Source organism: Lentzea alba, from assembly GCF_047445655.1.
In the GTDB taxonomy this organism is placed as follows: domain Bacteria; phylum Actinomycetota; class Actinomycetes; order Mycobacteriales; family Pseudonocardiaceae; genus Lentzea; species Lentzea alba_A.
This window is the reverse complement of the sequence record NZ_JAJAEG010000008.1, coordinates 1-57,671: the sequence shown is the minus strand read 5'-3', so window position 1 is coordinate 57,671 and position 57,671 is coordinate 1. Positions and strand designations below refer to the sequence as shown.

49 protein-coding genes (1 of these 49 running past the window's edge) are annotated in these 57,671 nt (G+C 68.1%); 36 read left to right on the top strand and 13 right to left on the bottom strand.

Annotated elements, in window-relative coordinates:
* A protein-coding gene (locus LFM09_RS14735; protein WP_414096988.1) for an amino acid deaminase crosses the window boundary here: on the bottom strand, nt 1–869 show its 5' portion. It extends 412 nt beyond the left edge of the window; 869 of the gene's 1,281 nt are visible here — the first part of the coding sequence; its start codon is at nt 867–869; its stop codon lies off the left edge, out of view.
* Nucleotides 870–966: 97 nt separating this feature from the next.
* On the opposite strand from LFM09_RS14735, the gene LFM09_RS14730 reads away from it, so the two are divergent.
* The 9 genes from LFM09_RS14730 to LFM09_RS14690 all read left to right on the top strand — a co-directional run bounded on the left by LFM09_RS14730 (nt 967) and on the right by LFM09_RS14690 (nt 17,997).
* The gene (locus LFM09_RS14730; protein WP_414096987.1) at nt 967–1,935 is read left to right on the top strand and encodes a sugar kinase; all 969 of its coding nucleotides are present in this window, start codon (nt 967–969) and stop codon (nt 1,933–1,935) included.
* Nucleotides 1,932–2,678 carry an IclR family transcriptional regulator gene (locus tag LFM09_RS14725; protein WP_414096986.1) on the top strand — a complete coding sequence of 249 codons (747 nt, stop codon included), beginning with the start codon at nt 1,932–1,934 and terminating at the stop codon, nt 2,676–2,678. The genes LFM09_RS14730 and LFM09_RS14725 overlap by 4 nt, the downstream gene beginning before the upstream one ends.
* A 28-nt stretch (nt 2,679–2,706) precedes the next feature.
* Nucleotides 2,707–3,087 (top strand): RidA family protein, encoded by a 381-nt coding sequence (locus tag LFM09_RS14720; protein ID WP_414096985.1) that lies wholly within the window; start codon nt 2,707–2,709, stop codon nt 3,085–3,087.
* 107 nt (nt 3,088–3,194) lie between these two features.
* On the top strand, nt 3,195–3,740 hold the full coding sequence (locus LFM09_RS14715) for a hypothetical protein (protein WP_414096984.1): 546 nt from the start codon (nt 3,195–3,197) through the stop codon (nt 3,738–3,740).
* A 225-nt stretch (nt 3,741–3,965) separates the two neighbouring features.
* Nucleotides 3,966–5,939 (top strand): tachylectin-related carbohydrate-binding protein, encoded by a 1,974-nt coding sequence (locus LFM09_RS14710; protein WP_414096983.1) that lies wholly within the window; start codon nt 3,966–3,968, stop codon nt 5,937–5,939.
* 162 nt (nt 5,940–6,101) lie between these two features.
* Nucleotides 6,102–15,827 (top strand): LamG-like jellyroll fold domain-containing protein, encoded by a 9,726-nt coding sequence (locus LFM09_RS14705; protein WP_414097221.1) that lies wholly within the window; start codon nt 6,102–6,104, stop codon nt 15,825–15,827.
* Entirely contained in the window at nt 15,828–16,148 is a 321-nt protein-coding gene (locus LFM09_RS14700) for a hypothetical protein (protein WP_414096982.1), read from the top strand.
* 644 nt (nt 16,149–16,792) lie between these two features.
* Nucleotides 16,793–17,383 (top strand): hypothetical protein, encoded by a 591-nt coding sequence (locus LFM09_RS14695; protein WP_414096981.1) that lies wholly within the window; start codon nt 16,793–16,795, stop codon nt 17,381–17,383.
* Nucleotides 17,380–17,997 (top strand): hypothetical protein, encoded by a 618-nt coding sequence (locus LFM09_RS14690; protein ID WP_414096980.1) that lies wholly within the window; start codon nt 17,380–17,382, stop codon nt 17,995–17,997. Before LFM09_RS14695 ends, LFM09_RS14690 begins: the two co-directional genes overlap by 4 nt.
* Nucleotides 17,998–18,133: 136 nt before the next feature.
* On the opposite strand, the gene LFM09_RS14685 is transcribed toward LFM09_RS14690, so the two are convergent.
* On the bottom strand, nt 18,134–18,475 hold the full coding sequence (locus LFM09_RS14685) for a DUF1844 domain-containing protein (RefSeq protein WP_414096979.1): 342 nt from the start codon (nt 18,473–18,475) through the stop codon (nt 18,134–18,136).
* Between the two features lie 285 nt (nt 18,476–18,760).
* Here LFM09_RS14685 and infC point away from each other — a divergent pair, with 285 nt between their 5' ends.
* The 4 genes from infC to LFM09_RS14665 all read left to right on the top strand — a co-directional run bounded on the left by infC (nt 18,761) and on the right by LFM09_RS14665 (nt 20,919).
* Nucleotides 18,761–19,375: a translation initiation factor IF-3 gene (gene infC / locus LFM09_RS14680; protein WP_414096978.1), complete on the top strand. Its 615-nt coding sequence runs from the start codon at nt 18,761–18,763 to the stop codon at nt 19,373–19,375.
* Nucleotides 19,376–19,424: 49 nt separating this feature from the next.
* Nucleotides 19,425–19,619 carry a 50S ribosomal protein L35 gene (rpmI, locus tag LFM09_RS14675; protein WP_086663968.1) on the top strand — a complete coding sequence of 65 codons (195 nt, stop codon included), beginning with the start codon at nt 19,425–19,427 and terminating at the stop codon, nt 19,617–19,619.
* Nucleotides 19,620–19,693: 74 nt separating this feature from the next.
* Nucleotides 19,694–20,083, top strand: coding sequence for a 50S ribosomal protein L20 (rplT, locus tag LFM09_RS14670; RefSeq protein ID WP_414096977.1), 390 nt, complete (start codon nt 19,694–19,696; stop codon nt 20,081–20,083).
* A complete protein-coding gene (locus LFM09_RS14665; RefSeq protein ID WP_414097220.1) occupies nt 20,080–20,919 on the top strand; it encodes a TrmH family RNA methyltransferase in 840 nt (279 codons plus the stop codon). Before rplT ends, LFM09_RS14665 begins: the two co-directional genes overlap by 4 nt.
* On the opposite strand, the gene LFM09_RS14660 is transcribed toward LFM09_RS14665, so the two are convergent.
* Nucleotides 20,907–22,052 carry a cytochrome P450 gene (locus tag LFM09_RS14660; RefSeq protein WP_414096976.1) on the bottom strand — a complete coding sequence of 382 codons (1,146 nt, stop codon included), beginning with the start codon at nt 22,050–22,052 and terminating at the stop codon, nt 20,907–20,909. The genes LFM09_RS14665 and LFM09_RS14660 overlap by 13 nt on opposite strands.
* Before the next feature lie 47 nt (nt 22,053–22,099).
* On the opposite strand from LFM09_RS14660, the gene LFM09_RS14655 reads away from it, so the two are divergent.
* On the top strand, nt 22,100–22,978 hold the full coding sequence (locus LFM09_RS14655) for a S41 family peptidase (RefSeq protein ID WP_414096975.1): 879 nt from the start codon (nt 22,100–22,102) through the stop codon (nt 22,976–22,978).
* Between the two features lie 42 nt (nt 22,979–23,020).
* Nucleotides 23,021–23,896, top strand: coding sequence for a S41 family peptidase (locus tag LFM09_RS14650; protein WP_414096974.1), 876 nt, complete (start codon nt 23,021–23,023; stop codon nt 23,894–23,896).
* A gap of 4 nt (nt 23,897–23,900) precedes the next feature.
* Here LFM09_RS14650 and LFM09_RS14645 read toward each other — a convergent pair whose 3' ends face one another.
* Complete coding sequence (locus LFM09_RS14645; protein WP_414096973.1) at nt 23,901–26,603, bottom strand: hypothetical protein; 2,703 nt, start codon at nt 26,601–26,603, stop codon at nt 23,901–23,903.
* A gap of 2 nt (nt 26,604–26,605) precedes the next feature.
* The gene (locus tag LFM09_RS14640) at nt 26,606–28,357 is read right to left on the bottom strand and encodes an HSP90 family protein (RefSeq protein ID WP_414096972.1); all 1,752 of its coding nucleotides are present in this window, start codon (nt 28,355–28,357) and stop codon (nt 26,606–26,608) included.
* 215 nt (nt 28,358–28,572) lie between these two features.
* Here LFM09_RS14640 and pheS point away from each other — a divergent pair, with 215 nt between their 5' ends.
* The 7 genes from pheS to LFM09_RS14605 all read left to right on the top strand — a co-directional run bounded on the left by pheS (nt 28,573) and on the right by LFM09_RS14605 (nt 35,248).
* Nucleotides 28,573–29,640: a phenylalanine--tRNA ligase subunit alpha gene (pheS, locus tag LFM09_RS14635; RefSeq protein ID WP_414096971.1), complete on the top strand. Its 1,068-nt coding sequence runs from the start codon at nt 28,573–28,575 to the stop codon at nt 29,638–29,640.
* Nucleotides 29,641–29,644: 4 nt separating this feature from the next.
* The gene (pheT, locus tag LFM09_RS14630; RefSeq protein WP_414096970.1) at nt 29,645–32,122 is read left to right on the top strand and encodes a phenylalanine--tRNA ligase subunit beta; all 2,478 of its coding nucleotides are present in this window, start codon (nt 29,645–29,647) and stop codon (nt 32,120–32,122) included.
* Nucleotides 32,123–32,815: 693 nt separating this feature from the next.
* Nucleotides 32,816–33,259 (top strand): LEA type 2 family protein, encoded by a 444-nt coding sequence (locus LFM09_RS14625; protein WP_414096969.1) that lies wholly within the window; start codon nt 32,816–32,818, stop codon nt 33,257–33,259.
* A gap of 3 nt (nt 33,260–33,262) precedes the next feature.
* The gene (locus LFM09_RS14620) at nt 33,263–33,652 is read left to right on the top strand and encodes a hypothetical protein (protein ID WP_414096968.1); all 390 of its coding nucleotides are present in this window, start codon (nt 33,263–33,265) and stop codon (nt 33,650–33,652) included.
* Nucleotides 33,649–34,113, top strand: coding sequence for a hypothetical protein (locus LFM09_RS14615; RefSeq protein ID WP_414096967.1), 465 nt, complete (start codon nt 33,649–33,651; stop codon nt 34,111–34,113). Before LFM09_RS14620 ends, LFM09_RS14615 begins: the two co-directional genes overlap by 4 nt.
* Nucleotides 34,110–34,469 carry a hypothetical protein gene (locus tag LFM09_RS14610; RefSeq protein WP_414096966.1) on the top strand — a complete coding sequence of 120 codons (360 nt, stop codon included), beginning with the start codon at nt 34,110–34,112 and terminating at the stop codon, nt 34,467–34,469. Before LFM09_RS14615 ends, LFM09_RS14610 begins: the two co-directional genes overlap by 4 nt.
* A gap of 281 nt (nt 34,470–34,750) precedes the next feature.
* Complete coding sequence (locus LFM09_RS14605) at nt 34,751–35,248, top strand: hypothetical protein (protein WP_414096965.1); 498 nt, start codon at nt 34,751–34,753, stop codon at nt 35,246–35,248.
* Here the strand turns inward: LFM09_RS14605 and LFM09_RS14600 are convergent.
* Together LFM09_RS14600 and LFM09_RS14595 are read right to left on the bottom strand one after the other, a co-directional pair.
* Entirely contained in the window at nt 35,217–35,786 is a 570-nt protein-coding gene (locus LFM09_RS14600) for a GNAT family N-acetyltransferase (RefSeq protein WP_414096964.1), read from the bottom strand. The genes LFM09_RS14605 and LFM09_RS14600 overlap by 32 nt on opposite strands.
* A 10-nt stretch (nt 35,787–35,796) precedes the next feature.
* Nucleotides 35,797–36,465 (bottom strand): DNA alkylation repair protein, encoded by a 669-nt coding sequence (locus LFM09_RS14595; RefSeq protein ID WP_414096963.1) that lies wholly within the window; start codon nt 36,463–36,465, stop codon nt 35,797–35,799.
* 62 nt (nt 36,466–36,527) lie between these two features.
* On the opposite strand from LFM09_RS14595, the gene LFM09_RS14590 reads away from it, so the two are divergent.
* Both LFM09_RS14590 and LFM09_RS14585 read left to right on the top strand, forming a co-directional pair.
* Nucleotides 36,528–37,907: a glycoside hydrolase family 28 protein gene (locus tag LFM09_RS14590; protein WP_414096962.1), complete on the top strand. Its 1,380-nt coding sequence runs from the start codon at nt 36,528–36,530 to the stop codon at nt 37,905–37,907.
* A gap of 20 nt (nt 37,908–37,927) precedes the next feature.
* On the top strand, nt 37,928–38,932 hold the full coding sequence (locus LFM09_RS14585) for a hypothetical protein (RefSeq protein ID WP_414096961.1): 1,005 nt from the start codon (nt 37,928–37,930) through the stop codon (nt 38,930–38,932).
* On the opposite strand, the gene LFM09_RS14580 is transcribed toward LFM09_RS14585, so the two are convergent.
* Nucleotides 38,898–39,941 carry a 2-oxoglutarate and iron-dependent oxygenase domain-containing protein gene (locus tag LFM09_RS14580; protein ID WP_414096960.1) on the bottom strand — a complete coding sequence of 348 codons (1,044 nt, stop codon included), beginning with the start codon at nt 39,939–39,941 and terminating at the stop codon, nt 38,898–38,900. The two genes, LFM09_RS14585 and LFM09_RS14580, sit on opposite strands and share 35 nt — an antisense overlap.
* Nucleotides 39,942–40,024: 83 nt before the next feature.
* Between LFM09_RS14580 and sthA the strand changes: the two genes are divergently transcribed.
* Complete coding sequence (gene sthA / locus LFM09_RS14575) at nt 40,025–41,440, top strand: Si-specific NAD(P)(+) transhydrogenase (RefSeq protein WP_414096959.1); 1,416 nt, start codon at nt 40,025–40,027, stop codon at nt 41,438–41,440.
* Here sthA and LFM09_RS14570 read toward each other — a convergent pair.
* From LFM09_RS14570 to LFM09_RS14560, 3 genes are read right to left on the bottom strand one after another with little or no spacing between them, the layout of a single operon-like run.
* Nucleotides 41,427–42,068 carry a response regulator gene (locus tag LFM09_RS14570; protein ID WP_414096958.1) on the bottom strand — a complete coding sequence of 214 codons (642 nt, stop codon included), beginning with the start codon at nt 42,066–42,068 and terminating at the stop codon, nt 41,427–41,429. The two genes, sthA and LFM09_RS14570, sit on opposite strands and share 14 nt — an antisense overlap.
* 10 nt (nt 42,069–42,078) lie before the next feature.
* Nucleotides 42,079–43,536 (bottom strand): sensor histidine kinase, encoded by a 1,458-nt coding sequence (locus LFM09_RS14565; RefSeq protein ID WP_414096957.1) that lies wholly within the window; start codon nt 43,534–43,536, stop codon nt 42,079–42,081.
* A complete protein-coding gene (locus tag LFM09_RS14560) occupies nt 43,533–45,020 on the bottom strand; it encodes a sensor histidine kinase (RefSeq protein WP_414096956.1) in 1,488 nt (495 codons plus the stop codon). The genes LFM09_RS14565 and LFM09_RS14560 overlap by 4 nt, the downstream gene beginning before the upstream one ends.
* Nucleotides 45,021–45,187: 167 nt before the next feature.
* Between LFM09_RS14560 and argC the strand changes: the two genes are divergently transcribed.
* Genes argC through LFM09_RS14515 form a run of 9 tightly spaced genes read left to right on the top strand, consistent with a single transcriptional unit; the run spans nt 45,188 to nt 53,065 of the window.
* On the top strand, nt 45,188–46,210 hold the full coding sequence (gene argC, locus LFM09_RS14555; RefSeq protein ID WP_414096955.1) for an N-acetyl-gamma-glutamyl-phosphate reductase: 1,023 nt from the start codon (nt 45,188–45,190) through the stop codon (nt 46,208–46,210).
* The gene (argJ, locus tag LFM09_RS14550; protein ID WP_414096954.1) at nt 46,207–47,379 is read left to right on the top strand and encodes a bifunctional glutamate N-acetyltransferase/amino-acid acetyltransferase ArgJ; all 1,173 of its coding nucleotides are present in this window, start codon (nt 46,207–46,209) and stop codon (nt 47,377–47,379) included. Before argC ends, argJ begins: the two co-directional genes overlap by 4 nt.
* Nucleotides 47,376–48,245 carry an acetylglutamate kinase gene (argB, locus tag LFM09_RS14545; RefSeq protein ID WP_414096953.1) on the top strand — a complete coding sequence of 290 codons (870 nt, stop codon included), beginning with the start codon at nt 47,376–47,378 and terminating at the stop codon, nt 48,243–48,245. Before argJ ends, argB begins: the two co-directional genes overlap by 4 nt.
* The gene (locus tag LFM09_RS14540) at nt 48,242–49,399 is read left to right on the top strand and encodes an acetylornithine transaminase (RefSeq protein WP_414096952.1); all 1,158 of its coding nucleotides are present in this window, start codon (nt 48,242–48,244) and stop codon (nt 49,397–49,399) included. The genes argB and LFM09_RS14540 overlap by 4 nt, the downstream gene beginning before the upstream one ends.
* Nucleotides 49,396–50,328 carry an ornithine carbamoyltransferase gene (gene argF, locus LFM09_RS14535; protein ID WP_414096951.1) on the top strand — a complete coding sequence of 311 codons (933 nt, stop codon included), beginning with the start codon at nt 49,396–49,398 and terminating at the stop codon, nt 50,326–50,328. The genes LFM09_RS14540 and argF overlap by 4 nt, the downstream gene beginning before the upstream one ends.
* Nucleotides 50,325–50,810: an arginine repressor gene (locus LFM09_RS14530; RefSeq protein WP_414096950.1), complete on the top strand. Its 486-nt coding sequence runs from the start codon at nt 50,325–50,327 to the stop codon at nt 50,808–50,810. Before argF ends, LFM09_RS14530 begins: the two co-directional genes overlap by 4 nt.
* The gene (locus LFM09_RS14525) at nt 50,803–51,069 is read left to right on the top strand and encodes an argininosuccinate synthase (RefSeq protein ID WP_414096949.1); all 267 of its coding nucleotides are present in this window, start codon (nt 50,803–50,805) and stop codon (nt 51,067–51,069) included. The genes LFM09_RS14530 and LFM09_RS14525 overlap by 8 nt, the downstream gene beginning before the upstream one ends.
* 12 nt (nt 51,070–51,081) lie before the next feature.
* On the top strand, nt 51,082–52,473 hold the full coding sequence (gene argH, locus LFM09_RS14520) for an argininosuccinate lyase (RefSeq protein WP_414096948.1): 1,392 nt from the start codon (nt 51,082–51,084) through the stop codon (nt 52,471–52,473).
* On the top strand, nt 52,463–53,065 hold the full coding sequence (locus LFM09_RS14515; protein ID WP_414096947.1) for a DNA-3-methyladenine glycosylase: 603 nt from the start codon (nt 52,463–52,465) through the stop codon (nt 53,063–53,065). The genes argH and LFM09_RS14515 overlap by 11 nt, the downstream gene beginning before the upstream one ends.
* Here LFM09_RS14515 and LFM09_RS14510 read toward each other — a convergent pair.
* Nucleotides 53,057–54,097, bottom strand: a complete 1,041-nt coding sequence (locus LFM09_RS14510) for a toll/interleukin-1 receptor domain-containing protein (protein WP_414096946.1) — start codon at nt 54,095–54,097, stop codon at nt 53,057–53,059. The genes LFM09_RS14515 and LFM09_RS14510 overlap by 9 nt on opposite strands.
* A gap of 38 nt (nt 54,098–54,135) precedes the next feature.
* Here LFM09_RS14510 and LFM09_RS14505 point away from each other — a divergent pair, with 38 nt between their 5' ends.
* On the top strand, nt 54,136–55,431 hold the full coding sequence (locus LFM09_RS14505; RefSeq protein ID WP_414096945.1) for an SMI1/KNR4 family protein: 1,296 nt from the start codon (nt 54,136–54,138) through the stop codon (nt 55,429–55,431).
* On the opposite strand, the gene LFM09_RS14500 is transcribed toward LFM09_RS14505, so the two are convergent.
* Nucleotides 55,415–55,852 carry a hypothetical protein gene (locus tag LFM09_RS14500; RefSeq protein WP_414096944.1) on the bottom strand — a complete coding sequence of 146 codons (438 nt, stop codon included), beginning with the start codon at nt 55,850–55,852 and terminating at the stop codon, nt 55,415–55,417. The genes LFM09_RS14505 and LFM09_RS14500 overlap by 17 nt on opposite strands.
* Nucleotides 55,853–55,919: 67 nt before the next feature.
* Between LFM09_RS14500 and tyrS the strand changes: the two genes are divergently transcribed.
* Nucleotides 55,920–57,194, top strand: a complete 1,275-nt coding sequence (tyrS, locus tag LFM09_RS14495; RefSeq protein WP_414096943.1) for a tyrosine--tRNA ligase — start codon at nt 55,920–55,922, stop codon at nt 57,192–57,194.
* Nucleotides 57,195–57,671 lie beyond the last annotated feature (477 nt).

Genomic DNA, 57,671 nt, shown 5'->3' with positions numbered 1-57,671 from the left:
GCCCCGCTGCGCAGCACCGGGTTCACCGGCACCGGCCACGGCTGCCCGAGCGTCGCCGCGACCTGGTCGAAGTACGCGCTGCCGCCGGCCGTGACGATCACCTCGTCCAGCTCGTCGAGCATGCCCGCGTCGGCCATGCGCAGCACCAACGTCCGCAGGTCGCTCAAATACCTGTCCACAATGGACTGCGACGACTCGGACGCGTCGTGCGCCAGCGCGCCCTCGTAGCCGCTGACCCCGGCCAGTCGCAGCACCGGGCTCTGGTCCACGGCTCGCGCCACTGCCAGCGCCGTCTCCAGGTCACGTGCGCCCGTACGTCCGCCGGGCGCGCCCAGCTCGACCAGCACGTCGACGGGCCGGGACGGCTGGAGTTCCTGCAGCGTCTCGCTCATCAGCGCGACACCGGCCTCGGAGTCGGCCCAGCAGCTGAACTCGAAGCGCGAGTCGTGGTCCAGTTCCGCGACCAGCCAGCGCAGCGCGGCCGGGTCGAGCAGCTGGTTGGCCAGCAGGATCCGGCTGACCCCGAACGCCCGGTAGACGCGCAGCTGCGACGCGTTGGCCGCGGTCAGGCCCCAGACGCCGTGCTCGACCTGCCGCTGGAACAGCTGCGGCGCCATCGTTGTCTTGCCGTGCGGCGCCAGCTTGACGCCGTGGTTGTCACACCACTTCGCCATCGTCGTCAGGTTGTGCGTCAACGCGTCCGCGTCCAGCACGACGAGCGGTCCGACGAACTCGTCGGCGAACAGGTCCAGCCGCCGGTCGGCGACCTCGCCGATGGTCGAACCGAACGTGGTCGACGGCAGGCCCTTGAACCGCCAGCTGACCCGTTCCGCCCTGATGTCCGCGACGGCCGAGAGGTCCATCTCCATCAGTTGTTGCATATTTTGCAACTCCCATTGCGCGATGTGATGCTGAGTTGTGTAGCATTCGGTCTCGCCGCCGTCAACGAACACCTCTGGAGCGCGCATGCGGTTCGATCACGTCGGCGGTGTCGTGTGTCTCGGCGAGACCATGGTGATGATGGTTCCGGCTGAACCCGGTCCCGTGCATCTGGTGCGCACCTGGCACCGGGCCGTCGGTGGTGCTGAGTCCAACGTCGCCATCCACCTCACGCGCCTGGGCGTGCGGTCGTCGTGGGTCAGCGCGGTCGGCGACGACTCGTTCGGGCTCGCAGTGCTGGACACGGTGAGCGGCTTCGGCGTGGACGTGTCACGGGTGCGGGTCGACCCGGCCCGCCCGACCGGCCTGTACGTCAAGGAGGCCTCGCCGCACGGCAGCCCGGTGCGCTACTACCGGCGCGGTTCGGCGGCGTCCGGCATGGGCCTGGAGATGATCGACCGGCTCGGCCTCGGCGAGGTGAAGCTGGTGCACCTCAGCGGGATCACGCCCGCGCTGTCCGACTCGTGCCTGGCGATGATGCGCGAGCTGCTGCGCCGGCCACGGCACGGGTTCAAGATCTCGTTCGACCTGAACTGGCGGCCCGCGCTGTGGGCCGATCGCGATCCGCGCGTCCTGCGGGAGCTGGCCGACATGGCCGACGTGGTGCTCGCTGGTTCGGACGAGGCGGAACTGGTGTGGGGGACGGGTGATCCTCATCGCCTGAGGGCGTTGCTGCCGGGGCCCGCAGCTCTGGTGATCAAGCAGGGCGCGGACGGCGCGACCCTGCTGGAAGGCGGTTCGTCGTACTTCGAACCGGCGCTGAAGGTCCAGGTCGTGGAGCCGGTCGGCGCCGGTGACGCGTTCGCGGCAGGATTCCTGGCGGCGACGCTGGCGGGGGAGACTCCGTCGGTGCGGCTGCGCGCCGGGCACCTGCAGGCGGCCTCCGCTTTGCTCACCGCCGAGGACGTCGGAGATCCTTTGCCGGACGACGTGACCGCGCCGCTGCTGCACGCCGACCCGCAAACCTGGGCGTCCGCCCGCCTGGAGGTCAAATGAGCCAGAGCCTCGACCGCGCGCTCACGCTGGTGAGCCAGCTCGCGACAGGCCCGAAGACGCTGGACGAGCTGTCCGGCGTGATCGGCGTCCACAAGTCGACGACGCTCCGGCTGCTGCGCACGCTGGAGTCGCACCGCTTCGTGCAGCGCGACGGCGTGCACCACTACCGGCTGGGCACGGCGTTGTTCGACCTCGCCAACCGCGCGCTGGAGGAACGTGACGTCCGGCGTGCGGCCGAACCGGCGTTGCGCGACCTCAACGCCCGCCTGGGGCACACCGTTCACCTCGCGTCCTATGAGGACGGTGAGGTGATCTACATCGACAAGTACGAGTCACGGCACCAGATGCGCATGTACTCGCGCATCGGCCGTCGCGCGCCGTTGCACTGCACGGCCGTGGCGAAGATCCTGCTGGCCGACCTGCCCGCGCCGGCGTTGCAGAAGGTGCTGGCGACCATGGAGTTCCCGCGGCTGACGGCGAACACCATCATCGGCCCGACCGCGTACATGGCCGAGCTGGAACGGGTGCGCGCCAACGGGTACGCCGTCGACAACGCCGAGCACGAGGACTTCATCCACTGCATCGGCGCCCCGATCAAGGGGTCGCGGGGTGAGGTGCTCGCGGCTGTGTCGATGTCCGTGCCGAAGGTGCTGCTCGACTTCGACGGGTTGCTGGCCCACCTGCCTGACCTGCTCGCCACCGCAGAAGCCGCGTCCATCGAGTGCGGTTACGTTCCCAGATAGGGATCTCACACAGTTAAGGGGAAATCCGTTGTCCAAGGTTGAGATCAAGACCGCCGACGCGCCGCAGCCGGTGGCGAAGTTCTCGCAGGGTGTGCGCAAGGGCAACATCCTGCAGGTGGCGGGCCAGGTCGCGTTCGACCCCAAGTCGGGCGAGATCGTCGGCACCACCGTCGCCGAGCAGACGCGGCAGACGTTCGCGAACCTGCACGCGGTGCTCGCGGCCGGTGGCGCGTCCATCGACGACGTGGTGATGATCCGCGTGTACCTCACCGACACCGCGCACTTCGCGGAGCTGAACGAGGTCTACGGCGAGTTCGTGACGGAGCCCGCGCCCGCGCGCACGACCGTCTACGTCGGACTGCCGGCCGGCCTGCTGGTCGAGATCGACGCGCTGGCCGTCGTCGACTGATCGGACCGTTTCGGGGTTTCGGCGCGACGGTTGTAATCAACCGGTGCTTTGCTGGGGGCGTGCCTTCCGTTCGGGGGCACGCCCTTTGCCGTTTGGAGGGGTCAGCGTTGATCTCCGAGAAGGCCAATGTCGGCATGCAGGCCGCGTTGCACGCGATCCGGCCGGGCGAGCCCGCGTTGCCGGCGGACCTGGTCGTCGGATCGGACCGCGACTTCCGCGGCGACGACCTGGCCGAGCTGCTGGGCCTGTCGATGGTTTACGCGCGGGCGGGTCTGCGCGCCGCCGGTCGCCCCGTCACGGCGTTGTTCTCCATCTCCGAACCGCGTGACGCCGTGGTCCCGGTGACGACGAGCGTGACGTTCGGGGTCGTGGACTTCGCGGACAACAATCAGCCGCAGATGTTGTTGAGCACCGGACCCGTCGAGTTCCTGTACGCCTGTGACGACGAGCAGTGGCGCGTCATGGCGGACACCGCGGACGCGTTGGAGGACACGGGACTTTCCCGGGACGTGGCGGTGGCCTGGGTCAACGAGTTCTGGGGCGACAGGAACCGGCGCTTCTCCCTGCTGTACGGCGGGTGGATCGGGCACCAGGACGGCGCCGGGTGGGCGCGGGCGATCCTCGACCGGCCCGAGGTGATCACCGACGGCTGAGGGGTCACGTGGCAGCCCCTGCCACGGCACCGGGCAATGAGACAGGCACCCCAGAACATGAGGGTGCCTGTTTCATTTGGTGCCTGTGACAGAGCGCACCGACACAGGGCGATTTCGGTGAACCGCACTTGCCAACCACCGCCCCGATGTGGATCCTCTACCCAGGCTGGTTGATGGAAGTCGTCATCCGTCAATCTGAGTTTATGATCTGGGGGAGTGTTTCGCATGGGCACATACAGGCGAAGAGCGCTGGGCGCACTGGTGGCGGTGGCGGTGGCGGCGGTCGTCCCGATCGGCGCCACGCACACGGCGGTAGCTGCGGAAACGCTGCGCTGCAACTCGTCGGTGACGATGTTCGGGTCGATGGCTGACGGGTCGTTCCGCAAGTACCAGCACGACGAGCCCGAGAACGGTGGCCGGATGCGTCCGGGGTTCGCGGGCATCGGGGGCGGCTGGGACCTGCTCTGGTTCGCGGGCGTCAACGGGCACGTCTACCAGGTGCTCTCCAACGGCAACCTGCACCGCTTCCGCTGGAACGACCAGACCCAGACGTGGGACCGCTTCGGGCCAGGTGGTGAGCTCTGGTCGGAGAAGATCGGCGAGGGCTGGGACTCGACCCTCACTCAGAACAAGGTCACGGTCGACAACAACGGCGACTTCTACAAGCTGGCGTCCAACGGTGACATCACCTGGGAGCGCTACGCCGACGGCAAGTGGGAGAAGCGGATCCTCGAGACCGGCGCGGCGAACCGCTACGACCTGATCGTGGCGGCCGGCGACGGCGTGTTCTACGTCCGCGACCCGCACCAGAACTCCGGCCAGCTGTTCCGCTACGTGTACGACGCCGACTCGCAGCGCTGGATGGAGCAGAAGCGCTGGGTCAACGACGGCCACGGTGCCAACGCGCTCAAGCAGATGTTCTCGGCCGGCGCCGACGTCCTGTACGGCTCGGAGACCAACCACGGCAACCCCGAGGACGGCTACGTCTGGTGGTACCGGTTCGACAAGGAGACCGGCTACCTCAAGCCGCGAGTGCTCGTCGACACCGGTGTTCCCGCCGGTATGAGGTGGGCGGCCACCACGAACTCGTGCGAGATCCTCGGCGCCACGCAGCCGCAGGCGCCGATCGTGCCCGCGCGTTACGACGCGCCGAACACGTTGCTGCAGGGCACCGACCGCAAGGTCACCCACTTCTACGTCAACGTCCAAGGTGGACTGACGGCGGCGAAGCAGGTGTACGTCGACAACACGGTGCTGCTGAACTACCAGACCTTCGACGGCCACCACAAGCACACCGGCCAGCCGGGTGCGGTGCGGCGGCAGGACGGCCGGTTCGAGGTCGTGACGAACAGCTCCGAGGACGGCGAGTACCGCGGAAACCTGCAGGTCGATCCCAACGGCACGTGGCAGAAGACCGCACCGCGCTACGGCGGCCTGATCCTCAGCGACCCGGTGATCGTCAACGACGCGAACAACGTCGCCTCGATGTTCGCGGTCGACGGTGGTGGCGCCCTGTGGCGGCGAACAGGTGCACGCGCCAACGACGGCTTCCTGCCGTGGGTGAAGCTCGGCGGCTCCTCGTTCACCAGCGACTTCACGGTGGTGCGCCGGGGCGCGGACTTCCTGGTCGTCGGCCAGGGCAAGGAGAACAACCTCATCGTCGCCAAGGTGACTGACACGCTCGGCCCCGAGCAGATCGTCGGCGGCGGGATCGTCGGCCGGCCTGCAGCCGTGGTGCATCAGAACGGTGACCTGCAGGTCGTTTACAAGACCACCCTCGGGTTCCTCCAGACCAAGCGTGGTCAGGGCGACTCGCTGGCGGGGGCGCCCATCAAGGGCCTCGGTGCTCCTCCCCAGTCGAAGGGTTCGCCAGCGGCAGTGCTGCGCGGCGGTGGAATCCTGGAGGTCGCCGTGCGTGGCGAGGACGACCTCGTCTACATCAGCGGCCAGACGGCACCGGCGAGCGACACGTTCCGTCCGTGGACTGTTCCGCCGGCCATCGGCACGGTCGAGTCGGCCACGGAGCCGGCGGGTCTGGTGCTGGAGGACGGCATCCCGGTGTTCAGCTTCCGCACTCCGCAGGGCGAGATCGCTTCGGTGTTCGGTTACACCGGGCCGCCTGCCGGGCAGGCGCAGGCACGTACGTCGGCGAGCACGTCGTCCGCTCCGGCCTACACCGGCGGCGTCGCGAAGCGTTGATCTGAGGGGCCTTCCGCCACACCCGGCGGAAGGCCCCTGTTTCACCACAACCACTTCCTGGGGGGAACCGTCATGCCCGACGGGCGTGTTCGGCGTGCTCGAATGCCGTTTCCACGGTCAAGACGAGGACGCATCGCAGCGATAACGGCACTTGTCGTGCTGATGTTCGGCGGTGCCACGGCGCCGACGTTGATCCAGTTGTTGCCGCAGTGGTTGTCCGCTGAGGCGCTCGATCCGAGTCAGCTCGCACCCGACCAGCGGTGGGACAGCGCCGAGGGTCAGTCGCAGGGCCACGTCGAGGGCGAGTCGGTCAACCGCGAGGCCGCGAAGTCGGAGCTGGCGAAGTACCCGCAGCCGAACTTCCCCGAAGGGCCGAAGCCTCCGCCCAACGAGGCCAAGGAGGTCGACCCGCCGAACAACTTCAAGGGCTACGACCCCAAGGCCAGCAAGGAGGACGAGTCCAAGCGGAGCGAGAACACCCGCACGTTCCGCAACCCCGACGGCACGCTGACGACTCAGATCACTCAGTCGCCGACGAACTACCGCAAGCCCGACGGCACCTGGGCGCCGATCGACACGAACGTCGTCCGCGACGGCGACGGCTTCCGCAACGCCGCGGACTCGGTCGACACCCGGTTCGGTGCCAAGGCTTCCGAGTCGCCGTTCGTGTCGATGAAGATCGGCGGCGGCGAGTTCGCGTTCGGCCTCGCGGGAACGGCGGCCGCGCAGGCCCAGGCCGACGGCAGCGCCGTCGTCTACCGCGGCGTGGCCCCGCACACCGACCTGCGGATCGACGTGACTCCTGGCGGTGTCAAGGAGACATTCGTGCTGGCGTCGAAGGACGCGGCGACGAGCTGGCTGTTCCCGCTGCGGCTCAAGGGCTTGCAGGCGAAGATCGACGGCAACCAGGTCGTGCTCGCCGACGGTGCCGGCAAGGTCCAGGCCACGATCCCCGCCGGGCACATGATCGACGCCGCGGGTGCGGTGTCCAACGAGATCAAGTACGAGCTCGTGCAGCACAACGGCGGCCAAGCGTTGAAGATGTCGGCCGACGCGGGCTGGATCCGGGACGGGGCGCGGAGGTTCCCCGTCGACGTCGACCCGTCCGTGCACGGCAAGACCTCGCAGCAGGCGATCTCGACCAACGGCTCGTCCGTGATGAACGGGACCGAGCTGCTGTCGGGGCAGGGCTACACGACCTACCTGAAGTACGACCTCAGCGGTATCGCCAACCACAAGGTCTACAACGCGCAGCTGTACCTGACGAACTTCGACGCACCGAGCTGCCAGGCGCAGCCGATCAGCGTGCACGAGGTCAACCAGGGCTGGGACAACAACACGAGGGCCGTGCTGCCGACGGGGCCCTCTCTCGCCGGTGCATCGTTCGCCTACGGCTACGTGGTGTTCGGGCAGTCGCAGTCGGCCTGCCCGACCCGGCCGGAGGCGATCGACCTCGGTGACAACGGCCGGGATCTGGTGCAGCGCTGGGTGAAGGGCCAGACCGTGAACAACGGCCTGGCCGTCAAGGCGGTCAGCGGCTGGAAGAAGTTCGTCGGCCAGGGTGCCGCGGCCAACAAGCCCGCCCTGTACGTGACGCACACGCCGTACGACGCGGGGTACCGGATCGAGCGCGGCGTGCCGCAGCCGCCGGTGCACCGCGAGAGCGACAAGGACGACCCCCAGAACCCGAACGCGGCCAAGCCGACGGTGCGCATCGCGGTGACCAACCGCAGCAGCTTCGTGTGGGGCAAGAACGACTACAAGCTGGGCTACCGCGCGTTCCAGTCGAACGGTCAGCTCAAGCACTCCCGCGGCGACTCGGCCGCGTTGCCGCGCGACGTGCAGCCGGGCGAGACGGTCACGTTGGACGCCAGGGTGTTCAAGATGGAGCCGGGCGACTACCTGCTCGACTTCAGCATGATGCACGGCAACACCTTCTTCACCGACGAGCAGGTTCCGCCTGCCCGGTTGTCGATGACGGTGTTCGAGATACCTCCGATCGTGCGGGCGCAGTACCCGCCGGCCGGCCACAACGCGCCGGTGCTGACGCCGCAGCTGTGGGCGGACGCGGTCGACGTGGACGCGCCGCCGAACACGACGATCGACTACGAGTTCGAGATCTGCCAGCGCAACGACCAGACCGGCGCGATCGACGTCGACTGTCGAAAGTCGCCGAAGTCGAAGTCGCGCACCTGGACCGTCCCGAAGGGATGGTTGAAGTGGAGCAAGACCTACTACTGGCGGGCCTTCGCGATCGACCCGTCCGGTGCGCGCAGCGAGAAGCTGGAGTTCAGCGCGCTGCTGACGTCGGTGCCGCAGCCGGACATCACCTCGCACCTGGGCGGTGCGCCGTACAGCGCCGGTGATCTGGACTTCGACCCGCAGATCGGCAACTACACGACGGGCGCGGTCGACGCGTCGGTCGTCGTCAGCGGGCCGGAACTCTCGGTCTCACGCACCTACAACAGCCTGGATCCGCGCAAGGACGGGCTGTTCGGCGCGGGCTGGTCGACGCGCTACGACATGCGCGTCGTGCCCGACGGCGACGGCACGGGCAACGTCGTCGTCACCTACCCGGACGGCCAGGCGGTGCGGTTCGGCAAGAACGAGGAGAACGGCACGTTCTCGCCACCTCCCGGCCGGTTCGCGACGTTCTACCAGGACACGGTCAACCCGGAACGGCCGTACGTGCTGGTCGACAAGTCCAACACCGTCTACAAGTTCCGTGAGTTCGACGGCCGGATCATCTCGATCCACGACAACGCCGGTCGCAACGTCGAGCTGGAGTACGGCCCGGACAGCAAGATCAAGCGGGCGGTCAGCCACTCCAGCGGCGGACGGGCGCTGAACTTCAAGTGGACGGGCGCGCACGTCACCGAGGTGACGACCGACGTGCCGGCCGCTGGTGGCACCGCGATCAAGTGGAGCTACGAGTACACCGACGTCGACAAGCTGACGAAGGTCTGCGACCCGAACAACAAGTGCACCCAGTACAACTACGAGGTCGGGTCGCACTACCGGTCCATGGTGATGGACTCGAAGCCCGACTCGTACTGGCGGCTGGGCGAGCGCAGCGGTGAGCAGCAGGCCGTCAGCCAGGTCGCGACCAACCTCCAGAAGGACTGGGGCGGCCACCACGACACCACGCTGGGTGTGAACGGCCCGCTGGCGGACAACCCGGACAAGGCGGCGTCGTTCAACGGCACCAGCTCCCACGTCCGGCTGCCGGACGGCGCGATCAAGAAGAGCCGTGACCTGTCCATCGAGATGTGGTTCAAGACCACGTCGGGCGGCCCGCTGATCGGGTTCCAGAGCAAGCCGTTCGACCAGACGCCCGAGAGCGCCGTTCCCGTGCTGTACGTGGACAAGGACGGCAAGCTGCGCGGCCAGTTCTGGCACGGGCGGTTCGCGCCGATCACGTCGACCGGCACCGTCAACGACGGCCAGTGGCACCACGTCGTGCTGACGGGTTCGCTGGCCACGCAAACGCTTTACCTGGACGGCAACAAGGTCGGCAGCACCGAGGGCGAGATCGACGACAGCCGCCTGAACAGCGGCCAGATCGGTGCGGCGCGCGTCGTCGGCATCAACGACTGGACGCCGTTCGGCTGGTGGCCGGGCGAGTCGCAGAAGGTCTTCGCCGGCGAGATCGACGAGGTCGCGCTCTACCAGCACGCGCTGGGTGAACCGACGATCGACGGCCACTACGAGGCACGCAAGTCCGCCGACCAGCTCACGTCGGTGAAGATGCCGTCGGGCCGGGAAGCGGCGAAGGTGTCGTACGACGCGGTGAACGACCGGATCCGCGAGTACACCGACGAGAACGGCGGTCTCTGGAAGCTCGGCCTGCCGCAGGTCTCCGGCACCGAGACGAAGGACGCGGCCGGCCGCTCGGTGAAGAACCTGGTGCGGTCCATCGAGGTGACCGACCCCGGTTCGCGGTCGCACTTCTTCGACTACGACCCGATCAAGGGCCGGATCATCAGGTTCGGCGCGCCGCTGGGCATCGGTGTCCGGCACGAAGACCGCTCCGATCCGTCGGTCGTGCCGACGACTCCGACCTCGGCACCACCGTGCTCCGGTGCACCGCCGACGAACCCGGACGGTTCGCCCGGGTACTGCGGTGGTGTCGGCTCCGGTGAGCCGAACTGGTCCGGCGGTCCCGCGCAGGGCATCGGCGTGCGGAGCTACGACTACGACGAGAGCGGCTTCCAGCACCGGATCGTCGACGAGAACGGGCACGCCGTCGAGCTGAACCACGACGAGCGCGGCAACGTGGTGTCGCGCAAGACGTGCCGCCAGCCGGGCGCGTGCAACGACATCGAGTACTTCACCTACTACAAGCCCGCTCCCGGTGGTGTGAACGACACCGACCCGCGCGTCGACAAGCAGCTCACCGCGCGGGACGCACGTTCGTCGGGTCCGGCGGACGACAGATACCTGACGAAGTCGGAGTACAACAGTCGCGGCGACCTGGTCAAGCAGACCATGCCGGACGGCTCGTTCGTGGAGCACGCATACGTCGAGTCCAAGATCGTGGCTGTGCCGCGTCCTGGACAGACGGGGTCGGTGGGCGACGAGCCGCGTGGCCTGCTGAAGTCCACGAAGGACGCACGTGGCAAGGTGACCACGTACCGGTACCACGACAACGGCGACCTCTACGAACGGCGCGAGCCGACCGGCCTGATCACCAGGTACGCCTACGACAACCTGGGTCGCAAGATCAGCGAGAAGGAGATCTCGGACACCTTCCCGAACGGTCTGGAGACGAAGTTCGTCCACGACGGCCTGAACCGGCCGGTCGAGGTGACCGACGCCGGAGTGACGAACGCCGTCGACGGCAAGGTGCACACCAAGCACACCAGGACGACGTTCACGGTCGACGGTCAGCCGGAGAAGGTCGAGATCTCCGACCGCACAGGTCAGGACGCCACTCGCACGATCTCCTACACCTACGACGATCGCGGTCGTCAGGACTCGGTGACCGACGCCGAGGGCAACAAGACCTCCTACACGTTCGACAACTTCGGTAACCGGACGTCCGTTGTGGACGCTCTCGGTACGAAGATCGAGTACGCGTACACGGCGCGCAACAAGGTAGCCGAGATCCGGATGCGCGGCTGGCACGGCAAGCCCGTGTCCGGTGGCGTCAAGCAGGGTGACGAGCCCGAGGACGACGGCCGGTTGCTGGTGCTGGAGGCCAACACCTACGACCTCGGCGGGAGGCTGGTCCGCAGCGTCGACTCGATGGGCAGGCGCACGGTCTACAAGTACGCGCCGAACAGCCTGGTGACCGAGGTCGCCGCGGAGATCCCGGTGCCGAACGGTGCCCCTCGCCGTGTGCTGCTGGAGAAGAACGAGTACGACGCGGCGGGCAACGTCACGCGCAAGACCAGCGCCGGGAACAAGGTGACGGACTACGTCATCGACGCGGCCGGCCGGGTCGAGCAGGTCGTCGCCGATCCCGGCGGCCTGGCACGCAGGATCGACTACCGCTACGACGAGAACGGCAACGTCAAACAGATCGTCAAGAGCGGCAAGGGTTCTCAGACCGGCCCTGTCAACGCCGACTCGGCGCAGACGATCGACTACACCTACGACGACGCCGGCAACATGGTCGCCGAGGCCGTTCAGCGAGGCCACGCGCCGATCAGGACGACCCGCACGTACGACCAGCGCGGCCTGAAGATCAGCGAGACAGATCCGCGCGGCAACACCACGGAGTTCCGCTACGACGAGGCGGAGCGCCAGGTCCGGGTGATCCAGCCGCAGACCGCCGTGGAGACCGCGTCGGCGTCGGGTGACACCAGCGTCGTCGAGCGTCGCCCGGAAAGCCTGGTCGGCTTCAACACGTTCGGCGAGCAGATCCAGTCGAAGGACGAGAACGGGAACGTCGTCTCGAGCTCCTACGACAAGGTCGGCCGTCTCGTTCGCACGGAGACGCCGGAGTACCGGGCGCCGGGTTCGGCCACGTCCGTTCGCGGTGTGGTGGAACGGAAGTACGACGCGGTCGGCAACGCCGTCGAGGTCGTCGACCCGCGCGGCGCCGTCACGCGTTACCGGTACGACCAGCAGGGCCGGATGGTCGAGCGTCAGGACCCGAAGGCCGACGCACCGACCGAGGTCGGCGGCGTGTGGAAGTACACCTACACGCACAAGGGCGAACAGCTGTCGGTGACCGACCCGACGGGCGCGCGCGTCGAGTCGACGTACGACGAGCTCGGCCGCAGGGTCACGGAGTCGGTGCTGGAGCGCAAGCCGGTTCCCGCCGCGTTCACGAGCACGTTCGAGTACTTCGACGGCGGTGAGCTGAAGAAGATCACCTCGCCGGCCCCTGCCAACGACGTCACGACGTTCACCTACGACGCTCTGGGCCAGCGGATCACCGCGACGGACCCGGCGAACGTCAAGACGCAGTACGGCTACGACGGCGCCGGCCGCCAGGTGTGGCAACGCGATGCCCTGGGCAGGACCAGCTTCCTGACCTACGACTCGCCGGGCCGGATGACGGGCCAGTTCAACCTGGACGCCAACGGCACCACGCTGCGCAACACCAGGTACACGCACGACGACGCGGGCAACGTCCTGACCGCGACCGATGCGATGAAGCGCACCGCCACCTACACGTACGACGCGCTGAACCGCACCGTCTCGCAGGTCGAGCCGGTGTCCGACACCGAGAAGATCACCACGTCGTCCGGTTACGACGCCGCCGGCCAGCGGACCCGCTACACCGACGGCCGCGGCAACAAGTTCATCACCACGTACAACTCGTGGTCGCTGCCCGAGTCGGTGATCGAGCCGTCGACCTCCGCGCATCCCGGGTTGGCCGACCGGACGTGGACGTCGGTGTACGACGTCGGCGGCAACGCGGTCAAGGCGACCGCGCCGGGCAACGTGGTGCGTGAGCGCACGTACGACTTCCTGAACCGCGTGACCCGTGAGACGGGCACCGGCGCGGAGTCGGCGACCTCGACGCGCGAGCAGACGTACGACCTCGCGGGTCGCGTCAAGGAGATGGACGCTCCCGGCGGCCGGAACATCTACGACTACAACGACCGCAACGGTCTGCTGTCGGCTTCCGGACCTTCCGGTACTTCGTCCTTCGAGTACGACGAGCAGGGTCGACTTCGAACGCGCACGGATGCGGCGGGCACCGCGCGCTTCACGTACGACAAGGGTCGTCTGCACACCATGACCGACGGGGTCACCGGTGTGGGCCAGGTCGTGTCGTACAACGAAGCGGGCCAGCTGAAGACCATCCAGTACGGGTCCGTGCGCTCTCGTGAGATCGACTACGACGTGCTCGGACGGCAGAAGTCGGACGTGCTGAAGTCGTCTTCAGGTGCGGTCGAGTCGTCGGCGACGTACGAGTACAACCACAACGACGCGCTGATCAAGAAGGTGACCGCTGGTCTCGCCGGTTCCGGTGAGAACACCTACACCTACGACTACGCCAACCGCTTGAAGTCGTGGACTTTCGGCGGGACGACGACTGAGTACTCGTGGGACGCTTCCGGCAACCGCACGAAGAACGGTGCCAAGACCGCTGCTTTCGACGAGCGGAACCGTCTGCTCTCTGACGGCGACTACACCTACAAGTACACGCCGCGCGGTGGCATGGCGTCGCGTACGTCGTCGGGCATGGAGGAGAAGTTCTCCTTCGACGCCTTCGACCGCCTGATCGAGGTCGGCAAGACGCGTTACGCCTACGACGGTGCGGACCGAGTGGTCTCCCGCGGCTCTCGTGCGTTCTCGTACGCGGGCTTCGAGATCGACTCGGTCTCGGACGGCAACGCCTTGTACGGCCGTGGTGTGTCGGGTGAGCTGCTGTCCATCTCGGAGGGTGGTGTCAAGCGGTTCGCGTTGTCCGACAAGCACGGCGACGTGGTGGGCGGCTTCGATCCCACTGCTACCTCAGGTGTGGCGGACTCGGCCTCGTTCGACCCGTTCGGTGTTCCGACTGCTTCTTCTGGTGCCAAGCGTTCTGTCGGCTACCAGGGCGACTGGACGGACCCGGACACCAAGCAGGTCAACATGGGGGCCCGCTGGTACCAGCCTGGGACTGGTGCCTTCGCCTCCCGCGACACCGTGTCCGCCTCGTCGGGCCCGTCGGTGCTGTTCAACCGCTACACCTATGGCGCCGGCCGTCCTCTGGACATGATCGACCCGGACGGCCACTGGCCGAACTGGGGCAACGTCTGGAACGGCGTGAAGAAGGCGGCCTCCGTCGCCGTCGAGGTCGTCAAGGAGGTCTCGGGCTACAACGACGTCGCGAACTTCATCCGGGAACCGAGCTGGGGCAACGCGTTCTGGGCCGCCTCGAACTTCATTCCCGGCGGCAAGCTGCTGAAGGGCGCGAAGTACCTCTACAAGTACGCGGACGACGCGATTGGCGGCATCCGCAAGTATGGCGACGATGTCGCCGGTGGGGTGCGTCGGTACGGCGATGATGTTGCGGGCGGTGCTCGCCGGTACGGCGACGATCTGGCCAAGGTCGGTTCGCGCGTAACCGATTTCGCCAAGACCGCCTTGAAGGAAGCCGCGCAACTGGCTGCCAAGAAGGCTGCGGCTGAGGCTGCTGCTCGTGCGGCCCGGATCGCTGCCATGGCGGCGATCACCAAGCGGGCCAAGGCTGCGATCGCCTACGCGGCCAAGAACAACCCGTTGCCGGTGTTGAAGGCTGCTTTGACGCCGAAGATCGCTATGAAGGATCTGGTGTCGTCGTCGGCGAACCTGCCGGCGAGGAAGGTGGCGGCGTCCGCGGACAACGTGCAGGACGTCAACCGGACGATGGACGCCATCAAGGCGACGATCGTCAAGCCTGGGACGTCGGTCATTCAGGCGGTGGCGGAGGAAGCGGTCTCGGACTTCGCCAACAGCCAGGTGCCGATGCTGGGCGACGCGCTGTCGTTGTTCGGGGCTTCGAAGAAGCGGGGCAACGGAGCGGCGAAGGATGCTGGCCGTTCGTCGCGGACGAGCATCTCCTGTGAGTCCAACAGCTTCGACGGCTCGACCACGGTGTTGATGGCGGACGGATCCCGGAAGCCGATCAAGGACGTCAAGCCCGGTGACCGGGTGATCGCCACTGATCCGAAGACCGGTGAGACCTCGGTCAGGGTGGTCACCGACCAGCGGGTGCACGAGTCGGAGCGGGAGCTCTACGAGATCTCGGTGCTGACGTCGAAGGGGATCGGCAAGCTCACTGCGACGGATGAGCACCCGTTCTGGGTTTCCTCGCTGCAGGAGTGGAAGCACGCCGAGGACCTCGAGCCCGGGTACCGGTTCACCACGGCGGACAACCGTCCGGCGATGGTGCTGGGGACTCGGTCCTTCTCGAAGGTCCAGCTGGTCTACAACCTCACGGTCGACGGGATCCACACGTACTACGTGGGTGCCGCGGGTCGTTGGCAGGCCGCTGCAGCCGATGTGCTGGTCCACAACTGCGAGAGCGGTGTCGATGCCAACGGTGATGCGTGCATGTGTGCAAATGGCCCGCGCGCATTCTCCACGGCGTTCGAGATGGTGCTGGACCCAAGCGTGTTCGGAAAGTCACGAGACGTCCACTTCAACCGTGCCAACACAGCGCTGGACGATGCGCTCCAGGCTGATCCGGCGTTCAAGACGATGATGGAGCAGCTCATCCCCGGTGTGGCAGCCGCCGTGGCGCGGAAGGGCGGTCGCAAGACACCTGACGGTTGGACATGGCAACACGAACCGACGAGCAATACCGGTGGTGTTCCTGGCGTGATGCGACTGGTTCCCTTTGACCAGCACAAACCTGGTTCGGTGTGGCAGAGTCTGCTTCATCCGGGTGGAGCGGGCGGTTATGCGGAGTGGGCCATCCCCGCAGGCGCGCCGAAGAACTACAGGAAGAAGCGGAAGTAGATGTCATTCACAGTCACCTACCGGGACGGGCGGATGTTCGACGGTGACATCGCCCGCATCGGCGATCTCCTCGAGCAGCTTGACGGCCCTCTCGATGACGAGTATCCGAACGTGTCTGTGCGCGACGACGACACCGAGTGGGTTGTCTCCGCTTTCCAAACAGGACTTTTGGTGTTTGAAAACGTGGAGGAAGAGGATGGTGAGCCGCGACATATGGAGAACGTGACGCGGCCGGAGATGCTTCGTGTGATGGAAATGCTCGCGCGCGGAGAGCTCAACGAGATCGAGCTGCTCGACTGGCGGCCCGGCTACGGTCCGTAGCGCTGCCGTCCTGAGTTGTTGGTGTGCTTACAGAATGGGCGTGCCGAACGCCCCTCCGCCGGAGGGGCGTTCGCAACCTCGATCGTAGTAGTGCATCTCCGCTGAGCCCTTTCCATTCTGTTTCTGCTGGTGGTGGCTAGTTGTGGCCGGTGAAGTCGACGCAAGGCGGGGTCCGGGACGGTCACGATCGGGAGGCGCCGGTTCTGAGGCGTTCAGGACCTTGATGGTCGCGCTTTCACGACTGCTGCGAGGCAGGTCGGGTGAAGTTGAGGTGATCTGACAACGTTGTCATCCGCACTTTTCTGCAACCAACTTGACGTGATCACAGTGTGAGAGCGTTTCCATGCTTTCGCGGTGCGCCGACGTTGCGAAGTACCGCCGCGACGGCACCTCCACGCTGCGCCAACTGGCCACAACAGGATGGAAAAGGCTCGCTCTTTTTGATAGTCGGGTCGGCGACACCGCGTATCGCGCTGGCAGAACCGAACAATCCGTGGCAGATGAAGAACCCGATGGTGCTGTAGGACGGTGGGCGGTGAATGAGGCGCAGGTTGCCCGGTCCGGGTTGAACCCGGCTGTGGAACCGGTGATAGCCACGCTGGCGGCGGCCGGGGAGAGCTAACGCGGTGTGAAACCATCCGCGCATGAAGTGGTACGCGGACAGACCTGTCAGGTTCACGCGTCAGCTGATCGCCGACCTGCTCGCCGTGGGCTGGGTGGCGCTCTGGATCTGGGTGGCCACGACCGTCCACGACTGGGTGCTGGAGCTCAGAGCCCCGGGAGACGGCCTGGTCAACGCGGGCGGCAGCATCCGTGATGTCTTCAACAACGCCGCTGACAAGGCTCGCGGCGTGCCGTTGGTGGGCGACGACCTCGCCGGGGCGCTCGGCAACGGCACCAAAGCCGGTGAAACCCTGACCAGTGCCGGCAACGCGCAGATCAGCGTGGTCCAGGACAGCGCCTTCTGGCTGGCGGTGGCGTTGATCGTGCTGCCGGTCCTCTTCCTGCTGATCACGTGGTTGCCCTTGAGGCTGCGGTACGCGCGGAAGGCGGGCAGCACCGCGAAGCTCAGGGACAAGCCGGACCTGCTGGCGTTGAGAGCGCTTACCAGCCTGTCCCCGAGGGAACTGGGCAAGTTCGAGAACGACCCCGCCGTGGCCTGGCGCATGGGCGACACGGACGTCATCGAGCAACTGGCGAGCAGGCAGCTCGCGGCGCTGGGGGTGCGAGCATGATCGCCTTGTCGGTGATCGCCGCCGTCGTGGCGATGGTCGCGGTCGCCATCTCGCTGTGGCAGGCACGTGAAGCGAAGAACGCCCAGCAAGCCGCCGTCCGGGCTCAGGAGGAGGCGCAGGCCGCGCGCCGGGCCGTCGAGCAGGCCACCACCAGCGCGTTGCAGGCGAAGAGCGTGACCGAGGAGGCCCGCAAGGCCGCCCGGGAGGCGCAGGAGGCGGCCGCGGCGTCCCGGATGCTGGCGGATGAGGCGCAGGTCACGGCCGCGCAGGCCGCGGCGTTGGTCAACGAGCTCGCGGAGAGCATCGCGGCTGAGCGCAGCAGGCGGGGCATGCCGACGTTCGCGATCACGCCGGGGGCGCCGGACGAGTTCTACCTCAGCTACTTCGGCGGGCCGCCCGTCATCGAGCAGCTCACGGTGTCGGTCGTGCCGGGGTCTCGCGTCCTCGGGCTCCAGCGCGACGACGACGAGCCGCCGGCCGAGCACCTCGACCTCGGGCCGCTGCCCAACGGCGCCGCCGTGACGTTCCGCGCGGCCACCGGGCAGCGTGCCTCGGCGGTCTTCGCGATCAAGGCCGAGCCGTGGGAGCCGATCGTCGTGCGGGCGGACCAGTAGGTGGCTGCCCGCCGGGACAGAAGTGCACGCGGGGAGCTTTCGTACTCTCTGGGCGCACGCGGAGGCCCCGCGTGCGCCTGAAGGAGAGGAAACGCGGAACCCCGCGTGACTTTGGAGCGGCGGTCGTGCGGGCGGGTCAGTAGACGGGGCCGGTGAACTTCTCGCCGGGGCCCTGACCGGGCTCGTCGGGCACGACTGAGGCCTCGCGGAACGCGCGCTGCACCGACTGCAGACCGTCTTTCAGCGGGGCGGCGTGTGGCCCGAGGTACTCGCCCGACGCGGTGATCAGGCCGGCCAGGGCGGTGATCAGGCGGCGGGCCTCGTCGAGGTCGCGGCGCGGGGAGTTGTCGGGGTCCGGGTCCGCGAGCCCGAGGCGTTCCGCGGCGGCGGACAGCAGCATCACGGCCGCCCGGCTGATCACCTCGATGCTGGGGACGTCCCCGAGGTCACGGATGCTGTCTTCTAGAGGCTCGGTCACCCCGACATTCAAGCAAGCGGAGGTCACACGGCCTCGATTCGGGTGTTGACAACCGCGTCTGCTAGTATTTCGGACGCGACCAGCTCTCGTTGATGCGAGAGCGGCAAGTGGAGCCCCGCTCCCACCCGCGTTCACCGCTTCTTGAGGTGGCCGGGTCCGGTCCTCCTGAACCGCCAGGACACAGGGTGTCCCAGGTTACAGGTTTGCGATCGGTCGGAAGCGGGCCCTGTCGTCTTTGACGACGGGGCTCTTGTTTTTGGCGCAAACGAGTCGCAAAGGACGTGAATGACAAGTCCCTCGAACCGAGGTGCTCCCGCGAGCACCGAGCCGCGCATCAACGACCGCATCCGCGTGCCCGAGGTCCGTCTGGTCGGACCGAACGGCGAGCAGGTCGGGATCGTTCGCATCGAGGACGCACTCCGACTCGCGCAGGAAGCGGATCTGGACCTCGTCGAGGTCGCCGCGCAGGCTCGACCTCCGGTCTGCAAGCTCATGGACTACGGCAAGTTCAAGTACGAGACCGCTCAGAAGGCTCGTGAATCTCGCCGGAACCAGCAGCTGACCGTCATCAAGGAGCAGAAGCTCCGGCCGAAGATCGACCCGCACGACTACCAGACGAAGAAGGGCCACGTGGCCCGCTTCCTCTCGCACGGGAACAAGGTCAAGGTGACCATCATGTTCCGCGGTCGCGAGCAGTCGCGCCCCGAGCTCGGTTACCGGTTGCTGCAGAAGCTGGCGGAGGACGTCGCGGAGCTGGGCTTCGTCGAGTCCAACCCGAAGCAGGACGGCCGCAACATGATCATGGTGTTGGCGCCGCACAAGAACATCAAGGCGCGTCCGGTCAAGCAGGACCAGGACGGCGAGGTCGACACCGACGCCGCCGCCGAGCCCGCCGAATAGGACGCATGGCCGCCCCCGACCCGGTGGGTAGCACGAGACGAGGACGGAAATGCCGAAGAACAAGACGCACAGCGGGACCTCGAAGCGGTTCAAGGTCACCGGCAGCGGCAAGATCCTCCGGGAGAAGGCCGGCAAGCGCCACATCCTGGAGAAGAAGTCCAGCAAGGTGACGCGTCGCATGAGCGGCACCGCGGTCGTGTCGGAGAACGACGCCCCGCGCATCAAGAAGCTGCTCGGTCTCTGACCCGCTTCGAATCCCCTAGCTAACTCGGAGACGGGCCCCGACCCCGCCTCCCATGAGATCGACAGGATGGACCCGTGGCACGCGTCAAGCGGGCTGTGAACGCCCAGAAGAAGCGCCGTACCACCCTTGAGCTCGCCAGCGGCTACCGCGGCCAGCGCTCGAGGCTGTACCGCAAGGCCAAGGAGCAGGTGCTCCACTCGCTCAACTACGCGTACCGCGACCGGCGTGCGCGCAAGGGCGACTTCCGCAAGCTGTGGATCCAGCGGATCAACGCTGCTGCCCGCGCGAACGGCATGACCTACAACCGCCTCATCCAGGGCCTGCGCCTGGGTGGCGTCGAGGTCGACCGCAAGATCCTCGCGGACCTCGCCGTCACCGACGCCACCGCCTTCACGGCGCTGGTCGAGATCGCCCGCGGCGCTCTCCCGACCGACGTGAACGCTCCGGCCGGGGACAAGGCCTGAGCCAGCACGCTCGAGGACAACGACCCGAGGCAGCTCCGTTCACCGAACGGACACCTCGGGTCGTTGCTGCTCGCCACCTCACCCGCCGCCAGGGCCGTGACAAGGCCGGCCGCTTCCTCGTAGAGGGCGCTCAGGCCGTGCGCGAAGCACTCGCCTGGCAGGGCGGTCAGGTCCACGAACTCTTCGTGACCGAGACGGCGGCCGAACGCAACCCCGAGCTGCTCCAGGAAGCCTCGAACGCGGGCATCCGGATCAGCGAGGTCACCGACAAGGCAGCCGACTCCCTGTCGGAAACCGTGACGCCCCAAGGCCTCATCGCGGTGTGCGACGCGGTCCCGCAGCCTCTCGACACGGCTCTCCAGGGCACCCCACGCCTGGTCGCCGTGCTCTACGGCGTGAGCGACCCCGGCAACGCGGGCACCGTCACGCGCGTGGCGGACGCTGCCGGGGCAGACGCGGTGATCTTCGCGAGCGACACGGTCGACCCGCACAACGGCAAATGCGTGCGTGCCTCGACGGGTTCGCTGTTCCACCTGCCGATCGCCCGTTCCCGTGACGCCGCAGAGGTTTTCGCCGCCTGCCGCACCGCCGGTCTCCGGCTCGTCGCCGCTGACGGCTACGCGAAACAGGATCTCGTCGAAGCCTCGGCCAAGGGCGAGCTGAAGCAGCCCACGGCGTGGGTGTTCGGCAGCGAGGCCCACGGGTTGCCCGACGACGTCGTCGCGTCCCTGGACACGTCGCTGAAGGTGCCCCTGTACGGCGCCGCCGAGAGCCTCAACCTCGCGACGGCCGCCGCGGTCTGCCTCTACGCCTCGGCCAGGGATCAGCGCAGCTGAACGGGAAGTGACTCGATGCCGCGGGTCATCTTCCCGCCGCTCCACTGTGGACGGAAGTCGGCGGCGAACCCGTAGTCCGGCAACAGGCTCAGCACCTCCTCGGCGACGATCCGCATCTCCAGCAGCGCGAGGTGCTCGCCCACGCACCGGTGCACGCCGTACCCGAACGCGAGGTGCGGGTTCCGTTCGCGCGAGCAGTCGAACTCGGTCGGCCGGTCGAACACCGCCGGGTCGTGGTTGGCCGCGTTGAGCACGGCCAGGATGCGGCGACCGTCGGGCACGCGGGTCCGCGCGATCCCCACCACCGGCGCCTCGATGCGCAGGCACTCGTCGACCATCCGCGGGATCAGCGCGGGTTCCGCGACGAGCCGCGAACGCAATCCGGCCACGGTCGGCAGGAAGTAGAGCATCGCGCTGAGCCCGTGCACGGTCGTCTCGTGCCCGGCGATGATCAGGAACACGAACATCCCGATCTGCTCCTCGGACGAGAGCGGCCGCCCGTCCACGGTCCCGTCCGCGATCGCCAGCGCCACCGTGTCGGCGCCCGCGGCCCGCTGCCGTGCGAGCTGATCGGCGATGTAGCCCTTGAACTCTTCCAACGCCCGGTCGCCCGCCTCGCGATCACCGGTGCGGGCCGCCAGGAACAGCCGATCGAGCCACCCCAGGAACCGCGACCCGTCCTCGGGCGGCATGCCGAGGATCAACGCGATCGCGGCCGGCGGCAGGTAGTGCGCGAGCGACGGCACCAGGTCGACCGAGCCGTGCAGCTCCTTGATCCGATGCCGGACCAACGTCCGCAACGTGTCGTCGTACCGCGCCACGGCCGTGCGGGTGAAGTGTCGCTGCAGGATCTTGCGGTACATGGTGTGCAGCGGTGGGTCGAAGTCGACCGGAGGCTTGCCGGTCATCGTGAGCCGGGGGATGGCGATGCCGTCCGTCGAGCTGTAAGTGCTGTGGTCGCCCAGAATCTGCTTGATCGAGTCGTAGGTGAGCGTGGCCGTGAACCCTCCGTGCCTGGTGGAATGCACGACAGGGCACTGCGCGCGCAGATCGGCCAGCACCTCGTTCAACGGGTTGGCCAGCAACGGGTCGATGTGGTCGAACTGCCAGTCGGGATGCACACCAGCAACCACGCCGAAAATCCGCTCGCGGTTCGCTCAGCGTCTCGTATCGTGTGCCGGTGCGTGAACCCGAGATCGAACTCCTGTGCTCCCAGCTCGCTGCCTACTACGTCTTCCCGGACACCGCCAACGAGATCGCGACCGTCCTGCGCACCCGCCAGTCTGAAGGCGCGTACGAAGTCGCCGACGACGAAGAGTTCGCGGCACGGGTCACCGCCGACCTGCAGAGTGTCAACGGCGACAAGCACCTCCGCCTGCTCTACAGCGCCGAGGAGGTCAAGGAGACCGGCGAGGAATCCGCCTGGGACCCGGTGGCCTACAAGAAGGAAGCGGAAGAGGACGCCTTCGGCATCACCAAGATCGAACGCCTGAAGGGCAACATCGGCCTGCTGGAGCTCCGCCTGCTGCACGACGCCGAGATCGCCACGCCGGCCGTCACCGCGGCCATGACCCTGATCGCACACACCGAAGCGTTGATCATCGACCTGCGCAACAACGTCGGCGGCGACCCGAACACGGTGGCGTTGATCTGCAGCTACCTGTTCGACGAACCCACGCACCTCAACGACATCTACAACCGCCCGGAAGACTCCACCCGGCAGTTCTGGACCCTGCCGCACGTGCCGGGCCCGAAGTTCGGCGGCAAGAAGCCGATCTACGTCCTCACCAGCAGCCGCACGTTCTCCGGTGCTGAGGAGCTGAGCTACAACCTCCAGCAGCTCGAGCGCGCGACGCTGATCGGCGAGACGACCAGGGGCGGCGCCCACCCCGGCGACCGCTACCGCGTCGGCCCGCACCTCAAGTCGGCCGTCCCCAACGGCCGCGCGATCAACCCGATCTCGGGCACCAACTGGGAGGGCGTCGGCGTGGTCCCGCACATCGCCGTGCCCGCCGACGAGGCCTTCGACATCGCCTACAAGAAGGCGCTGGAAGCCTGATTTCGACCCGAAGTGGAGCGTGGGCCTCGTATCGTGGGCCGGGTGCGCGAAGCCGAGATCGAACTCCTCTGCTCCCAGCTAGCCGCCTACTACGTCTTCCCTGACGCGGCCAACGAGATCGCGTCCGTCCTGCGCACCCGTCTGGCTGAGGGTGCGTACGAAGGCACCGACGACGAAGAGTTCGCTGCCCGGGTCACCGCCGACCTGCAGAGCGTCAACGGCGACAAGCACCTCCGCCTCGTCCACAGCGAGGCGGAGGTCCCGGAGACCGGCCACGTGGCCTGGGACCCGGTGGCCTACCAGAAGGAAGCCGAGCAGGACGCCTTCGGCATCACGAAGATCGAGCGCCTCGAAGGCAACATCGGCCTGCTCAAGCTCCGCCTGCTGCACGACGCCGACATCGCCACACCCGCTATCACCGCCGCCATGACGCTGCTCGCGCACACCAAGGCGTTGATCATCGACCTGCGTGACAACGGCGGCGGCGACCCGAACACGGTCGCGTTGATCTGCAGCTATCTCTTCGACGAGCCCACGCACCTCACCGACATCTACAACCGCCCCGAGGACACCACCCAGCAGTTCTGGACGCTGCCGCACGTCCCAGGGCCGAAGTTCGGCGGCACGAAGCCGATCTACGTCCTCACCAACGGCCGCACGTTCTCCGGCGCCGAGGAGCTCAGCTACAACCTGCAGCAGAACGGGCGCGCCACCCTCATCGGCGAGACGACGGGCGGCGGCGCGCACCCCGGCGACCGCTACCGCGTGGGACCGCACCTCAAGTCGTCGGTCCCCAACGGCCGTCTGACCAACCCGATCTCCGGCACCAACTGGGAGGGCGTCGGCGTCGTCCCGCACATCGCCGTGCCCGCGGACGAGGCCTTCGACGTCGCGTACAAGAAGGCGCTGGAAGCCTGACCGATCAGTCCAGGCGGGCCGTCAACTCCCGGACCAGGGGGTCCGTGCCCGCCGGCTTGTTCTGACGCCGCAACGCCTCCGAGAGCATCGACAGGACGTTCCCGGCCTGGGTGTCGTCGGGCAGCAGCGATGCCGCCCGGCGCGCCTCGGCCTCGGCGCCCTCGGGGTCGTCGGCGTTGAGCAGCACGTTCGCCGCGCGCAGCACGATGAACACCCGCCAGCTCTCGTCCTGCAGCCCCACCACCAGGGCCTCGGCGTCGCGGTAGTGCTTCATCGCCAGCGAGAACTCGCCGGCCTGGCCGTGCACCCAGGCGCGGATCGCCACGATCTCCGCCTGCCTGCGGGCGGCCTCGGCCGGATCGTCCAAAGAGGACAGCAGTGCCTCTGCCTCGTCGACGGCCGCGCGGGTCTCGGTGACCTCGTCCTCCGGCAGGTTGGAGGCCAGCTCGACCAGCGAGCCGACCGCCTCCGAGACGTTGCCCTCCTGCTGCCACAACACGGCCGCCGCGCGCCAGGACGCGGTCGCCTCGTCGTGCTTGTCCATCCGGCCCTGCACCGAGGCGAGCGCGTCCAGCAGGAACGCCCTGCGCCCGACCTCCTCCTGCGGCAGCAGTTCGGAGGCCTCGCGCAGGTGACGTTCGGCCGCCGGGAGCTCGCCCAGCTTGCGGCACACCTGGCCCAGCCGGAACACCACCTGCAGGCGCAGGTCGTCCTGACCTTCCTGCAGCAGCCGCAACGACTCCTCGAGCACCTCGGCGGCCTCGACGAACCGGTCCGTCTGCAGGTAACCGCCGCTCAACGCGAAGCAGAAGTGCGCGGTGTGGCCGGGGGAGAGGTGCACGCGCGAGATCGCCACCGCCTCCCGCAGCTCGGCCAGGCACGCCCCCTCCTGGTCCAGTTCCTGGATCGCGGCGACCTGGTACCAGCGCGCCTCGGCGCCCTCGGGCAGCGGGAACGCCGCCACGAACGCCCGCGCCGTCGCCAGCGCCTCCGCGGTCCGGCCCGTGATCGACTCCAGCCGCACCTTCAGCCGGAAGCCCTCGAACCGGGCGTTCGGCGGCAGCTCGCCCGCCATGACCTCCACGATGTCGGCGTACGCGGCGTCCAGGTCCTGTTGCCGCGCCTTGTGCTCCGCCGTCTCGACCAGGACGCGGCCGCGCAGCTCCGGAACGTCCAAAGAGGACGCCAGTGCGAGCATCTCGGACGCCTGCTCGTGCGCGTGCTCGTTGTCCAGCAGCTCGGCGAGGGTCAGCGCGGCGATCGTGCGCGTGTAGTCCGTCTCGGCCTCGGCGAGGCAGCGTTCGGCCAGCTCCCTGCCGCCTTCGAGACCGACCGCCAGCCGCGCCTGGTAGCGCAGGGCGAGATCGGTGGGCAGCGCGGTGAGCAGAGCCTCGAACGCCTCGGGGTCGAACGGCGCCAGCCCGTTGGTCATCCGGCGGATCCCCGCGTGCGCGGCGAGATCGGGCGGCAGCAACGAGTCCATGTCCGCGGGCAGCGAGTCGAGCATCCGCCGCGCCTTCACGAAGTCGCCCTGCTCGTACAGCGTCACCATCGCCTCGGCGATCTCCACCGGATCGCCGAACACGACGGACTCCTCGGCCACGACCGGCGCCGGCGCGGCGGGGATCGCCAGCGGCACCGGCGCGTAGTCGGCCTGCTCCAACGCTCGCGAGACCCGTTCGACCCACGCCGAGGTGCCGTTGCGCGTGTCGAACGCCCTGGCCAGCTCGATCGCCCGCGTCGACAGCCGGTCGAGCAGCTCGGCGGCGGTCAGCGAGCCGCCCAGCGGGATCTCGAACACCGTGTCGGCCGGAATCCGTTGCAGCAGCACGGAAGCGCACTCCGCGAACGACATCTCGTCGGCGGGCAGCTGGGCCGAGGTCAGCTTGTGCAGCGACCGGCGCAGGATGTCCTCGCCGCGGGCGACGTTGCCGGTCAGCGCGCAGAACCGGATGTGTTCGTGCACGTACGAGGTGATCTCGTCGTCCTTGATCAACCGGTACGCGGTCAGGTGGGCGTGCGCCGCCCGTTCCACGTCACCGATCTCCAACAACGGCCACAGCAGCGCGCTCAGGATCCCCTGCGGCTGCGTGGAGCAGTTCGTGTTGCCGGACAAGCCTTCCCAGCCGTGTGCGGCGGCCTCCTGGAACCGGCCCAGCCGCGCCAGCATCCAGACCTGCTCCTCGACGACGCAGGCCTCGCAGTCGGCCATCGGCCCGCGCTCGGTCGCCAGATACTTGCCGAGGTGCTCGGCCAGGCCCGTCATGTCACCGACGTGGTACGCGAACTCGGCGCGGGCGCCGTGCACCGGCTGGACCGAGAACCCGAGCCGCCCGTAGCGGTCCGCGAGCTGCCCGATCACCGCCTTCAGCTGGTCCAGCGAGAACCGCGGGTCCCGGCGCAGCCCGGTCGCGATCCACTTGTGCGACCAGTTCAGCGAGTGGCGCTCGTAGTCGTTGAACGCCTCGGGGTCCTTCTCCTCCGCGGCCCGCACCCACGCGAACGGCGCCAGCATCAGGTCGTAGCGCGCCAGGTAGTACGCCGAGTCGATCAACGCGATCCGGCACGACACCCCGAGCGGCAGGTGCCCGAGCGCGTCGGACATGCGCGCGACCCGTTCCATCGCCTCGTGCTTCGGCATGCCCGTCGGCATGTGGTACGCCTCGAGAAACGCTCTTTCGGCGTCCTCGGTCGTGAAGTCCGCCATGCTCACTTACCCCCAACAGCGCGGTCCAGCAGTTCCAGGAACGAGCGGTTCAGCGCCGCCGTGTCCTTCGGTCGCATCGCCCGCCGCGCCTGCAGAACGGCGTGCACGTAAAGAGATTCCAGCGTCAACTCGACCAGCGCCGGGTCGTTCAACCTGGCCAGCCGCTGCACGAGCGGGTTGCGGCAGTTCAACACCAGCTGCTCCGGCCGGGCCGAACCCGAGTCGGCGGTCAGCTGCCCCAGCAGCTCCGCCCACAACGGATCCGTCACCTCCTCCGCGGTCTGCTCGGTGTCGAGCTTGCGCTGCTGCTCGGCGTTGCTGATCAGCAAGGCGGGCAACGAGACCGGGTCGAAGTCGCGGATCACCGCGTCGCAGTCGTGCCGGTCCAGCGCCGCCGCACCTTCGGACAAGCGCAGCCGCAGCGCCGTCTCGATGTCCGGTTCCGGATCGGCCAGCGCCGCCAGCAGCTCGGAAGGCGCCACCCGGCGGGCGACGGCCGGGCCGTCCAGCGCGCTCAGCCGGTTCAGCAGCTCCATGTCGTAGGCGTAGCCGGCGTTCACGAGCCCCAGCCCCTGCGCGGCCGCGACCGGCGCGAGCTGGTGGAACTCGTCGACGTCCGGGATGTAGAGGATCGCGCCGTGCTTGCGCTTGAACTGCCGCAACGGGATCGCGCCCTCGGTGGTCTCGAACGGCAGCCACCGCTCGACCAGCCGCAGCATCTCGTCGTCCGACCGCGCCAGCGACTTGATCCCGAGGTGGTGCGCCGCCAGCAGCTCACCGGCGCGCCGCGGTTCGATGGCGTCCAGCCGGATCAGCCAGTCGCGGATCTGCTCGCCCAGCTCCTCGCGCACCGCCAGCAGCATCTCGTCCTGGTACAGCGACTCGCGCGAGGCCGTCGGCCGGATCGCAGAGGCGTCGACCACGCACCGCACGAAGTACGCCCAGTCCGGCAGCAGGCCTTCAACGTTGTCACCGACCAGCATCCGCTTCAGGTAGACCCGGTGCGTCTGGCGCGTGCCGGGATGCACCCCGGACGGCAGCACGAACGCGACACCGGTCAGCCCGGCCGCCTCGACCTCGATCGGGATCGCCTCGAACGGCGTGAAGCCGAAGATCTGCTCGCAGTACTCGGAAAGGTCGGCGTCCTCGTCGTCCCACGGCCGTTCGCCGCGGGTCACGACCTCCTCGTCGACGGTCACGACCGCGGGCAGCAGATCGCCGTAGTCGCTCACCAGCGGTCGCACGGTGTCGGCTTCCACCCAGTGCTCGTTGCCGCGGGAGGCCTTCAGCGCCACGGTCGTACCGACCGGTACGTCACCGTCCACAACGGACACGGTGTAGTTGCCTGAGGAATCCGCCTCCCATCGCACCGCCGACCCGCCGCGCGCGGATCGAGTGACGACCGTCACTGAAGAAGCGACGAGGAAGCACGACAGCATGCCGACGCCGAACTGGCCGAGGAACCCTTCGCGGGCGAACCCCAGGTCGTCGCGCTTGGACGTGCGCCCGAGCGTCGACAGCAGCTCGTGCACCTCGGTCTCGGTGAGGCCCACGCCGGTGTCGGTGATGGTGAGCTCCGGCCCGCAGGTGATCGTCACCTCGGCGGGGCAGGACGGGTCGAGCTCGCGCCGTGCCGTGATCGCGTCGACGGCGTTCTGCAGCAGCTCGCGGACGTAGACGCGCGGGCTGCTGTAGAGGTGGTGGCTGAGCAGGTCGATGATGCCGCGCAGGTCGACGCGGAAGGTGTGCGACATGATGCCGCCCATCCTAGGGACGGACGAGGGGCCGGTGCCGCTCTTTATGGGCGATCGCCGGGACGCTCTTCGTCCCGGCCCTGGTCGATCACCGGCACGGTCGCGACCGTGCCGCAAGGGGCCGGTAACGGAACGGGCGCGAACGGTCAAGAGCGCACCCACTAGGATCGGCCTGTTGATTACCTGATGTCCGCGACGGGAGCTGTCCACCAACCATGTCCGGAGCCAACGACCCGTACGACCCGAAGCAGGTCGCGGCGCTGTCGGCCGAGCACCTCGACGCAGCTGTGCAGAAGGCGCGCGAGGCGTTCGCCGGAGCTGCCGACCTGGAGGCCCTGGCGGCGGTCAAGCCGGGCCACCTCGGTGACCGGTCGCCCGTGCTGCTGGCCCGCCGCGAGATCGGTGCACTGCCGCCCAAGGCGAAGGCCGAGGCCGGCAAGCGGGTGAACGAGGCGCAGTCCGCGATCAAGACCGCGTTCGAGGAGCGCCACGCCGTGCTCCAGGTCGAACGCGACGAGCGGGTGCTGCGCGAGGAGTCCGTCGACGTCACGCTGCCCTGGGACCGCTTCCCGCGCGGCGCGCGTCACCCCATCACGACGCTCGCCGAGCGCATCGGTGACGTCTTCGTGGCCATGGGCTACGAGATCGCCGAAGGCCCCGAGCTCGAGACCGAGTGGTTCAACTTCGACGCGTTGAACTTCGGCAAGGACCACCCGGCCCGGTCGATGCAGGACACGTTCTACATCGCGCCCGCCGACTCCGCGCTGGTGCTGCGCACGCACACCTCGCCCGTGCAGGCCCGCACGCTGCTGGACCGCGAACTGCCGGTGTACGTCGTGTGCCCCGGCCGCACGTTCCGCACCGACGAGCTCGACGCGACCCACACCCCGGTGTTCCACCAGGTCGAGGGCCTCGCGGTCGACAAGGGCCTGACCATGGGCCACCTCAAGGGCACCCTGGACGCCTTCGCGCGCGCCATGTTCGGCGAGGACTCCAAGACCCGCCTGCGCCCGTCGTTCTTCCCCTTCACCGAGCCGTCGGCCGAGGTCGACGTGTGGTTCCCGGAGAAGAAGGGCGGCGCCGGCTGGGTCGAGTGGGGCGGCTGCGGCATGGTCAACCCCAACGTCCTGCGCGCCACCGGCGTGGACCCGGACGTCTACTCCGGCTTCGCGTTCGGCATGGGCCTCGAGCGCACGCTGCAGTTCCGCAACGGCTTGCCCGACATGCGCGACATGGTCGAGGGCGACGTCCGCTTCACCCGGCCATTCGGAACGGAGGCCTGATCCGGTGCGCATTCCGGTCAGCTGGCTGGTCGAACACCTCGGTTTCGACGAAGTCCCCACGCCCGACGAGCTCGCCGAGGCGTTCACCCGCATCGGCATCGAGGTCGAGGAGGTGAGCCCGCTCGGTCCCGTGACCGGCCCGATCGTCGCCGGTCGCGTCGTCGCGATCGAGGAGCTCACCGAGTTCAAGAAGCCGATCCGCTACTGCCAGGTCGAGGTCGGCCCCGAGCAGGTCAACAACATCATCTGCGGCGCCACGAACTTCGTCGAGGGCGACTCGGTCGTCATCGCGCTGCCCGGTGCCGTCCTGCCGGGTGGCTTCACGATCTCCGAGCGCAAGACGTACGGCCGCGTGTCGCAGGGCATGATCTGCGCCGCCGACGAGCTCGGCATCGGCGACGACCACTCCGGCATCCTCGTGCTGCCCACCGGCACCGCGCAGCCGGGCGACGACGCGCTGGAGCTGCTCGGTCTCAACGACACCGTCCTGGAGCTCGCGCCGACCCCGGACCGCGGCTACGCGTTCTCGGTCCGCGGCCTGGCCCGTGAGATCGCCTGCGCGCTGGAGGTGCCGTTCGGCGACCCCGGCGTCGTGGAGATCCCCGAGCCCGAGGGCGAGGCGTGGCCGGTCCACATCGAGGACCGCACCGGCTGCTCGCGGTTCGTCGCGCGCCGGGTCACCGGTGTCGACCCGACGACGCCCACGCCGTGGTGGATGCGCCGCCGCCTGATGCTCGCCGGCATGCGCTCCATCTCGCTGCCGGTCGACGTCACGAACTACGTGATGCTCGAGCTCGGCCAGCCGCTGCACGCGTTCGACGCCGCCGCTCTGTCGGGTGCGCTGACCGTTCGCCGTGCTGTCGCCGGTGAGAAGCTGACGACGCTCGACGACGCGGTTCGCGCGCTTGACCCGGACGACATCGTGATCGCCGACGACTCCGGCGTGATCTCGCTGGCCGGCGTCATGGGCGGTGCCTCGACCGAGGTCCGCGACGAGTCGTCGGACATCCTGCTGGAGGCCGCGAACTGGGACCCGGCGTCCATCGCGCGCACGGTCCGCCGGCACAAGCTGCCGTCCGAGGCCGCGAAGCGCTTCGAACGCACGGTGGACCCCGCGTTGGCGCCGGTGGCGTTGGAGAGGGCTGCGAAGCTCCTGAACCACTACGCCGAGGGCTCCATCAAGCCCGGCCGCACCGACGTGGGCGTCCCGACGCTGCCGGAGCCGGTGTCGATGCCGATCGACCTGCCGGACCGCGTGGCCGGCGTCCGCTACGCCCGCGGCGTCACGGCCCGCCGCCTCGGCCAGATCGGCTGCCAGGTCTCCGTGACCACCTCGGACGACGGCCAGACGATCGTCACCGCGGTGCCGCCGACGTGGCGTGCGGACCTCGTGCAGCCCGCTGACCTGGTGGAGGAGGTGCTGCGGCTGGAGGGCTACGACACGATTCCCTCCGTCCTGCCGCCCGCCCCCGCCGGCCGCGGCCTGACCGAGCAGCAGCGCCGCCGCCGCACCGTGTGGCGGACGCTGGCGGAGGACGGCTTCATCGAGGTGAAGCCCTTCCCGTTCATCGACCCGTCGGTGTTCGACGCGTTCGGTCTGGGTCCGGATGACGTCCGGCGCAACACGGTCGGCGTGCTGAACCCGTTGGAGGCGGACAAGAACGTCCTCGCCACCACGCTGCTGCCCGGCCTGCTGGAGACGCTGCAGCGCAACCTGGCCCGTGGCGCCAAGGACGTTGCCCTTTACAACATCGCGCAGGTGACTTTGCCGCGCGCGCAACAGGTTCCGGTGCCGTCGCTGGGCGTTGCCCACCGTCCGTCGGAAGCCGAAGTCGCCTCGATGCTCGCCGCCCTGCCGCAGCAGCCGCTGCACGTGGCCGGTGTGCTGGTCGGCCACCGCGAGCTCGCCGGTTGGTGGGGCAAGGGCCGCATCGCCGACTGGGCGGACGCCGTCGAGGCCGCCCGCCGCGTCGGTGAGGCTTACGGCGTGACGTTGCGCGTCGTGGCGTCGGACCTCCTCCCGTGGCACCCCGGCCGCTGCGCCGAGCTGCGCGTGGGCGACTGGCCCGTCGGCCACGCCGGCGAGCTGCACCCGAAGGTGATCGAGGCGCTGGGCCTGCCCAAGCGGACCGTGGCGTTCGAGCTCGACCTCGACGCCCTGCCGCTGGACGACCACCGCCCGGCCCCGACGGTGTCGCCGTACCCGCCCGTGCTGCTGGACGTCGCGCTGGTCGTGGACGCGTCCGTGCCGGTGCAGTCGGTGTCCGAGGTGCTGGGTGCTTCGGCCGGTGACCTGCTGGAGGACATCCGCCTGTTCGACGTCTACACCGGGGAGCAGGTGGGCGAGGGCAAGAAGTCGCTCGCGTACTCCCTGCGGTTCCGCGCGCCGGACCGGACGTTGACGGTGGAGGAGGCGACCGCGGCCCGCGACACGGCTGTTGCGGCTGCCGGCGAACGTCTGGGTGCCGTTCTGCGCGCCTGAGCTTCTTCCTCAACGGCGGCGGCTTCGACTTCGGTCGGGGCCGCCGTCGTCGTTGGGCGTCTGATTGCGGTCGCGCGGCTCTCTCGTGGTCCGTGGCTCTCTTGCAGTCGGCGTCTCTCTCGCACGCTTCTCTCGCGGTGCGGCTACTCCGGCCGCTGGCGAACGTATGGGTGGCGGCTTCGACCTCGGTCGGGGCCGCCGTCGTCGTTGGGCGTCTGCTTGCGGTGCGCGGGTCTCTCGCAGTGCACGCATCTCTCGCGGTGCGGCCCGCATCGGCTGCCGGCGAACGCCTGGGTGCAGCTTTGCGCGCCTGATTTCACGCTGACGGCGGTCACGACGGGTAACTATCGTCGTGGCTGCCGTTTTTGTTTCGCGTGGCGCCGCACACTCCTCCTTGCGATTCCAAGCGCGAGAGCGCAGTCTGATACAGACGCAGCGACAAATACTTCGTTCCTCTCGTTGCGCGTCCGAGCTGTTACACTAAGTGAGGCCTGAGATTCCAAGAGAATCTTGGGCCTTTTCGCGTAAGGAACACCCTGACCTCCAGTCCGCGTGCGCGAGTAACCGATCCATGCCGGTTGACAACAGTGCCGCGAGGGTCCCTTTTCTCGTGTCTTGTGCACGCTGTGTAGTGATTGAACGTTCTCCAAACTTGGTGCCGTACCCACCGAGCACCACCTCAGGAGAACAAAAATGCGCAAGCGCACCGCAGTCATCGCAGCAGTCGCAGTCCTGGCCGTCGGCGGCGGCGTCGCCTACGCGGCGTGGTCGAGCACCGGCGCCGGTTCCGGTCAGGTCGGCTCCACCACGAACGTCAACTCGACGATCAGCCCGGTCGACGGCGCCGGCGGCCTGTACCCCGGCCACACCGTCAGCTTCCAGGTGACGATCGACAACCCGAACGGCTACCCGGTCACCGTCACGTCGATCAGCGCCGGTGCCTCCGCGCTCACCCAGAGCGGTTGCGCCGCCGGCACCGTCACCAGCGCCGCCGTGAGCAATCCGAGCGGCACGATCGTCGCGGGCGGCACCGGCACCTACACGCTGCAGGCCACGATGAACGCCGACGCCGCGGACACCTGCAAGTCCCAGACCTTCACGCTGCCGCTGACCGCCGCGCTCGTCTCGGCTGCCTGAGTCATGCGCCGCGCCCTGATCGTGCTCGCCGTGCTGGTGCTGGTGTCACCGGTGTCCAGCGCGGCGGACAACCCCGCCAAGGCGTTCACGATCGCGGACGTCGGCACCGCGACGGGGTTGGTCCCCGGTGGGACGGTGACCCGGAAGGTCCGGGTCACCAACCCCAACAACCAGGCCATCAAGGTCACCCGCCTCGACACGAAGGTCGGTCGGCCCTCCCCGCAATGCCCGGCGAACGCGGTGACCGTGGACGTCCTCCCGGCGCCGGTCGAGGTCGCCAAGAACGCCCACGCCGACGTGAACCTCACCGTCCGGATGGCCCGCACCGCCCCGGACGCCTGCAAGAACCTGACTTTCCCCCTCACCTACTCGGGAACGGCCATCAAGCCATGATCAGCTTCAGGGAACTCGTCCGCCGGCGGTACGTCCGCCGTGGCGTCATCGTCTTCGCGGTCATGACGGCCGCGCTCGGCTCGGGTGTCGCCTACGCGGCGTGGACGAGCTCCGGTACCGGCAGTGCCACCACCAAAGCGGGCACCGCACTGGCTCCGGTGGTGACCGGCGGCGCGGTCACCACCGGCCTGCTCTACCCCGGCGGCACCGGCAACGCCGTCGTCACCGTGTCGAACCCCAACCCCTACCCGGTCACGGTCACGTCGATCGCCCCCAACGGGCCCGCGACCTGCGCTGTCTCGTTCACCGAACGGTTCCCCGGCACTCAGCTGGCTGCGAACAGCACGCCGACCGCCATCACGTTCACCGTGTCGATGGGGCTCAACGCGGCAAACACCTGCCAGGGCGCGACGATCGACGTTCCGGTCCTCGTCACGATCGCGAGCGGAACCGGCGCATGAAACGCCCCGTGATCGCCGGAGCGGCGGTGCTGTGCCTCGTCGCAGCACCAGCCGCGCAAGCCGCCTGGGAGACGTCCGCACCTGGACAGGCCAAGGCCAAGGCGGGCACGGTCCAGCCACTGGTCATCACGTCGTGCGCGAAAGGCAACACGACGGTCGTGAACTGGGAGCCGGTGCCGGGCGCATCTATGTACACAGTATTGTGGCAACAGGGAAGCGGGTCAGGTGCCGAGTTCAAGAACAGCGCCACGACCCAAGCTCTGACTTACTCCGTGACCGACTCGCTCAACCGCGTCCGAGTCCAGGCCGCGGTCGGCAGCTGGACGACCAGCTACACCGAGAAGATTTGTTCCTGATAATTCGCTCGATCGGTCGAATCCCGGAGATCGGGATTTGGGATCAAACCAGCAGGTGGTAGCCCTGCGTAGCTGTCAAGGTGCCAAAGGTCCTTCATTACAAGGGGAAATCGGCGCCCGTCAGACGCTTGCGCAGTACGTGAAGCTTCTCCAAGATTGGCAACGCGGCCCGCTGGGGCCGAGGGGCGAAGCGATGAACCACCGGGCGAGTTGGTCGCCGGTCCGGTGGGGAGCTAGAGGCGAACCCACCGCCTGGAGCAACAACTCTGGAGAGTTGCGCCATGCGTAGTCTGGGTCCGCGCCTTGAAATCGCCGTGTCGTTGACGATTCTCATGGTCGGCGCGGCCGTTGTGGCGGCCATGCATCTGACCTGGCCGGAGCAGCAGCTGCCGGCCATGGCGTACTCCGTCAGCAGCGGCGAGTCGGACATCCAGCAGCTGAAGCCGTTTGAAATCAACGACATCTCGGGCGCGGCCGTGGAACTCACACCAGGTGCCGAGGGCGAGCGCAAGGTGCGACTGTCCAACCCGAACCCCGTCGACATCATCGTCGAGAGCCTGTCCGCAGTTCCTGGTCAGCCGCTCGACGCGTCCCAGAAGCGCGTCGCGGGTTGCCCGGCCGGCGTGCTGAGCGTCGTGCCGCTCAAGGACATCGTGGAGATCCCGGCCGGAGGCGCGGTCGAGGTCACCATGAAGGTCCAGGTCTCCGACGACGTCCCGGCGGCGTGTTCGGACCTCGTCTTCCCGCTCACCTACTCGGGTCGCGCGAAACACGCGTGAGCAGTCGCTCCCGCGCAGCAGGCCATTCGTCCGCCAGCATCGAGTAGACGACGGTGTCGCGCAGCGTCCCGTCCGGTCGCATCATGTCGCCGCGCAGCACGCCGTCCCGCGAGGCACCGAGCTTCTCGATCGCGCGCTGCGACCGGACGTTCAACCCGTCGGTGTGCCAGGCGACCCGCGCGCAGCCCCGCACGTCGAACGCCTCGGTGAGCAACAGCAGCTTCGCCTCGGGGTTGATCGCGGTGCCGTGCCACGCGCTGCCGACGATCGTGTAACCGATGATCAGCTTGCGGTGCTCCGGACGCACGTCGTAGTACGAGGTCGTGCCCACGACCCGCCCCGACGAGGTCTCGATCTGCGCGAACGCCTCGCGCAGCGGCACGGTCAGCGCGTCGGCGATCCACGAGCGCATCTCGTCAACGTTGCCGGGCTGCTTGTGCAGCAACCAGGTCCAGATGTCCGGGTCGCGGGTGACCTCGAACAACTCCTCGGCGTGCGAAAGCGAAAGCGGTTCCAGTCGAACGTGCTTGCCCTCCATGAGATCCACACTAGAGGTGTTTCAACGCCTCCCGCCGAGACAACGGCGACAGCCCCGGCCGTGCCTCCACGAACGACCGCACCCACCCCGGCTCGGTCTTCGCGAACTCCCTCAACGCCCACCCGATCCCCTTGCGCAGGAAGAAGTCGCGGTCGTCCACGTTGGCCTCGATGCACGCGGTCAGCAGTTCCACGTCGGTCGCGCCCTTGGACCCGAGCTGGCAGATGATCGACGTCCGCCGCCGCCACTTGTCGGAGTCGACGGACCACTTGAGCATCAACGGCCGCACGACCTCGGGGGTGGACCGCAGCAACGGCCCCACCAGCTTCGAGGCGATCTCGTCCACGAAGTCCCACCAGGCGCCGGTCACGATCATCTCGTCGAACCACGGCAGCAGGTCGACGGACTGGAAGCGACGATCCCCGCTCAACGACAGCGCCACGTACCGCTCCTCGCGATAGGTCGCCTCGCGCCACAGCGTCTGCACGGCCTCCAGCCACGAGTCCCGGTCCTCGATCCGCGGCAACGACTTCAGCAGCGCCACCCGCCCCGGCTTCTGCACGCCGAGGAACGGCATCTCGGACTTCATGTACGCCTGCATCTCCGGCGCCTTCCGCGAGTCCGCGAGCTCCTCCAGCCCAGCCCGCACCGCGTCGACCAACGAGTCCTTGGGAGTCACGCGAAGACCGTATAGGCTGACGCTCACCCCGCCGCTGTAAACGTTTGCAGTGGAGGCGGATCATGGCCGTTCCCCGGCGGGACTTCTTCAAGGTGTCCGGACTCGTGGCGGCGGGAATGCTCGTTCCCGGCACAGCCCAGGCCGATCCGTGGGACGAAGTCCAGGCCATCCTCGCCCGCATCAAGCCGCCGACGTTCCCGGACAGGACCTTCGACGTCACCGCGTACGGCGGCAAGGCGGACGGCAAGACCGACAACACCGCCGCGTTCAAGAAGGCGATCGAAGCAGCCGGCCAAGCGGGTGGCGGCCGGGTCCTCGCGAAGGGCGGCACGTTCCTCACCGGCGGCATCACGTTGCTCAGCAACGTGAACCTGCACGTCGACAAGGGCGCCAAGCTCCTCTTCAGCCCCGACCCGAAGAAGTACCTGCCCCTGGTCGAGACCCGCTGGCAGGGCATCGAGTGCATGAACTTCCAGGCGTTCGTCTACGCCAACAAGGCCACCAACATCGCGATCACCGGACAGGGTGTCCTCGACGGCCAGGGGCAGACCTGGAAGCCGTGGGGCAGTGGCGGATCCAGCTGGTCCCAGCTGCAGAAGTGGGGCGAGCAGGGCACTCCGGTCGCGCAGCGCAGGCTCGGCGAGGCGCACAAACTCCGCCCGAACCTGATCCAGTTCGTGTCCTGCGAGAACATCCTGATCAGCGGCATCACCATCGAACGCCCGCCGATGTGGAGCGTGCACCCGGTGAAGTCGCGCAACATCACGGTCGAGGGCGTCACGGTCAACAGCCGGGGCGGCGGCGGCAACAACGACGGCGTCGACCCGGAGTGCTGCACCGACGTCCACATCAAGGACTCGACGTTCAACACCGGTGACGACTGCATCGCGATCAAGTCCGGCCGCGACGTCGACGGGCGCAGGGTGAACCTGCCGTCGCAGAACATCGTCATCGAGAACAACACGTTCGTCTTCTCCAACCGCGGCGCGATCTGCATCGGCAGCGAGGCGTCCGGCGGCGCGCGCAACGTCTTCGCGCGCAACTGCCGGGTGAACCCGGCGAACAACGCCGACCAGCTCTGGTACGCGGTCTTCATCAAGACCAGCAAGTATCGCGGTGGAGTCATCGAGAACGTCCACTTCCGCGACATCACCGCGAACAAGCTGACCAAGTCGCCGGTCTTCATCACGTTGAACTACAGCGGTTCCGGCAACTCGGGCCCAGTCGTGAATCCGACGGTCCGAAACCTCACGTTCGAACGCCTAATGGTTGCGGGCTCAAAGGAGTACGCCGTTGAGATCGATGGCCTATCGGCGTCCAAAGTGAGCAACGTCATCGTGTCGAATTCGAAGTTCACTTCGATCTCCAAGGGCGGCAACAAGCTAACGAACGCGCAAAACATCACTTTCCCGGGCACCACTGTGAACGGAAAGCCTGCTTGATCCCCGTACCATTTGCGCTCATGCGTGTGCTCATGGTTGTGGCGGCGCTCGTGCTCACCAGCATGGGCGCCACCAAGGCGGACACGGTGGACTACCTGGATCTGCCGCTGTCCAACGGGAACGGGGAACAGAGGGGCGGGGTCCACCCCGACCTGCCGTACGACGTCGCCACGCTCGAGGCCGCCCTGAACCGCCATCGCGCCAAGGGCATCTCGCCGACCAGGTTCAAAGCGCTGCTGTGGCACTACTGGATCGTCCGCGCGGCTCAGGACGCCGGCGTGAACCTGTCCGACTGGGACCCGCAGCGCAGCGCCGAGTCCAACCGCTCGGTGATCTTCGCGGTCTACGACTTCTACGCCCGGCTGTACACGCAGCACCCGGACACGTTGCGGTGGATGGGGTTCGCGAACATCGGCGCGCCCGCGTTCGCCGCCGGCATGCTCGACCTCGGGCTGCTGCCGGAGTTCCGGTTCTTCTCCTCGATGCTGATGTCCATGCAGAAGCACATCTTCATGGACCTCGGCGCGATGCACGCCGCCTACCTCCACGGTGGGATCAAGGCCGTGGAGGAGATGCGCGACGCGGGCCTCATCGACGACGTGACCACGGCGGCTTGGGCGGATCCCGCCCAGGCGGTCATGGAGTTCTCGTCCCGCGAGCAGAACCAGGTGATCCCGGACCAGTTCGACCGGATGCGGTCCCGGCTGCTGCCGCCCGGTGAGGTCGTCACGTACGCGATCACCGTGGCCGGCCCGATGCCGGTGCCGGGCGGGAAGACCCTGGCGCAGTACCGGCCGCTGTTCGGCGGACCGTTGCCCGCGTTCAACTACGCGAACCGGGAAGACCGCTGGGACTTCCTGAGCAACGACACCGTGCCGGCCTACGAACGCCTGTCCAAGGACGCCGTGCACAAGATCGTGCAACGGCCGTTCGCGGACCGTGTCGCGGAGTACCGCGCCACGGCCCGCCTGCTCGACCTGATCCTGCCGTTCAGGAGTGCCGAACCCCGGAGCGGAGTTCGCTGAGGACGGTCAGCCGGTCCTCTTCCAGGATCCGCCGCGTGGTGACGCGGTCGGGGTAGCAACGCATGAACATGTTGGTGAAGTGCGTGCCGTAGTGGATGACGTCGTCACCGTGCGGGTCGTCCAGCGGGCGGACGACGGCTTCGAAGTTGGGCTCGTGGAAGTACGCCATGGTGAACCGCTCGCGCGTGTTCAGCAGGACCTTGTGCGGCGTGGAGAGCAGCTTGCCGCCGGTCAGGAACTGCAGGATGTCGCCGGGGAACACGGTGAAGACGTGCTGCACGGGCTCGACGAAGTTCCAGCCCTCCGCGTCCTGGAAGCAGCCTGCGGCCGACTCGTCCGGCAGCCAGTTGCGCGGCCGTTCCTCGCCCTCGATCGGGGGACGGACGTAGAGGCCGCCGACGTCGTCCTGTGCGGCCAGGACGAGCATGCCGTAGTCGGTGTGGGCGCCGATGCCGCGGTCGACGGTCTCGGACTTGGTGGGGAAGCGCAGCACCCGCATGTGGTGCCAGCCGTCGGCGCTGAGCCTGGTGAACGTGTCGATGTCGAGCCCGAAGCCCAGTGCGGTGAGCTGCAGGATCTTCTCGCCGGACTCGCCCAGCATGTCCATGAACGACTTCATGGCGTCCCGGTAGTCGTTGTCCGGCCACGGAACCGGCCCGTGACACGGCCACTTGTCGACGACGCGCGAGTCGTCGAGCGGAACGTCCTTGCAGACCGTGAAGATCTCCGAGTAGTCGGCGATGCCGTCGGTGACCTCTTCGCCCGACGCGATGTAGCCGGCGTAGGTCAGGTCGCTGACCAGGCGTGACTTCTCCTCGAGCGACAAGCCGTGGAAGAACCTTCTGCTGGCCTCCATGGCTTCTTCGGTGGTTCGGTCCTGCACCGCGTCCGTTGCGATCTGCAGAATCCCGTCGGCCTGCCAGGCGGCGATCAGCTGGCGGCCGAGCTCGACGTCGTCGTCCGAGCCGGTGACGATCTCGGGCAAGCGGAAGGTGCGTAGTTCGGTCATGGCCCAACGAACGACGGTTCCGCCCATCGGGTTCATATTTCGTTCAGGGGTGGAATCGTATTCGTCTCGGTAGGCTGCTGACCATGACGTCGTACGACTACGACCTGATCGTCATCGGCTCTGGTCCTGGTGGCCAGAAGGCGGCGATCGCGGGTGCGAAACTGGGCAAGCGCGTGGCCATCATCGACAAGCAGGAGATGGTCGGCGGCGTCTGCGCGAACACGGGCACCATCCCGTCGAAGACCCTGCGTGAAGCCGTGATGTACCTGACCGGCATGAGCCAGCGCGAGCTGTACGGCGCGAGCTACCGGGTGAAGCAGGACATCACGATCTCCGACCTGATGGCCCGCACGCAGCACGTGATCGGCCGCGAGGTCCAGGTCGTGCGCGCGCAGCTGCACCGCAACGGTATTGACCTTTTGAATGGCTTCGGTCGCTTTGTCGACGCGCACACCGTTGCGGTGGAAGGAAGTCATCGCGGCGACCACATCCGGATCACCGGCGAGTTCATCGTCATCGCGACCGGCACCACGCCGGCTCGTCCGTCCGCCGTGGACTTCGACGAGGAGCGGATCCTCGACTCCGACGAGGTCTTCGCACTGACCGAGATCCCGTCGTCGCTGGTCGTCGTCGGTGCCGGCGTGATCGGCATCGAGTACGCGTCGATGTTCGCCGCGCTCGGCTGCCGCGTCACGGTCGTCGAGCAGCGCGAGAAGATGCTGGACTTCTGCGACCCGGAGATCGTGGAGTCGCTGAAGTTCCACCTGCGCGACCAGGCCGTCACGTTCCGCTTCGACGAGAAGGTCGTGGACGTCTCGGTGTCCGACTCGGGCACGATCACGACGCTGGCCTCCGGCAAGCGCATCCCGGCCGCGGCGGTCATGTACTCGGCCGGTCGCCAGGGCTGCACCGACAAGCTGGACCTTCCCGCCGCCGGCCTGGAGGCCGACCGCCGCGGCCGTCTGTCGGTCGACGAGCACTACCGCACGCCGGTCGACCACATCTACGCCGTCGGTGACGTGATCGGGTTCCCGGCGCTGGCCGCGACGTCGATGGACCAGGGCCGGCTGGCCGCGTACCACGCGTTCGGCGAGCCGGTGCACGACCTGACCGCCTTGCAGCCCATCGGCATCTACACGATCCCGGAGATCTCGTACTGCGGCGCGACGGAGACCGAGCTCACCTCGTCCGCGATTCCTTACGAGGTCGGCATTTCGCGGTACCGCGAGCTGGCACGCGGCCAGATCGTGGGCGACGCGTACGGCATGCTGAAGCTTCTTGTGTCCACTGTGGACCGGAAGATCCTCGGCGTGCACGTGTTCGGCACGGGCGCCACGGACCTGGTGCACATCGGCCAGGCCGTGATGGGGTGTGGCGGTACGGTCGACTACCTCGTCGACACGGTCTTCAACTACCCGACGCTGTCCGAGGCGTACAAGGTCGCTGCTCTGGACGCCACCAACAAGATCCGGGCGCTGGACCGCTTCACGACCGGGTGAGCCCCGCGTCGTGGGCCACGATGGCGGCCTGCACGCGGTTCGTGCACTCCAGCTTGGGCAGGATCCGGCTGATGTGCGCCTTCACCGTGCCGGTCGCCATGTAGAGCTGTTCGCCGATCTCGGTGTTGGACAGGCCTTCGCCCACGAGCTTGAGCACGTTGCGTTCGGTGTCGGTGAGCGTGTCGATCTTGCGGCGCGCCTCCGACCCGTCGTCCGGTGCGGTCAGGTGCCTCTCGATCAGGCGCCTGGTGATCTGCGGCGCGAGGATCGGTTCACCGGTCGCGGCCTTGCGGACGGCGTTGATCAGCTCCTGCGGCGGGGTGTCCTTGAGCAGGAACCCGGTGGCGCCGACCTTCAACGCCTGCGCCACGTAGGAGTCCTCGCCGAACGTCGTGAGCATGACGACGTTGGCGTGCCCGGCGATCTGCTCGGCGGCCTTGAGGCCGTCGCCGCCGGGCATGCGGATGTCCAGCAACGCGACGTCGACGGAGTGCTTGAGGCTGAGCTCGACGGCCTGCTTGCCGTCGCTCGCCTCGGCCACCACGGTGATCTCCGGGTCGTTCTCCAGGATCAACCGGATCCCGGCGCGCATGAGCGTTTCGTCGTCGGCGATGAGGACTCGGATCACGCCCCGCACCCTACGGCTTCTCCTGCTCCTTCGAGGCCAGCTTGCCGTCGCGGAAGCACAGCTTGTAGAGCAGCTCGGGGTTGTGCGAGGTCCGGTACCGCGAGCACCCGTCCACGCCGATCGCCCCGAAACCGAACTGGCCCATGACCTCGTCCTCGGTGGTCACGCCGACCTGCATCGAGTCGAAGAACGGCGCGTTCATCTGCGTGGGGTTGAGCAACGCGAAGACCAGCAGCACGATCAACGCCCCGGCGATCGGGAGCAACGCCAGCAGCCCGAGACACCCGCCGCCCAGCACCCGCGGCACGGTCAGCACCTCGGCGGCGAGCGGTGGCGGCACCTCTCTGGCCTCGGTGACGGCCTGGACCGCCGGGCGCAGCGGGATGTCCGCCGCGACCCGGAACCCGCCTTCGAACGGCGGCCCGGCGCTGAACGAGCCGCCGAGCAGGCCGACGCGTTCCTCCAGGCCGATCAGCCCACGCCGGGTGCCCTTCGCGGGAACGACGTCGGCGGGCCCGTTCACCACCTGGATCCGGACCCGTCCGCCCTGGACCGCGACCTGCACGCGCGTGCGGGCCATCGGGGCGTGCTTCCGCACGTTGGTCAGTGCTTCCCGGACGACCCGGTGCACGGCACGGCGCGTGCGGGGGTCGGCGCCGTGCAGGTCGTCACCGGACCAGTCGAGGGACGCCGACGAGCTCTCGACCAGCGCGGCGATGTCGGAGCGGGTGCCGGTGTCCTCGTCGAGCGACTCGGGTTCGGGGTTGGTCCGCAGCACGCCGAGGATCTCGCGCAGCTCGGCCATCGCGAGTGACGAGGTGGTGCGGATCAGCTCCGCCCGCTCGTGCAGCTGCGGGGCCTTCCTGGCGGTCGCGAGCTCCAGCGCGCCGGCGTGGATGGAGATCAGGCTGAGCCGGTGGCCGAGCATGTCGTGCATCTCGCCCGCGATGTGCGCGCGTTCCTCGGAACGGGCCGACGCGGCGGTCAGCGCACGGGCCCGCTCCAGGTACTCGTTGCGTTCCTGCAGCAACCGGACCATCGGCTTGCGGTGGCCGAGCAGCATGCCGGACACGGCGGGGAAGACCACGAAGAACACCGCGCCGATCGCGGCGCCCACGACGGACTCCCACAGCGGCATGTTCCGGTAGCTCTCCTGCAGCTGGCTGAACGCGCCCTGCAGCACCAACGCGATCCCGAGCAACGCCCACAGCCGGCCGAGCCGGGTGATGCGCCGCGACGCCGCGAAGACCACGAACACCGTGACGGCCTGCGCCCACAGGTTGTTGACCGCGAAGAGCGGCGCGGTGAGCAGCAACACCGACTGCGGGTGTCGCGGCGCGAACCAGACGAGGACCGCGATCCACAGCGCGGTGGCGACGGTCAGCAACGGGTGCGGGATCGGCGCCAGCGGGGCGATCAGCGGCACCAGTCCGACGAGGAACGCGAGTACCGGCCAGACGAACCTCACCGGGCCATCTCCTTCTTCGAGGTCAGCACGCCGTCCCTGCTGAAGCAGAGCTGGACGTCGCGGTCGTCCTCGTCGCGCACGTGGTAGCGCAGGCAGCCGGAGTCGTTCGACGGCACGCCGAAGCCGTGCTCCTCGGTGACGTCGGCTTCCCGCGTGACCGACACCTGGAACGCGTCGAACTGCTGCCTGCTCATCTCCGCCTGGGTGAAGACGGCGACCATCAGCAGCACGAACGCCGTGCCGAGCGCGGGGACGACGGAGAGCGTGGCGAGGCAGCCGCTGCCGATCACACGCGGCACGGTGAGGATCTCGGCGGTGATGGGCGGGGGAGCCTCGGCCACGGCACCCGCCGCACCCGCCTCCTCCTGCACCACCGGGTGCAACGGGAGGTCGGCCGCCACCCGGAACCCACCGTGGACCGGACCTGCGGCGAACGCCCCGCCGATCAGCCCGACCCGTTCCTCCAGCCCGATGAGCCCACGGCGGGTGCCGCCACCTCGGGGTTCGCTGCTGGGACCGTTCGCCACCTCGACCCGCACCCGTTCGGCGACCTGCACCGACACGCGGGTCCGGGCTGACGGCGCGTGCTTGTGCACGTTCGTGAGTGCTTCGCGTACGACCCGATGCACTGCCCTTCGCAGCCGTGCGTCGGCATCGGACAGATCGTCGCCTGACCAGTCGAGTTGCACGTAGACACCGGCATCTGACGACGCCGCCACGAGCCGTTCGACGTCCGCGCGCGTACCGGCGTCCTCATTGGCCTCGGTGGCGCCGAGCACGCCGAGGATCTCGCGCAGTTCCTCCATCGCCACAGCGGACGTCTTGCGGATCAGCTCGACCTGTTCGCGCAGCTCAGGGGCCTCTTTCGCGGCGACGTCCTCCAACGCGCCCGCGTGCGCGGTCAACTGGCGGAGGCGGTGGCTGAGCATGTCGTGCATCTCGCTCGCGATGTGCGCGCGCGTGTCAGATCGTGCGGTGCTCGCGGTGAGGAGGCGCGCGTGTTCCAGGTAGTCGTTGCGCTCCATCAGCACCTGCGTCAACGGCTTGCGGCGTCCGACGAGCGCACCGGCGACAGCGGGGAAGAGCAGCAGGAACACCACGGTGAACACCGTGCCTATGACGTACTCGAACATGCTGTCCCCGGCACGCCACGAGTGCAGCGCTCCGAACCCGGCCTGCAGCACCGCCGTCGTGGTGATCAGCGCCCACTGCTGCCAGGTCGAGCGGATCGACCGGGCCGCCCGGAAGACCACGAGCGACGTCGGTGCGATCGCCAGCAGGTTGTTCACCGCGTTGAGGGGAGCGGTGAGCACCATCGCCCACCTCGGCCAACGGGCGCTGATCGGCACCAGCGCCGCCGCCCACACCGCCGACGCGAGGATCAGCCACCAGTGGACGGGCCGGCCGAGCGGTGCCACCAGCGCCACCAGTGCCAGCAGAAAGGCCCCGGCCGCCCAGAGTCCGTCGCGCAGCCTCACGTTCACGCTGATCATCATGGTCGACCCGGTCGGCGTGCTCACAGCGCCAGGTGGCCCCGATCGGGTGGCCGGGTGGCCACGCTCACGTAAGGGTGCCCTAACTCGTTTTGGCGTGTTTCGATGAGATGGCAATCAAGTTGAGTGGTTTTGCATGACCGTGCATAATCATGCGCATGACAGTGAGGATCGCGGTAGCCGGTGCCAGCGGGTACGCGGGAGGCGAGCTGCTACGCCTGCTCCTGGGCCACCCGGACATCGAGATCGGCGCGCTGACCGCCAACAGCAGCGCCGGCGACAAGCTGTTCAAACACCAGCCGCACCTCCTGCCCCTGGCCGATCGTGAACTCCTGGAGACGTCCGTCGAGACGTTGAAGGGCCACGACGTCGTTTTCCTCGCGCTGCCCCACGGTCACTCAGCCGAGCTGGCCGAGCAACTCGGCGAGTCCGAGAACCGCACAGTCGTGATCGACTGCGGTGCCGACCACCGGTTGACCAGTGCCGATGACTGGACCCGGTGGTACGGCGGCGCGTATGCGGGCTCCTGGCCGTACGGGCTGCCAGAGCTTCCTGGTCAGCGGGACAGGCTCGTGGGCGCACGCCGCGTCGCCGTCCCGGGGTGCTACCCGACGGTGTCGTCGTTGGCGTTGGCCCCGGCCGTGGACCTCATCGAGGACGAGGTCGTCATCGTCGCCGTGTCGGGCACGTCGGGTGCCGGCAAGTCGTTGAAACCGAACCTGCTCGGGTCCGAGGTCATGGGCTCTGCCAGCGCGTACGGCGTCGGTGGCGCGCACCGGCACACGCCGGAGATCACGCAGAACCTGAGCGCCGCGGCGGGCCGGCCGATCAAGGTCAGCTTCACGCCGGTGCTGGCGCCGATGTCGCGGGGCATCCTCGCGACCTGCACCGCGTCGCTGAAGGACACCGGTGCCGTTCGCGAGGCCTACGAGAAGGCGTACGCGAACGAGCCGTTCGTGCACCTTCTGCCCGAAGGTTTCTGGCCGACGACGAACGCCGTCCTCGGTTCGAACGCCGTCCAGCTGCAAGTCACCGTCGACGAGGACCTGGGCCGGCTCGTGGTCGTGGCCGCCGTCGACAACCTCGCCAAGGGCACCGCTGGTGCCGCCGTCCAGTGCATGAACCTCGCTCTCGGCCTGCCGGAGACGACCGGCCTCTCGACCGTTGGAGTCGCACCGTGAACCGCAACAAGGGCGTCACCGGACCTCAGGGCTTCCGGGCCGCCGGGATCGCCGCCGGGATCAAGGAGTCCGGCGCCCTCGACCTCACCCTCGTGGTGAACGACGGCCCGCAGGACTCCGCCGCCGGCGTCTTCACCACGAACAAGGTGAAGGCCGCGCCGGTGTTGTGGTCGCAGCAGGTGATCCAGTCGCGACGACTCACCGCGGTCGTGCTGAACTCCGGTGGTGCCAACGCGTGCACCGGCCCCGAGGGTTTCCAGGACACGCACGCCACCGCCGAGAAGGTCGCCGAGGTGCTCGGCACCGGCGCGGTCGACGTCGCGGTCTGCTCCACCGGCCTGATCGGTGAGCGCCTGCCGATGGACAAGATCCTGACCGGTGTCGAGAACGTCGTGAAGGCGCTGGACTCGTCGGTGGAGGCCGGTCTCAACGCCGCCACCGGTGTCATGACGACGGACAGCCGGCCCAAGCAGTCGTGGAAGGCTTCCGCGGACGGCTGGTCGGTCGGCGGGTTCGTGAAGGGCGCGGGCATGCTCGCCCCGAACATGGCCACGATGCTGTCGGTCATCACCACGGACGCCAAGATCTCCGGTGAGTCGCTGGACAAGGCGTTGCGCCTCGCCACGGGTCGCACGTTCGACCGGCTCGACGTCGACGGTGGCACGTCGACCAACGACACGGTCCTGGTTTTGGCTTCCGGTGCTTCGGGTGTCGAGCCTTCGTTCGAGGACTTCGTGGCTCTGCTCACCGAGGTCTCCGCCGATCTGGTCAAGCAGCTCCAGGGCGACGCCGAGGGTGTGACGAAGGAAATCAGCATCACCGTCAAGCAGGCCGCTTCCGAGGCCGAGGCCGTCCTCATCGGACGGACGGTCGCCGAGGACAACCTCGTCAAGACCGCGCTGTTCGGCAGCGACCCGAACTGGGGCCGCATCGCGATGGCGCTCGGCCGCGCGGACGCCGAGATCGACCCGGACGTGCTGCAGATCCTGATCAACGGCGTGTCGTTGTACCGCAACGGAACCCGCGACCGCGACCGAAGCGAGGCCGACCTTTCCGGTCGCGAGATCGAGATCGTCATCGACCTCAACGTCGGTGACGCCGAGGCCACCGTGCTGACCACGGACCTGTCCCACGACTACGTCGAAGAGAACAGCGCGTACTCCTCATGAACGCACAAGAGAAGGCGGCAGTCCTCGTCGAAGCGCTGCCGTGGCTGGAACGCTTCCGCGGCGCGCTGGTGGTCGTCAAGTACGGCGGCAACGCCATGGTCGACGACGAGCTGAAGAAGGCGTTCGCCGAGGACATGGTGTTCCTGCGGCTGTGCGGCCTGCGCCCGGTCGTCATGCACGGCGGTGGTCCGCAGATCAAGTCGATGCTGGACAGGCTCGGCATCCACAGCGAGTTCCGCGGCGGTCTGCGCGTCACGACGCCCGAGGCCATGGACGTCGTGCGGATGGTCCTGGTCGGGCAGGTCGGACGCGAGCTCGTCGGGCTGATCAACCAGCACGGTCCTTACGCGGTCGGCATTTCCGGTGAGGACGCGCACCTGTTCACGGCCACGCGCCGCGGTGCCGTGGTGGACGGCGAAGAGGTCGACATCGGTCTCGTCGGCGACATCACCGAGGTGAACCCGGACGCGGTGCTCGACATCGTTCGTGCGGGCCGGATTCCGGTCGTGTCGTCGGTCGCGCCGGACGTCAACGGCGTGCCGCACAACGTGAACGCGGACACCGCCGCTGGTGCGCTCGCCGTCGCGTTGGGTGCGGAGAAGCTCGTCGTGCTGACCGACGTCGAGGGCCTGTACTCGAACTGGCCGGACAAGTCGTCTCTGCTGCACCAGATCCGTGCCGCCGAGCTGGAGAAGATCCTGCCGGACCTGGAAAGCGGCATGGTGCCGAAGATGGAGGCCTGCCTGCGGGCGGTGCGCGGCGGGGTGCCGCAGGCGCACGTGATCGACGGGCGGCTGGCCCACAGCGTTTTGCTCGAAGTCTTCACGACTGAGGGCGTCGGAACGATGGTCTTGGGGGACAAATGACCTCGCGGTGGCAAGAGTCCATGATGGACAACTACGGCACACCTCAGCTGGCGTTGGAGCGCGGCGAGGGCGCCTACGTCTGGGACACCGACGGCAACCGCTACCTGGACCTGCTGACCGGGATCGCGGTGAACGCGGTCGGGCACGCGCACCCGAAGGTCGTCGAGGCCGTCACGAAGCAGATCTCGAAGCTCGGCCACACCTCGAACCTCTACGTGAACGAGCCGGCGCTGGCGCTGGCCGAGCGCTTGCTGGACCTGTGCGGAGTGCCGGGCAAGGTGTTCTTCTGCAACTCGGGCGCGGAGGCCAACGAAGCGGCGCTGAAGATGTCGCGCCGCACCGGTCGTACGAAGATCGTTTCCACTGTGGGTGGCTTCCACGGCCGCACGATGGGCGCGCTGTCGCTGACCGGTCAGCCCGCGAAGCGCACGCCGTTCGAGCCGTTGGTGCCTGGCGTTTCGCACATCCCGTTCGGTGACGTGGCTGCTCTTGAGGCTGCGATCGACGACGACACCGCGGCGTTCATCGTCGAGCCGATCCAGGGCGAGCAGGGTGTCGTGATGCCACCGGAGGGTTACCTCCAGGAGGCCCGGCGGATCACCTCCGAGCACGGCGCGCTGTTGATCCTCGACGAGGTGCAGACCGGTGTCGGCCGGCTCGGCACGTGGTTCGCGTTCCAGCAGGCCGGGATCGTGCCGGACGTCATGACCCTGGCCAAGGGCATCGGCGGCGGGCTGCCGCTGGGCGTCACCATCGGGTTCGGCGCGGCGGGCGAGTTGTTCAAGCCCGGCCACCACGGCACCACGTTCGGTGGCAACCCCGTGTGCTGCGCGGCCGCTCTCGCAGTGCTCGACACGATCGCCGCGGAAGGCCTGTTGGAGCACGCTTCGGCTGTCGGCAAGGAGATCGCGGCCGGCGTGGAGGCGTTGCACCACCCGGCGATCTCCGGGGTGCGGGGTGCCGGTCTGCTGCTCGGCATCATGCTGCGCGAGGGGGTCTCGGCGAAGGCGGCCGCGGTCGCGCAGAAGGCCGGTTACCTGATCAACCCCATCCAGCCCGACGTCATCCGACTGGCGCCGCCGCTGATCCTGGACGAATCCGACGCGCAGGCGTTCGTGGCCGCGCTGCCGACTTTCTTTGAGGAGCAGGCGTGACTCTGCGGCACTTCCTCCGTGACGACGACCTGACGCCCGACGAGCAGTCGGCCGTTCTCGACCTCGCGGACGTCTACAAGGCGGACCGGTTCACCGCGAAGCCGTTGGCGGGCCCCAAGTCCGTCGCGGTGATCTTCGAGAAGAACTCGACGCGCACCCGGTTGTCGTTCGAGGTCGGCATCGCACAGCTCGGCGGCAACCCGGTGATCATCGACGGCCGGTCGATGCAGCTGGGCCGCGAGGAGACGATCGAGGACACCTCGCGGATCCTGTCCGGGTACGTCGACGCCGTGGTGTGGCGGACGTTCGCTCAGGCGCGCATGGAAGCGATGGCTTCCGTTTCGCGCATTCCCGTGGTGAACGCGCTGACCGACGAGTTCCACCCGTGTCAGGTGCTTGCGGACCTGCAGACGATCCGCCGCCGTTATGGCCGGTTGGCCGGTCTGACGTTGACGTACCTGGGCGATGGCGCCAACAACATGGCGCACTCGTTGTTGTTGGGTGGCGCCACGGCCGGTATGCACGTTCGGATCGGTGCGCCGGCTTCGTTCGTACCGAACCCGCAGTTCTTGGAGGACGCCAAGAAGCGTGCCGCCGAGACCGGTGGTTCGGTGGCGTTGATCAACGACCCGCGCGAGTCGGTCGACGGGGCGGACGTGCTGGTCACCGACACGTGGACGTCGATGGGCCAGGAGAACGACGGCAAGGACCGCGTCGGCCCGTTCCGTCCGTACCAGGTGAACTCCTCGTTGCTGGAGGCCACCGGCAAGCCCGACTCGACGGTGTTGCACTGCCTGCCCGCGCACCGGGGCTGGGAGATCACCGACGAGGTGCTCGACGGCCCGCAGTCGCTGGTGTGGCAGGAGGCCGAGAACCGCCTGCACGCCCAGAAAGCGCTGCTCGTGTGGTTGCTGGAGCAGTCGTCATGACCCGCACCGCCCGTCAGGGCCGCATCGTCGAGATGGTCAGCCAGCTCGTCATCCGCAGCCAGTCCGAGCTCGCGAAACTCCTGGCCGCGGAAGGCATCGAGGTCACCCAGGCCACGTTGTCGCGCGACCTGGACGAGCTCGGCGCGGTGAAGCTGCGCGGTCCCGACGGCGGCGCGCCGATCTACGTGATCCCCGAGGACGGCAGCCCGGTGCGCGGCATCCAGGGCGGTACCACCCGGCTCGCGCGAGTCCTCGGCGAGCTGCTGGTCTCCACCGACTTCTCCGGCAACCTCGCGGTTCTGCGCACACCGCCGGGTGCGGCGCAGTTCCTGGCCTCGGCGCTGGACCGGGCCGCGTTGCACGAGGTCGTCGGCACGATCGCGGGTGACGACACGATCCTGGTCGTGGCGCGTGAGCCGATGACGGGGTCCGAGCTCGCGGATCGGATCGCCGCTCTGTCCACGGGTTCCGTCGATGAATGAGCCCGTGCACGCTGTTCTGACCTTTGACGACGGCGTGCCCGTGGCCGTGGACGGTGAGACGGTGTCGGTGGCGGAGGCTGTGCGTGAGCTCAACTTCCGCGCCGGTGTGATCAGGTCCAGCCTGGGCTCGGTCGCGGTCCGGGTCGCACGGATGGCTTTGCCGTCGGGTTCCGGCGAGGTCGACGTCGCGCTGTACGAGGGGCGCGTGGTCGGTCTCGTGGCCCGTTCGGAAGAATCGCTCTACGACTTCGCTAGCTGAAAGTTGCGTGTGATGAGTTCTTTGTGGGGTGGCCGGTTCGAGTCTGGGCCGGCCGAGGCGATGGCCCGTTTGTCGCTGTCGACGCATTTCGACTGGCGTCTCGCGCCGTACGACATCGCCGGTTCGCGCGCGCACGCCCGTGTGCTGCACGCGGCGGGTCTTCTGTCAGACGACGAGCTCGCCGGCATGCAGAAGGCGTTGGACGAGCTTCTCGCCGACGTCGAGTCCGGCGCGTTCACCCCGGTGCTGGAGGACGAGGACGTCCACACCGCTCTGGAGCGCGGCCTGATCGAACGTGCTGGTGTGGACCTCGGCGGCAAGCTCCGCGCGGGCCGCTCCCGCAACGACCAGGTGGCCACCCTGTTCCGCATGTGGCTGCGTGACGGCGCTCGCCGCGTCGCCGCCGGTGTGTTGGACGTCGTCGACGCGCTGGCCGCGCAGTCGGAAACGAACTTCGGCGCCGTGATGCCGGGCCGCACGCACCTGCAGTCCGCGCAGCCCGTGCTGCTGTCGCACCACCTCCTGGCTCATGCGCACGCGCTGCTGCGCGACGTCGACCGTCTGCACGACTGGGACAAGCGCGCGGCGTTCTCCCCGTACGGCTCGGGCGCGCTGGCCGGTTCGTCGCTGGGCCTCGACCCGGCCAAGGTGGCCGCTGACCTGGGCTTCTACGCGCCGGTCGAGAACTCCATCGACGGCACCGCGTCCCGCGACTTCGCCGCCGAGATCGCGTTCGTGCTGGCGATGATCAGCGTGAACCTCTCGCGCATCGCCGAAGAGATCATCATCTGGACGACCGCCGAGTTCCGCTTCGCCGTCCTGGACGACGCCTGGTCCACCGGCAGCTCGATCATGCCGCAGAAGAAGAACCCGGACGTCGCCGAACTCGCGCGCGGCAAGTCGGGCCGCCTGATCGGCAACCTCGCCGGCCTCCTCGCGACGTTGAAGGCCCAGCCGCTGGCCTACAACCGCGACCTGCAGGAGGACAAGGAACCGCTGTTCGACTCGGTAGAGCAGCTGGAGATCCTGCTGCCCGCGTTCGCCGGCATGGTCGGAACGCTTAAGTTCGATGTCTCACGTATGGCTTCGCTGGCGCCGGCGGGCTTCACGCTGGCCACCGACATCGCGGAATGGCTTGTGCGCCAAGGCGTTCCGTTCCGCGTCGCACACGAGGCGGCCGGCGCGTGCGTGCGTGCCGCGGAGTCTCGTGGCGTGGGCCTGGAGGACCTGACGGACGCCGAGTTCCTCGCCATCTCGCCCGCGCTCACCCCTGAGGTCCGCTCGGTGCTGACGGTCGAGGGTTCCATCGCCTCTCGCAACGCGCACGGCGGCACGGCTCCCTCACGCGTCCGCGAGCAGCTGGACGCGCTGGTCTCGCGGGCTGCGGCGGCGCGTGACTTCTAGGCTGCTGACCAGGGAGGAGCTGGCGGTCGACCCGGTCGACGCGGCCCAGCTCCTACTCGGTTCGTATCTGGAGGCCGGCGACGTGCGCGTGCGCATCGTCGAGGTGGAGGCGTACCGGGGCGGCGACGACCCGGCGTCGCACTGCTACCGCGGCAAGACCCCGCGCAACGAGGTGATGTTCGGGCCGGCCGGCTTCTTGTACGTCTACTTCGTCTACGGCATGCACTTCTGCGCCAACGTGGTGTCTCTGACCGATGGCGTTCCAGGCGCGGTGCTGCTGCGCGCCGGTGAAGTGGTGTCGGGCGAAGACGTCGCGTTCTCTCGACGCCCTGCTTCACGTTCGGCAGCCGAGTTGGCCAAGGGACCCGCACGGCTGTGCAAGGTCCTCGGCTTGGACCGCTCGTCGAACGGCCTGGACCTGACGTCCGCTTCGTCGCCGGTGCGGTTGTACGCGGGGGAGCCGGCCGGTCAGGTGTTCTCGGGTCCGCGCGTTGGTGTCGCTGTTGCGATGGATGTGCCGTGGCGCTTTTGGATCGACTCTCCGGCCGTGTCGACGTACAAGAGAGGCGGCAAGCGCCGCAAGTCAGCGTGAGAGCTTCTCCAGCTCTGCCTTGAACTCCTGCTCCAACGCGGGGTCCACCTCGAACACCAGCGGCACGGTCATGTCGATCTGCTCGCCCGCCGTCAGCCGTTCGACCAACGTGTCCGCCACGGCCCGCAGGTTCTCCGCCAGCCCGTGCATCGCCTGCAGCTGCTGATCCGCGAACCGCGCCTGAAGCCGTGCCACGAGCCGTGCGGACTCATGCGCGTAGCTGGTCCCGTGGATGCCGCGCGCCCACTCCAGGATCTCGTCGAACGTCCGCACGAACAGCTCACCGAGGTGCACGATCCGGTCCGGATCCCCAGGCGTACCAGGGGCTCCGAACGCGGCCTCCTGCGTCTCCACGGTGAACAGCGTCTCCACCGCGACCTTGATGATCTCGCTCAGCAGCACGTTCCGATCGCGGATCAACGTGATCCCGCTGCCGTGCTCGACGGATCCGTTGCGCGGCGCGTACCGCAGGAAGTGCTCCCAGTACTTCGACTCCAGCTCGCGAAGTCCTTGCGACACAACGGTCACGTACAGGAGGTACTCCCAGCCGCGCGGCTTCTCCCGCACAAGCGCGGCGACTGACTGCGGTGTGATCGGCGTAGTAGGAGTGAACGACGCACGGTGCTGCGCGAGCTTCTCCACAACGGCCTGCGCGATGACCTCATCGCTGTGCTCTCGCACGTCGAGGTACGCGATGGTGGGCAAGAGACCGGGCACGGGCGTGTCGTCGATCCGGACAGGCAGCACGTACTCGGTGTTTTCCTCCAGCGCGCGCGCCATCGCGGCACGGCTCTGAAGGCGCGTCCACTTCGAGACGTAGTGCTTCGAGCTGAACAGCACCACGAACCTCGCACTGTGGCTGAAGGTCTCGGTGAAGTACTCGACGCGGTCGCGCCCCCACATCTCGACCTCGCGGTCCTTGTCGTAGAAGACGTCGACGCCGGCCCGCTTCAGGAGCTTGACGATCGGGAGCACCCGATCCCGATCCTCTTCGGCGAAGGACGGAGCGACGTCGAACTTGTACTCAGGCACCGGTCTAAAGTACGGCTCTCGTCGTTCTGGGGGATCACGTGGAGAAACTGCTGACCGAACTGGCTGCGGAGCTCGTCGCCCAAGCCGAGCCGGGGTACGAGTACCTGACGTTGCGCGCTCACTGCGAATACGGGTACACGAGCCAACGAGTGTCGTCTGGACCGTCAGAGGACAACGTGCGTACGCGAGACTTGAAGTCGTTGGTCGAACTTGGCGCGGACGGCAACGTGGTCGTCGAGATGAAGGTCGAGCCGGACGGAGCGTTCACGGCGCTGCTCACCGACGGCATCGACCAGCGCACCGGGTACTTGCCGCCCACCTACAGCGTCGTGCTCGAACCGCGGCCACGTCACCTCATCGCGCCGTACGAGCGGACCGAGGTGGTGTCGACCGGCCCGCTGGCCGCCGTCGAAGCCGAGCTCGGCGTGCCCCTGCCGGCCGAGGTGCACGAGCTGTACCTCAGCGGTGTCACCGAGTTCGGGGATCACACCCTGCTGCCGGCGGACGAGGTCCTCGGTGTTCGGCGTGATCTGCTCGAATTCGAGGCGCACCTGTCGCTCAGCCCGTTCAACTGGACGGAGGTGATCCCGTACGGCGGACCCCGGGACGCCGTGCAGCTCGTCGGGTTCCATCCGCTGTGGGTGCCGATCGTGCGGTATCCGGCCGGAGTGACCGTGTGCGTCGACCTCGCTCCTGGTCCGCGCGGTCACGTCGGTCAGGTGATCCAGCCGTCCTGGACCTGCGACCCTCTGGAACTCCTCGCCGGATCCGTGAGCGAGTGGCACCGCGCGCCGGAACGCCACGACCATCCCGGGATGACGGGGCGGTTCTACGCGCCGGACCACGACCTCGACGTGGTCGCCGAGGTGGCACAGGAGTTCCAGGCGCTGCGGGAACTCTTACTGCACGAGCTCGGGGACGGGGACCTCGCTCCGCTCGCGAGCCTGGTGGACCTGCGTGTCCTGGACGTGAGTGGAGGGCGGCTCCAGCTCGGCGGGCTGGCGGATCTTCCGTTGGAACGTCTCCGCGTGACCGCGACCGAGGTCGAACTTCCCGCACTGGAGCAGCTGACTTCTCTCGCGGTCAGCGGTGCGCGCGTTGACCTGCCCACGTTCCCGAAGCTGCGCGTGCTCGACGTGTCCGCTGCGGAAGTGGACGTCGAGTCGTTGCCGCAGGTGGATCACCTGACGCTGAACGCGGAGCAGTGGCGGCGGTGCACCGTCCGCCCGGCCGCCGCCACGCTCGTCGGTGAACGGTCACTCGCCCAGGCTCTCGACTGGGCCGAGAGCCTGGGCGTGGTGTTGCCGCGCCGCGTGATCAGCGGACGGGCGTAGTCCTGCGGTACCAGGCTCGCCGGTGTTCGACCGGCAGTGCGAGCCGTGCGATCAGGTTGGTCAGCAACGCGCCGATGAGCAGCCACAAGAGAGCGGCGAGGCCTTCGTTGAACAGCGTGCCGACCTTGGGGCTGTCCGGCGTGAACAAGCCGTCCAGGCCGAGCGTGATCCCGCTGGCCCAACCGGCGACGAACTGGAAGAAGCCGTTGCCGGCGTTCGCGTCCGCTACGACCAGGAAGATGTGCACGAACAGCACGATGGCGAACATCCAACACACGATGTCGATGACTGCGCAGACGGTGTGCACCGTCCGTGCCTTGCGGTAGGTGTCGTCCCGTTCAACGACCTCTTCAACGACTGGTTCGTTCACGCGCGGCATGCGTTCGGTAGGCCGCCGCAACTCGTCACGTGGCTCCGTCATGGCTGCCGGTTACCCGTCCGCGTACCGGGTGGAAACCCGTTCGACCTGGTAGGCGACAATGAGTGCCGTGAGCGAGCACATCCTTGACGAACTGTCCTGGCGCGGTCTGATCGCGACGTCCACCGACCTCGACGCACTCCGGAAGGACCTGGACGGCGGCCCGCTCACGCTCTATTGCGGTTTCGACCCGACCGCGCCGTCGCTGCACGCCGGCAACCTGGTCCCGCTGCTCATGCTCAAGCGCTTTCAGATGGCGGGGCACCGGCCGATCGTGCTGGCCGGCGGCGCCACGGGCATGATCGGCGACCCGCGCGACACCGGCGAGCGCACGCTGAACCCGCTCGACACCATCGCCGAGTGGGCCGACCGGATCCGCGGCCAGCTGGAGCGGTTCGTCGAGTTCGACTCGTCGCCCACGGGCGCGATCGTCGAGAACAACCTCAACTGGACCGGCCAGGTCAGCGCGCTGGAGTTCCTGCGCGACGTCGGCAAGCACTTCTCGATCAACGTCATGCTGTCCCGCGAAACGGTGAAGCGCCGCCTCGAATCCGACGGCATGTCGTACACCGAGTTCAGCTACCTGCTGCTGCAGTCGAACGACTACCTGGAGCTCAACCGGCGCTACGGCACGTCGTTGCAGGTCGGCGGCTCGGACCAGTGGGGCAACATCGTCGGCGGTGTCGACCTGATCCGCCGGGTCGAGGGCAAGCAGGTGCACGCGTTGACGGCGCCGCTGGTCACCGACGCCGAGGGGCGCAAGTTCGGCAAGTCGACCGGTGGCGGCAGCGTGTGGCTCGACCCGGAGATGACCTCGCCGTACGCCTGGTACCAGTACTTCGTGAACGTCGGTGACGCCGACGTGCTCCGCTACCTGCGCCTGTTCACGTTCCTCTCGCGTGAGGAGCTGGACGAGCTGGAGAAGGAGACCGCGGAGAAGCCGCACCTGCGTGTCGCGCAGAAGCGTCTCGCGCAGGAGTTCACGGACCTGGTGCACGGCGAGCGCGCGACGCAGCAGGTGCAGTTGGCGTCGTCGGCGCTGTTCGGCCGCGGCGAGCTGCGCGACCTCGACGCGTCGGTGCTGGAAGCGGCCCTGGCCGAGGCGCCCACGGGTGAGGTGCGGCTGGCGGACGAGCCCACGATCGTCGACCTGCTGATCGCTTCGGGACTGGCCGAGAGCCGGGGAGCCGCGCGGCGCACTGTCAACGAGGGCGGCGCCTACGTGAACAACACGAAGGTGACCGACGAGGAGTGGAAGCCGGCGCCGTCGGACCTGCTCCACGGCACGTGGCTGGTGCTTCGTCGCGGCAAGCGCAACAACGCGGGCGTGCGCGTGCTGCTCTGACCAGTGCTTTTGGTCGTCTGAAGGCCGTCGATCCGGGTTCGGGTCGGCGGCCTTCGATCTTTCTCGGTGTGATCGCGGTCACAGTGTGCACGGCATATGGGCTGCGATAGCTTGTTCGTGGGTCCTGTACGGGGCTGCTGACCTGCGGTTTCTTAATCGCAGGTGGCTGGGTTGCCCCCGATTTGACCCCCAGTTGGCGTGCGTGTAACTTTCTCTCTGCCAGCGCGGAACGGGCCGGGAACACCGGAACGGAGTGCGGCGAGGGTCACGAACCAAGCTTCCACGGACTGTGGTAGAGTGGGTGACCGCGAAACGATGAAGACCCAGCCGGTAGCTCGTCTGAGCTCAGAGGCCAAGGGCGTCGAAGTTTCAAACACAAGCTTATGTACGACACAGCCTCGGATCGAGCCGTCGCATGGCGGAGCGTGATGATGTGCGCGTGTTCTTTGAGAACTCAACAGCGTGCCGATAACACAG

Excerpts from the sequence above, each read along its gene's own strand:
- LFM09_RS14730 (WP_414096987.1), top strand. The coding sequence starts at position 967 with ATGCGGTTCGATCACGTCGGCGGTGTCGTGTGTCTCGGCGAGACCATG.
- LFM09_RS14725 (WP_414096986.1), top strand. The coding sequence starts at position 1,932 with ATGAGCCAGAGCCTCGACCGCGCGCTCACGCTGGTGAGCCAGCTCGCG.
- LFM09_RS14710 (WP_414096983.1), top strand. The coding sequence starts at position 3,966 with ATGGGCACATACAGGCGAAGAGCGCTGGGCGCACTGGTGGCGGTGGCG.
- LFM09_RS14705 (WP_414097221.1), top strand. The coding sequence starts at position 6,102 with ATGTTCGGCGGTGCCACGGCGCCGACGTTGATCCAGTTGTTGCCGCAG.
- LFM09_RS14700 (WP_414096982.1), top strand. The coding sequence starts at position 15,828 with ATGTCATTCACAGTCACCTACCGGGACGGGCGGATGTTCGACGGTGAC.
- LFM09_RS14695 (WP_414096981.1), top strand. The coding sequence starts at position 16,793 with ATGAAGTGGTACGCGGACAGACCTGTCAGGTTCACGCGTCAGCTGATC.
- LFM09_RS14690 (WP_414096980.1), top strand. The coding sequence starts at position 17,380 with ATGATCGCCTTGTCGGTGATCGCCGCCGTCGTGGCGATGGTCGCGGTC.
- infC (WP_414096978.1), top strand. The coding sequence starts at position 18,761 with ATGACAAGTCCCTCGAACCGAGGTGCTCCCGCGAGCACCGAGCCGCGC.
- rpmI (WP_086663968.1), top strand. The coding sequence starts at position 19,425 with ATGCCGAAGAACAAGACGCACAGCGGGACCTCGAAGCGGTTCAAGGTC.
- LFM09_RS14645 (WP_414096973.1), bottom strand. The coding sequence starts at position 26,603 with ATGGCGGACTTCACGACCGAGGACGCCGAAAGAGCGTTTCTCGAGGCG.
- LFM09_RS14640 (WP_414096972.1), bottom strand. The coding sequence starts at position 28,357 with ATGTCGCACACCTTCCGCGTCGACCTGCGCGGCATCATCGACCTGCTC.
- pheS (WP_414096971.1), top strand. The coding sequence starts at position 28,573 with ATGTCCGGAGCCAACGACCCGTACGACCCGAAGCAGGTCGCGGCGCTG.
- LFM09_RS14625 (WP_414096969.1), top strand. The coding sequence starts at position 32,816 with ATGCGCAAGCGCACCGCAGTCATCGCAGCAGTCGCAGTCCTGGCCGTC.
- LFM09_RS14620 (WP_414096968.1), top strand. The coding sequence starts at position 33,263 with ATGCGCCGCGCCCTGATCGTGCTCGCCGTGCTGGTGCTGGTGTCACCG.
- LFM09_RS14615 (WP_414096967.1), top strand. The coding sequence starts at position 33,649 with ATGATCAGCTTCAGGGAACTCGTCCGCCGGCGGTACGTCCGCCGTGGC.
- LFM09_RS14610 (WP_414096966.1), top strand. The coding sequence starts at position 34,110 with ATGAAACGCCCCGTGATCGCCGGAGCGGCGGTGCTGTGCCTCGTCGCA.
- LFM09_RS14605 (WP_414096965.1), top strand. The coding sequence starts at position 34,751 with ATGCGTAGTCTGGGTCCGCGCCTTGAAATCGCCGTGTCGTTGACGATT.
- LFM09_RS14600 (WP_414096964.1), bottom strand. The coding sequence starts at position 35,786 with ATGGAGGGCAAGCACGTTCGACTGGAACCGCTTTCGCTTTCGCACGCC.
- LFM09_RS14590 (WP_414096962.1), top strand. The coding sequence starts at position 36,528 with ATGGCCGTTCCCCGGCGGGACTTCTTCAAGGTGTCCGGACTCGTGGCG.
- LFM09_RS14585 (WP_414096961.1), top strand. The coding sequence starts at position 37,928 with ATGCGTGTGCTCATGGTTGTGGCGGCGCTCGTGCTCACCAGCATGGGC.
- LFM09_RS14580 (WP_414096960.1), bottom strand. The coding sequence starts at position 39,941 with ATGACCGAACTACGCACCTTCCGCTTGCCCGAGATCGTCACCGGCTCG.
- sthA (WP_414096959.1), top strand. The coding sequence starts at position 40,025 with ATGACGTCGTACGACTACGACCTGATCGTCATCGGCTCTGGTCCTGGT.
- argC (WP_414096955.1), top strand. The coding sequence starts at position 45,188 with ATGACAGTGAGGATCGCGGTAGCCGGTGCCAGCGGGTACGCGGGAGGC.
- argB (WP_414096953.1), top strand. The coding sequence starts at position 47,376 with ATGAACGCACAAGAGAAGGCGGCAGTCCTCGTCGAAGCGCTGCCGTGG.
- LFM09_RS14540 (WP_414096952.1), top strand. The coding sequence starts at position 48,242 with ATGACCTCGCGGTGGCAAGAGTCCATGATGGACAACTACGGCACACCT.
- LFM09_RS14530 (WP_414096950.1), top strand. The coding sequence starts at position 50,325 with ATGACCCGCACCGCCCGTCAGGGCCGCATCGTCGAGATGGTCAGCCAG.
- LFM09_RS14525 (WP_414096949.1), top strand. The coding sequence starts at position 50,803 with ATGAATGAGCCCGTGCACGCTGTTCTGACCTTTGACGACGGCGTGCCC.
- argH (WP_414096948.1), top strand. The coding sequence starts at position 51,082 with ATGAGTTCTTTGTGGGGTGGCCGGTTCGAGTCTGGGCCGGCCGAGGCG.
- LFM09_RS14500 (WP_414096944.1), bottom strand. The coding sequence starts at position 55,852 with ATGACGGAGCCACGTGACGAGTTGCGGCGGCCTACCGAACGCATGCCG.